The organism is Kosakonia sp. 1610 (assembly GCF_050435845.1).
GTDB lineage: Bacteria > Pseudomonadota > Gammaproteobacteria > Enterobacterales > Enterobacteriaceae > Kosakonia > Kosakonia cowanii.
Genome location: NZ_JBNDKZ010000001.1, coordinates 1268776 through 1326446, shown reverse-complemented (window position 1 = coordinate 1326446; position 57671 = coordinate 1268776). Strand labels below are relative to the sequence as shown.

General features: G+C 58.4%; 46 protein-coding genes and 1 pseudogene (2 of these 47 only partly in view). 26 read left to right on the top strand and 21 right to left on the bottom strand.

Features of this window, described 5'->3' with window-relative positions; translation table 11 throughout:
* Window positions 1–295: the beginning of a PLP-dependent aminotransferase family protein gene (locus tag ABIC80_RS06310; protein ID WP_429176081.1), read on the bottom strand. The gene continues 1127 nt to the left of window position 1, outside the view; the window shows 295 of its 1422 coding nt (coding positions 1–295); its start codon is at window positions 293–295; its stop codon lies beyond the left edge, outside the window.
* A 91-nt stretch (window positions 296–386) separates the two neighbouring features.
* Between ABIC80_RS06310 and ABIC80_RS06305 the strand changes: the two genes are divergently transcribed.
* A complete protein-coding gene (locus ABIC80_RS06305) occupies window positions 387–866 on the top strand; it encodes a carboxymuconolactone decarboxylase family protein (RefSeq protein ID WP_429176080.1) in 480 nt (159 codons plus the stop codon).
* 172 nt (window positions 867–1038) lie between these two features.
* On the opposite strand, the gene ABIC80_RS06300 is transcribed toward ABIC80_RS06305, so the two are convergent.
* The 3 genes from ABIC80_RS06300 to ansP form a co-directional block, all read right to left on the bottom strand.
* Window positions 1039–2604 carry a methyl-accepting chemotaxis protein gene (locus tag ABIC80_RS06300; RefSeq protein WP_429176077.1) on the bottom strand — a complete coding sequence of 522 codons (1566 nt, stop codon included), beginning with the start codon at window positions 2602–2604 and terminating at the stop codon, window positions 1039–1041.
* A gap of 245 nt (window positions 2605–2849) precedes the next feature.
* Window positions 2850–4088, bottom strand: a complete 1239-nt coding sequence (locus ABIC80_RS06295) for an EAL and HDOD domain-containing protein (RefSeq protein ID WP_042715587.1) — start codon at window positions 4086–4088, stop codon at window positions 2850–2852.
* Between the two features lie 314 nt (window positions 4089–4402).
* Window positions 4403–5866 carry an L-asparagine permease gene (gene ansP, locus ABIC80_RS06290; protein WP_263752271.1) on the bottom strand — a complete coding sequence of 488 codons (1464 nt, stop codon included), beginning with the start codon at window positions 5864–5866 and terminating at the stop codon, window positions 4403–4405.
* A gap of 461 nt (window positions 5867–6327) precedes the next feature.
* Between ansP and ABIC80_RS06285 the strand changes: the two genes are divergently transcribed.
* From ABIC80_RS06285 to pptA, 11 genes and pseudogenes are all read left to right on the top strand, one after another.
* A complete protein-coding gene (locus tag ABIC80_RS06285) occupies window positions 6328–7344 on the top strand; it encodes an LLM class flavin-dependent oxidoreductase (protein ID WP_429176076.1) in 1017 nt (338 codons plus the stop codon).
* Window positions 7341–8462 (top strand): M20 peptidase aminoacylase family protein, encoded by a 1122-nt coding sequence (locus ABIC80_RS06280; protein WP_429176075.1) that lies wholly within the window; start codon window positions 7341–7343, stop codon window positions 8460–8462. Before ABIC80_RS06285 ends, ABIC80_RS06280 begins: the two co-directional genes overlap by 4 nt.
* Before the next feature lie 64 nt (window positions 8463–8526).
* Window positions 8527–10790 (top strand): annotated as a pseudogene (locus ABIC80_RS06275) (NtaA/DmoA family FMN-dependent monooxygenase).
* 10 nt (window positions 10791–10800) lie between these two features.
* Complete coding sequence (locus ABIC80_RS06270; protein WP_429176074.1) at window positions 10801–11310, top strand: GNAT family N-acetyltransferase; 510 nt, start codon at window positions 10801–10803, stop codon at window positions 11308–11310.
* A gap of 9 nt (window positions 11311–11319) precedes the next feature.
* Complete coding sequence (locus ABIC80_RS06265; RefSeq protein ID WP_312423844.1) at window positions 11320–12243, top strand: amino acid ABC transporter permease; 924 nt, start codon at window positions 11320–11322, stop codon at window positions 12241–12243.
* Window positions 12227–13000, top strand: a complete 774-nt coding sequence (locus ABIC80_RS06260) for an amino acid ABC transporter ATP-binding protein (protein WP_023478647.1) — start codon at window positions 12227–12229, stop codon at window positions 12998–13000. Before ABIC80_RS06265 ends, ABIC80_RS06260 begins: the two co-directional genes overlap by 17 nt.
* A 9-nt stretch (window positions 13001–13009) precedes the next feature.
* Complete coding sequence (locus ABIC80_RS06255) at window positions 13010–13903, top strand: transporter substrate-binding domain-containing protein (RefSeq protein ID WP_429176073.1); 894 nt, start codon at window positions 13010–13012, stop codon at window positions 13901–13903.
* A 284-nt stretch (window positions 13904–14187) separates the two neighbouring features.
* On the top strand, window positions 14188–15201 hold the full coding sequence (locus tag ABIC80_RS06250; protein WP_429176072.1) for a LacI family DNA-binding transcriptional regulator: 1014 nt from the start codon (window positions 14188–14190) through the stop codon (window positions 15199–15201).
* 4 nt (window positions 15202–15205) lie between these two features.
* Window positions 15206–15733 carry a shikimate kinase gene (locus ABIC80_RS06245; protein WP_094419840.1) on the top strand — a complete coding sequence of 176 codons (528 nt, stop codon included), beginning with the start codon at window positions 15206–15208 and terminating at the stop codon, window positions 15731–15733.
* A 33-nt stretch (window positions 15734–15766) separates the two neighbouring features.
* Window positions 15767–16387 carry a glutathione S-transferase family protein gene (locus tag ABIC80_RS06240; RefSeq protein ID WP_429176069.1) on the top strand — a complete coding sequence of 207 codons (621 nt, stop codon included), beginning with the start codon at window positions 15767–15769 and terminating at the stop codon, window positions 16385–16387.
* 53 nt (window positions 16388–16440) lie between these two features.
* On the top strand, window positions 16441–16671 hold the full coding sequence (pptA, locus tag ABIC80_RS06235; protein ID WP_023478779.1) for a tautomerase PptA: 231 nt from the start codon (window positions 16441–16443) through the stop codon (window positions 16669–16671).
* Window positions 16672–16689: 18 nt separating this feature from the next.
* Here pptA and ABIC80_RS06230 read toward each other — a convergent pair whose 3' ends face one another.
* Window positions 16690–17262 carry a flavin reductase family protein gene (locus tag ABIC80_RS06230; RefSeq protein ID WP_429176066.1) on the bottom strand — a complete coding sequence of 191 codons (573 nt, stop codon included), beginning with the start codon at window positions 17260–17262 and terminating at the stop codon, window positions 16690–16692.
* Window positions 17263–17290: 28 nt separating this feature from the next.
* Window positions 17291–19069, bottom strand: coding sequence for a diguanylate cyclase (locus ABIC80_RS06225; RefSeq protein ID WP_429176063.1), 1779 nt, complete (start codon window positions 19067–19069; stop codon window positions 17291–17293).
* Between the two features lie 231 nt (window positions 19070–19300).
* Between ABIC80_RS06225 and ABIC80_RS06220 the strand changes: the two genes are divergently transcribed.
* The 4 genes from ABIC80_RS06220 to ABIC80_RS06205 all read left to right on the top strand — a co-directional run bounded on the left by ABIC80_RS06220 (window position 19301) and on the right by ABIC80_RS06205 (window position 23582).
* Window positions 19301–20002, top strand: a complete 702-nt coding sequence (locus tag ABIC80_RS06220; RefSeq protein WP_429176061.1) for an ABC transporter ATP-binding protein — start codon at window positions 19301–19303, stop codon at window positions 20000–20002.
* Entirely contained in the window at window positions 19999–20967 is a 969-nt protein-coding gene (locus ABIC80_RS06215; protein ID WP_312605749.1) for an ABC transporter substrate-binding protein, read from the top strand. The genes ABIC80_RS06220 and ABIC80_RS06215 overlap by 4 nt, the downstream gene beginning before the upstream one ends.
* 41 nt (window positions 20968–21008) lie before the next feature.
* Entirely contained in the window at window positions 21009–22664 is a 1656-nt protein-coding gene (locus tag ABIC80_RS06210; RefSeq protein ID WP_429176058.1) for an ABC transporter permease, read from the top strand.
* 75 nt (window positions 22665–22739) lie between these two features.
* Complete coding sequence (locus tag ABIC80_RS06205) at window positions 22740–23582, top strand: arylamine N-acetyltransferase (RefSeq protein ID WP_429176057.1); 843 nt, start codon at window positions 22740–22742, stop codon at window positions 23580–23582.
* On the opposite strand, the gene ABIC80_RS06200 is transcribed toward ABIC80_RS06205, so the two are convergent.
* On the bottom strand, window positions 23579–24154 hold the full coding sequence (locus ABIC80_RS06200; protein WP_054803976.1) for a TetR family transcriptional regulator: 576 nt from the start codon (window positions 24152–24154) through the stop codon (window positions 23579–23581). The genes ABIC80_RS06205 and ABIC80_RS06200 overlap by 4 nt on opposite strands.
* Before the next feature lie 119 nt (window positions 24155–24273).
* On the opposite strand from ABIC80_RS06200, the gene ABIC80_RS06195 reads away from it, so the two are divergent.
* From ABIC80_RS06195 to fdnI, 4 genes are all read left to right on the top strand, one after another.
* Window positions 24274–25761 carry a SmvA family efflux MFS transporter gene (locus ABIC80_RS06195; RefSeq protein WP_094419849.1) on the top strand — a complete coding sequence of 496 codons (1488 nt, stop codon included), beginning with the start codon at window positions 24274–24276 and terminating at the stop codon, window positions 25759–25761.
* A 287-nt stretch (window positions 25762–26048) separates the two neighbouring features.
* Window positions 26049–29096: a formate dehydrogenase-N subunit alpha gene (gene fdnG, locus ABIC80_RS06190; RefSeq protein WP_413310860.1), complete on the top strand. Its 3048-nt coding sequence runs from the start codon at window positions 26049–26051 to the stop codon at window positions 29094–29096.
* Between the two features lie 12 nt (window positions 29097–29108).
* Window positions 29109–29993 (top strand): formate dehydrogenase subunit beta, encoded by an 885-nt coding sequence (gene fdxH / locus ABIC80_RS06185; RefSeq protein WP_312606579.1) that lies wholly within the window; start codon window positions 29109–29111, stop codon window positions 29991–29993.
* Window positions 29986–30642: a formate dehydrogenase-N subunit gamma gene (fdnI, locus tag ABIC80_RS06180; protein ID WP_094419853.1), complete on the top strand. Its 657-nt coding sequence runs from the start codon at window positions 29986–29988 to the stop codon at window positions 30640–30642. Before fdxH ends, fdnI begins: the two co-directional genes overlap by 8 nt.
* Before the next feature lie 365 nt (window positions 30643–31007).
* On the opposite strand, the gene ABIC80_RS06175 is transcribed toward fdnI, so the two are convergent.
* Window positions 31008–32192 carry an MFS transporter gene (locus ABIC80_RS06175; RefSeq protein WP_429176055.1) on the bottom strand — a complete coding sequence of 395 codons (1185 nt, stop codon included), beginning with the start codon at window positions 32190–32192 and terminating at the stop codon, window positions 31008–31010.
* 108 nt (window positions 32193–32300) lie between these two features.
* Here ABIC80_RS06175 and ABIC80_RS06170 point away from each other — a divergent pair, with 108 nt between their 5' ends.
* The gene (locus tag ABIC80_RS06170) at window positions 32301–33212 is read left to right on the top strand and encodes a LysR family transcriptional regulator (protein WP_429176054.1); all 912 of its coding nucleotides are present in this window, start codon (window positions 32301–32303) and stop codon (window positions 33210–33212) included.
* 118 nt (window positions 33213–33330) lie between these two features.
* Complete coding sequence (araJ, locus tag ABIC80_RS06165) at window positions 33331–34500, top strand: MFS transporter AraJ (protein ID WP_429176052.1); 1170 nt, start codon at window positions 33331–33333, stop codon at window positions 34498–34500.
* Window positions 34501–35456: 956 nt separating this feature from the next.
* On the opposite strand, the gene ABIC80_RS06160 is transcribed toward araJ, so the two are convergent.
* The 9 genes from ABIC80_RS06160 to ABIC80_RS06120 form a co-directional block, all read right to left on the bottom strand.
* A complete protein-coding gene (locus ABIC80_RS06160) occupies window positions 35457–36548 on the bottom strand; it encodes an alkylhydroperoxidase domain protein (RefSeq protein ID WP_429176050.1) in 1092 nt (363 codons plus the stop codon).
* Between the two features lie 9 nt (window positions 36549–36557).
* The gene (locus ABIC80_RS06155; RefSeq protein ID WP_429176047.1) at window positions 36558–37547 is read right to left on the bottom strand and encodes a putative FMN-dependent luciferase-like monooxygenase; all 990 of its coding nucleotides are present in this window, start codon (window positions 37545–37547) and stop codon (window positions 36558–36560) included.
* Window positions 37544–39151: a dipeptide ABC transporter ATP-binding protein gene (locus ABIC80_RS06150; protein ID WP_429176046.1), complete on the bottom strand. Its 1608-nt coding sequence runs from the start codon at window positions 39149–39151 to the stop codon at window positions 37544–37546. The genes ABIC80_RS06155 and ABIC80_RS06150 overlap by 4 nt, the downstream gene beginning before the upstream one ends.
* Complete coding sequence (locus ABIC80_RS06145) at window positions 39148–39999, bottom strand: ABC transporter permease (protein ID WP_054803971.1); 852 nt, start codon at window positions 39997–39999, stop codon at window positions 39148–39150. The genes ABIC80_RS06150 and ABIC80_RS06145 overlap by 4 nt, the downstream gene beginning before the upstream one ends.
* Entirely contained in the window at window positions 39996–40940 is a 945-nt protein-coding gene (locus ABIC80_RS06140; protein WP_023478638.1) for an ABC transporter permease, read from the bottom strand. Before ABIC80_RS06140 ends, ABIC80_RS06145 begins: the two co-directional genes overlap by 4 nt.
* Before the next feature lie 10 nt (window positions 40941–40950).
* A complete protein-coding gene (locus ABIC80_RS06135) occupies window positions 40951–42573 on the bottom strand; it encodes a TIGR04028 family ABC transporter substrate-binding protein (protein ID WP_429176044.1) in 1623 nt (540 codons plus the stop codon).
* Window positions 42574–42744: 171 nt separating this feature from the next.
* Window positions 42745–43755, bottom strand: a complete 1011-nt coding sequence (adhP, locus tag ABIC80_RS06130) for an alcohol dehydrogenase AdhP (RefSeq protein WP_429176042.1) — start codon at window positions 43753–43755, stop codon at window positions 42745–42747.
* 267 nt (window positions 43756–44022) lie between these two features.
* Window positions 44023–45732: an ABC-F family ATP-binding cassette domain-containing protein gene (locus ABIC80_RS06125; RefSeq protein ID WP_429176041.1), complete on the bottom strand. Its 1710-nt coding sequence runs from the start codon at window positions 45730–45732 to the stop codon at window positions 44023–44025.
* Window positions 45733–46038: 306 nt separating this feature from the next.
* Entirely contained in the window at window positions 46039–47742 is a 1704-nt protein-coding gene (locus tag ABIC80_RS06120) for an NAD-dependent malic enzyme (RefSeq protein ID WP_042713092.1), read from the bottom strand.
* A gap of 344 nt (window positions 47743–48086) precedes the next feature.
* Here ABIC80_RS06120 and ABIC80_RS06115 point away from each other — a divergent pair, with 344 nt between their 5' ends.
* Window positions 48087–48533 carry a DUF943 family protein gene (locus tag ABIC80_RS06115; RefSeq protein ID WP_429176039.1) on the top strand — a complete coding sequence of 149 codons (447 nt, stop codon included), beginning with the start codon at window positions 48087–48089 and terminating at the stop codon, window positions 48531–48533.
* Between the two features lie 58 nt (window positions 48534–48591).
* Here the strand turns inward: ABIC80_RS06115 and sra are convergent, their stop codons facing one another.
* From sra to ABIC80_RS06100, 3 genes are all read right to left on the bottom strand, one after another.
* Window positions 48592–48729, bottom strand: a complete 138-nt coding sequence (gene sra, locus ABIC80_RS06110) for a stationary-phase-induced ribosome-associated protein (RefSeq protein ID WP_023478646.1) — start codon at window positions 48727–48729, stop codon at window positions 48592–48594.
* Between the two features lie 179 nt (window positions 48730–48908).
* Entirely contained in the window at window positions 48909–49985 is a 1077-nt protein-coding gene (locus ABIC80_RS06105) for a mannuronate-specific alginate lyase (protein WP_429176038.1), read from the bottom strand.
* A gap of 55 nt (window positions 49986–50040) precedes the next feature.
* Window positions 50041–51579 (bottom strand): methyl-accepting chemotaxis protein, encoded by a 1539-nt coding sequence (locus tag ABIC80_RS06100; protein WP_429176493.1) that lies wholly within the window; start codon window positions 51577–51579, stop codon window positions 50041–50043.
* 477 nt (window positions 51580–52056) lie between these two features.
* Between ABIC80_RS06100 and ABIC80_RS06095 the strand changes: the two genes are divergently transcribed.
* From ABIC80_RS06095 to ABIC80_RS06085, 3 genes are all read left to right on the top strand, one after another.
* Window positions 52057–53289, top strand: a complete 1233-nt coding sequence (locus ABIC80_RS06095; protein WP_429176036.1) for a diguanylate phosphodiesterase — start codon at window positions 52057–52059, stop codon at window positions 53287–53289.
* An 85-nt stretch (window positions 53290–53374) separates the two neighbouring features.
* Entirely contained in the window at window positions 53375–54925 is a 1551-nt protein-coding gene (locus ABIC80_RS06090; RefSeq protein WP_042713097.1) for a sensor domain-containing diguanylate cyclase, read from the top strand.
* 167 nt (window positions 54926–55092) lie between these two features.
* Complete coding sequence (locus ABIC80_RS06085) at window positions 55093–56871, top strand: thiamine pyrophosphate-requiring protein (RefSeq protein WP_094419868.1); 1779 nt, start codon at window positions 55093–55095, stop codon at window positions 56869–56871.
* A gap of 470 nt (window positions 56872–57341) precedes the next feature.
* Here the strand turns inward: ABIC80_RS06085 and ABIC80_RS06080 are convergent, their stop codons facing one another.
* On the bottom strand, window positions 57342–57671 hold the 3' portion of the coding sequence (locus ABIC80_RS06080; RefSeq protein ID WP_076769836.1) for an alpha/beta fold hydrolase. Its footprint extends 492 nt past the window's final position; 330 of the gene's 822 nt are visible here — the last part of the coding sequence; its start codon lies beyond the right edge, outside the window — the gene reads right to left on this strand; its stop codon occupies window positions 57342–57344.

The window sequence follows — 57671 nt, the reverse complement described above, 5'->3', positions numbered from 1 at the left end:
GTTTACGTTCGGCGTCGCCAAACGTTGACGCTGGGGTGGAAAGGGGCTTATCGCGAGCTTTACGCTTGACCGGCGACAGTACCAGTTCAGGATTGACGCGTGTGCCGCGCGCGCCATCGCTGACCAGAAACCCTTCACCGATCAGAATCGACCACGCGGTCTCCACCGTTTTTCGCGCCACGCCCAGTTCGCTGGCCAGCACGCGCACTGAAGGGACTTTATCTCCCGGCTTGAGCAAACCTTGCGTGATGCTATCTCGGTACTGTGAATAAATAGCTCTGTATCCCGGCTTCATGTCCTACCTGTTTTTCGCGTTTTTGCATCTTTTTCCTGCGACATTGACGCGTACTATAGCCCCCGTTGAAACAATAAACGAGGCAAATAATATGAGCACCCGCATCAATCTCTTCCAGCGCGTTCCCGATCTGATCAACGCCTTTTCCGCCGCCAGCCAGGCGGCGCACAACAGCGGTCTGGATAACACACTCAAAAATCTGGTTGATATTCGTGCCTCGCAGCTAAACAGCTGCGCTTTCTGTCTGGATATGCATATTAAACAGGCGCGGATTCTGGGTGAGCGGGAGTTACGGTTGCATCATGTCGCCATCTGGCGCGAATCGCCGCTATTCACCGCGAAAGAGAAGGCGGCACTGGCGTTGACCGAAGCCCTGACCCGGCCCGGGGCTGAAGGGGTAAGTGATGCCATTTATGACGCGGCGCGTGAACATTTTGATGAAGTGGCGTTATCAGAGCTGGCGTTTGCTATCTCGATTATCAACACCTGGAACCGTTTGATGATCGTCTCGAAAACCGCGCCGGGCGCGCTCGATAAAGCCTACGGCCTCGATCGCGCGAACCTCGAATAGCCGTGCGGTTTCATCGGCCGGATAAGCGCAGCGCCATCCGGCAACACAATTCGGCACCCATGCAAAATCAGTGCAGTTTCGTAGGCCGGATAAGCGCCAGCGCCATCCGGCAATACAGCCCGGCTCATGGCTGAACCGGGCAGGGACATCGCTTTCCGACGTCAAGAAACCATTAATGCGCCAACTGGAAGAAACGCACCGAGTTGCGCAGCGCCTCGCTCTGCTCCGTCATTGACTGCGCGGCCACCGCGGCCTGTTCCACCAGCGTGGCGTTCTGCTGGGTCACCTGGTCCATTTGATCGATGGCGACGCTGATCTCTTTAATCCCCTGATGCTGCTCGGTTGAAGCGGCGGAAATATCGGCGACAATATCCGTCACCTTATTCACCGACGAGACAATCTCCTCCATCGCACGGCTGGCGGTATCGGCAAAACGCGAACCGTCGGTGATTTTTTCCACCGTCCCCTCAATCAACTGCTTAATCTCTTTTGCCGCATCGGCGCTCTTCTGCGCCAGGTTACGCACTTCGCCTGCGACCACCGCAAACCCTTTACCCTGTTCACCGGCGCGCGCCGCTTCCACGGCGGCGTTGAGCGCCAGAATATTGGTCTGGAACGCGATCCCCTCAATTACCGAAATAATGTCGACAATCTTCTGCGAACTGTCAGAGATCTCATGCATGCGCGTCAGCATATCGTTAACCTCTTTGCCGCCTTTGAGCGCGGTTGCAGAGGTCTGGCGCGCCAGCTCGCTCGCTTTGCGGGCGTTCTCCGCATTACTCTTCACGTTTTCCGTAATCTGTTGCATGTTCGATGACGTCTGCACCAGCGACGCGGCCTGCTCCTCGGTGCGCTGCGACAAGTCATTATTACCCTCGGCAATCTCACCGGCGGCATGGGAGATCGATTCGCTGCCATCAATAATGCCGCGAATAATCTCTGCCAGCTGGCCGTTCATATATTTAATCGTCGCCAGCAGACTATTGCTGTCACCTTCGCGCAAATCGACCGCCGTCTCCAGCTTGCCGGCGGCCACCGCCTGCATAATCGACATCGCATAATCCGGCTCGCCGCCCAGTTGCCGCGCCAGGCTGCGCGAAATAAAGAGGGCGCTCACACCTGTGGCAATCAGCGCCAGTAGCAGTAAGCCGATCAGCACATAGAGCGCGTGGTTGTAATTCGCCTGCGTCGTTTCGCCCATACGATCGCCGATAGCCACTTCCATATCGACCAGCGTCGCCAGGTCTTTCATCAACTGTGTGCGGTACTTCGCCGACACCACACCGCTGATCTTCGCCGCTTCTGCCGCGTCGCCGTGGTTCATCGCCTCAATCACTTTCGCGTTGACGTCGATGAAGTTTTTGAAGTTATCAACCACCGTAACAAACAGCGCGTTCATCTCCGGCGTTGCATCGGCAGAGATTTTTGCGTACTGCCGCTGGGCATTGAGGAAGGTCTCCTGGTTTTGCAGCAGCTCATTACGATGTTGATCGAGGGAAGCGGGAGTTGTCGAAGCGATGTACTGCACCTGCTGTAAGCGCATTTCCGCTAACACACCTCGCATCTCAAGGGTGTAGCGAATGCCGGGCATGCGCTCCTGGCGGAATTTATCAATTTGTTGTTTGCTGCCGTTAAGCTGATAAATAGAGACAATGCCAACAATTAACATCATCACAATAAGAATAGAGAAACCAACGAGCAGTTTCGTTAATACCGTCGCGTGCGCAATTTTTTTCATGATCCTGAAGTTTTAAAAAAGAGTGGTACTAGTAATAACGGCAGCAACCGCAGAAAGATTGAGGTTAAAATTCGATCTGTATCACATATCGCACTGATATTAGGGAAAATATCTTACAGGTGAGGTCAGTTTTAATTAAGGCAAGTGAGGGTGTTAAATAAGATCGGAGAGGTCTGTTAATTAATTGAAATAATATTTCACTTAAAGCGATAAATATATTCGCGCACACAAACGTGCGCGAATAATTAACCTTTAAGACTCAGCGGCAGCTCATCTGCCCACTTTGTGGCTTGCGTCATTAATTCTGATACTGCGGAGTAAGGCAGGCCAATCTTGTTTGCGATCGCGCTGGTCTCATCCCATAAACGCTGTTCATAGACGCGGGCGAGGTGAACATAGGGGTAGAGTTCGCCGCTCTCTTTTTCCAGCGCTGTTGCCACATCCGGCGAGACGGAGATCTGCTCCATCAGCTCCTCAAGCGGCAGGCCGAGGATCACATCCAGCAGGGAGAAGAGCCCCACCAGGAAAGCGTCATTGGCGACATTATTGCTGGAAGTGCGCGCCGCCACCAGTTCGCAAAACTTGGCGCGGATCAGGCTCAGATAGTAGATCTCGGTATTGGTAACATGCTCAAACGAGGTAAGACAGGCCACCAGCACAAAACGGCGCATCTCGTTGATGCCGAGGTAAACCACAATGTCGCGTAAGGACTGGTTACGAAAGCCGCTAATCCCGCGTGTGTTATATAAGATGTTCTGCGCATAGCGCATGATCTTAAACGACAGCGAGACATCACGTTTCAACAGCTCTTCAATGCGGTTTAAGTTCGGCGACTCGACGTTAACTTCCTGCATCAACCGCAGTGCGAAGGCGCGGTTCTGCACCAGCTTGTTGCGCTTAGAGACCACCGGCTTGCTGAAGAAATAGCCCTGGAAGAGGCGAAAGCCCAGTTTTTTATAGGCTTCGAACTCATCATAGGTTTCTACTTTTTCCGCCAGCAGCACCGCGTGGCGCAGCGCATCGCGGTTGGCGTTAACCCAGGCGTCAATCTCTTCCAGTGAGCTTCGTCTGATATCGAACTTAATCACATCGATATAGGGCAGGAAAGCGTCCCACTGGTTGCCGGGTGCGAAATCGTCGAGAGCGACGCGAAAGCCAAGGTTCTGCAGGCGTTTTACCGTCTCCAGTAGTTGCTTGTCCGGCTGCGCATCTTCGAGGACTTCGATCACCACGCGGTTTTTCGGCAGCGTTTCGGCAAGGCCGTCAATCAGTAACTGGTAGGGGAAATTGACATATACCGTCGTCAGATCGTTCTTACGTCCGACAGGCGCACTGAGAAACTGCTCTTCGATCAGTTGAGTCGTGGCTTGCTCGGCAGAGATCTCCGGAAAACGGTTATCCATGCTATTGCGGAACAGCAGTTCGTAACCGACGGTGTTCAGTTGGTTATCAAAGATCGCCTGTCTGGCCACAAAAGAAAACATTCACCACCCCGTACACCGTGTACTTTTGTATAAGTATTACAAATATATAAGCTTATAACACACCCTGAATAGCCGAAGCGTGCGTCTGATACTAAAAAAGTGACCTTTAGCGCTAAAAATATAGGCCAGCAAAGCGGTAAGTGTACAGGTAATGAGGATATTCTTAAGCGTAACCGCTCAAAGTAGCAGCATCACGCTGTAAAAAACGGCAAATATGCAGAAAAGCGTAAGCGAGGCAGGGGATAAAACAGGCGCTGCGCCTGCGTGACAGCCAAAATCGCTGTCCGGCATGGCGCAGCGCCAAAGGCGCGGGATTAAGTACGCGGCGTCTGTTCAGCTGGCGCAGTGGCATGCACTTCGTTCACGCGCTTACGCACGCCAAACCAGCCGGCAACCAGCAGAACGGCGATCAGCGGAATGGAGCCGATAGTGAAGGTACCGTTCGGATAGTCGAACGCCATCAGTACCAATACGCTGAGCAGGAACAGCAGCGTCAGCCAGGAGGTCACCGGCGCACCGGGCATCTTGAAGCTGACATCTTCTGCTTTGCCTTCGCGGATCGCTTTGCGCAGGCGCATCTGGCACACCACGATAAAGCCCCACGAAGCGATAATCCCCAGCGACGCGACGTTAAGCACAATCTCAAACACCTGCGACGGCACCAGGTAGTTCAGGAACACGCCCACAATGTAGACGCAGATTGTCGCCAGAATACCGGCATACGGCACCTGCTGGCGGCTCATCTTCGACATAAACTTCGGTGCGGAACCGCCCATCGACATCGAGCGCAGAATACGCCCGGTGCTGTAGAGGCCGGAGTTGAGGCTGGAGAGCGCGGCGGTCAACACCACGATATTCATCACGTCGCCAATATATGGCACGCCAAGCTTCGAGAAGAAGGTGACGAACGGGCTTTGTCCCGCCTGATAAGCGTTCCACGGCAGCAGCAGCACCAGCAGCACCACCGAGCCAACGTAGAACAGGCCGATACGCCAGATCACGCTGTTGATCGCTTTCGGTACCATGGTCTTCGGCTCTTTACATTCGCCTGCGGCGGTACCGACCAGCTCAATAGAGGCGAAGGCGAATACCACGCCCTGCACCAGCACCAGTGCGGCCATCATGCCGTGGGGGAAGAAACCGCCGTTATCGGTAATCAAATGGAAGCCGGTGCTGTTGCCATCAAGCGGTTTGCCGGTGCCGAGGAAAACCGTCCCGACCACCAGAAACAGCACAATCGCCAGCACTTTCAGCAGCGCAAACCAGAACTCCATCTCGGCGAACCACTTCACGCCGATCATGTTCATGGTGCCGACGATCGCCAGCGCGCCGAGGGCGAAGACCCACTGCGGCACGTCGCCAAAGGCGCCCCAGTAGTGCATATAAAGCGCGACGGCGGTGATATCGACAATGCCGGTCATCGCCCAGTTGATGAAGTACATCCAGCCGGCGACATAGGCGGCTTTTTCACCGAGGAACTCACGGGCGTAAGAGACGAAGCTGCCGCTGGAAGGGCGGTGTAAAACCAGTTCGCCCAGCGCACGCAGAATAAAGAACGAGAAGATACCGCAAACGAGATAGACGATAGCCAGCGATGGCCCGGCCATTTGCAGTCGCGCGCCGGCACCGAGGAAAAGACCGGTACCGATTGCGCCGCCGATGGCGATCATTTGTACATGGCGGTTACCCATCGCCCGGCTGTAGCCCTCTTCATGAGAGTTCAGCCAGCGACGTTTCGCCGCGTGATGCTCCGTGGTGTTGTTGTTCTCTGTTTTCATTGCATTACCCTGTTGACCTGTCTGACCTTGCGGAATGTCTCAAGCCGCAGCACAAAAACCACACGATTTGCACCGTCGGCTACACGTTCTCTCTTTCCATTGTTTCTGTGTATGGATAAGGGAAAACATGGCGCAGCATCGTAACCGCAATCGTTTACTGACGCAAAACATACCCAGCCGTAAACAGCACACTATTAGTCGAAATTGTGAAGTCAACTCCATCAAGCAGAGGAAATGATTCAGGATGGTGAAAAATGCAACAGAAAAAACCACAACCATAAAACGGTGTTTTACCCAGCCAGCACCTGCATTTGTCATCATTCATTTGCAGAACAAATAGGTTGAGCGCCTGGCAACGCTGACTTTGCGAATTTTTTGCTTACCAAATGTAAATTAATTGTTTCACAGCAGATTCCGCGCGCTCCAGTATTGGCTCATCTTCTCTGACACGAGAGCGTGCCATGTCTTACCGACTAAGTTTGCTGGACAAAAGCCCCATCGCGGAGCATGAAACCGCGCAGGACGCGCTCCTGCGCACGCTACAACTGGCGCAGCAGGCGGAAAACTGGGGCTATCACCGCTTCTGGATAGCTGAACACCACAACACTTCACAGCTGGCGAGCCCGTCACCAGAGCTGCTGATCGCCTGGATACTCGGCCAGACGCGGCGCATCCGCGTCGGCTCCGGCGGTGTGATGCTGCAACACTACAGCCCCTACAAAGTGGCGGAGAATTTTAACCTGCTGGCGAACCTTGCGCCGGGGCGTGTCGACCTGGGGGTGGGCAAAGCGCCCGGCGGTTTACCGCTCTCCACCCGCGCGTTGCAGCAGGGGGTGAACCCAGACGAGAAGGGGCGCTTTGCCGATCAGCTGGCGCAGCTGGATAACTGGCTGTCGCTGACCCCGGACGAAAGCGCGGATGAATCCTTACTGGCAACGCCGCTTGCGCCAGTGCAGGCGGAGCGTTTCCTGCTCGGTGCCAGCCTTGAGAGCGCCACGCTTGCGGCATCCCTCGACTGGAACTTTGTCTACGCCGCGCATCTGAATGGCGACAAAACCCTTTTGCGTGACGTTGTCACGAGATGGCAGCAGCTAAGCCGCCGCGACACGCTGGTTGCCGTGCAGGTGATTGTGGCAGAAACCCAGGCGCAGGCTGACACGCTGGCGCAGCAGGTTGAAGTGTGGGGCGTTGAGCTGGCGAACGGGCAAAAAGTGAGCGTGGCGAGTGAAGCGCAGGGGCAGGCCTTTGCCCGCCAGGCTGGCAGCCCGGCAGTGCGTATTGCGCGGCGCGAAAGCGCCATCATTGCCGGCACGCCAGAAAAGGTGCGGGCCGGGCTGGATGCGCTGCATCAGCAGTTTGGCATTGACGAATTTATTATCGACACGCCGGTGGCGGAAGGACGTGCGCGCGTAAACTCGCTCCTGCTGCTGGCGCAGGCGGTCGCGCAGACGCAAACCCTACAGGAGGTGGCGGGATGAGTTTTACCGAACAGTTAATTGCGTGGCGGCGCGAGCTGCATCAGCACCCGGAGCTGTCGCTCCAGGAGTTTGAAACCACGCGGCGCATTCGCCACTGGCTGGAGCATGCCGGGCTGCGCCTGTTGCCGCTCGATCTGCCGACCGGAGTGGTCGCGGAAGTCGGAAGCGGCGAAAAGGTGATCGCGCTGCGCGCCGATATCGACGCGTTACCTATTGAGGAGGCGGTTGAGTTGCCGTTTGCCTCGCGCAACCCCGGCGTGATGCACGCCTGCGGGCACGATATTCATACCAGCGTGATGCTCGGCGCGGCGTTGCTGTTAAAGGCGCGTGAGCAGCACCTGCCGGGCAGGGTGCGCATCCTGTTTCAGCCAGCGGAAGAGAATTTTGGCGGCGCGAAACGGCTGATTAAGGCCGGTGCGCTCGAGAGTGTGAGCGCGATTTTTGGCATGCACAACGAGCCGGGCCTGCCGGTCGGCGCATTTGCCACCCGCGGCGGCGCGTTTTACGCCAATGTCGATCGCTTCAGTCTGAAGGTGAGCGGTAAAGGGGCGCACGCGGCGCGGCCGCATGAGGGCAATGACGCCATACTGCTCGCCAGCCAGCTGGTTGTGGCGCTGCAAAGTATCGCCAGCCGCAACGTCAACACCCTCGAATCGGTGGTGCTAAGCGTAACGCGTATTCAGGGTGGCAATACCTGGAACGTGCTGCCGGAGCATGTCGAGCTGGAGGGAACCCTGCGCACCCACGATGCGGCTATTCGCGCGCAGGTGAAAAAGCGCGTTGAGGCGATCGCCGGCGGGCTGGCGCAGGCCTTCGATGCCGGTATTGCGGTGACCTGGTTCGACGGCCCGGATGCGCTGGTCAATCACCCGCAGTGGGCGGACTTCGCCCGCGAGGTCGCCAACGAGCACGGCTACCGTACCGCAGAGGCGGATCTGCATATGGGCGGGGAGGATTTCGCCGTTTATCTCCAGCAGATACCCGGCGCGTTTGTCAGTATCGGCAGCGACAGCCCGTACGGTCTGCACCACCCCGCGTTCAATCCTGACGAAGGGCTGATTGATGAGGCGGCGCGCTACTTTGCCCGCCTGGCAGAAAAAGCCTTACAGCACCCTTAACAAACCTTTAAATGACCTGGGGCGGTGGCTCCGGGCCACCTGTTGCCTGAATTCCGGAGGGAGTATGTCTACAGCACGACAATTGCGGCTTGGCACCATCTTGCATGGCGCATCGGGAAATATGTCCGCCTGGCGACATCCTGCGGCGGTCGCCGACGCCAGTATTAATTTTGACTTTGTGCAGGAGACGGCGCGTGTCGCTGAGCAGGGGAAACTCGATTTCTTATTTGTCGCTGACGGCTTATATATCAATGAAAAATCGATCCCCCACTTCTTAAATCGCTTTGAACCGCTGACGGTGTTGTCGGCGCTGGCAAGCGTCACCCGGCATCTTGGTCTGGTGGGCACGCTCTCAACCTCCTATAGCGAACCCTTTACCGTGGCGCGGCAGTTCGCCAGCCTCGATCACCTGAGCCATGGCCGGGCAGGCTGGAACGTCGTCACCTCACCGCTGGAAGGTTCGGCGAAAAACTTCTCCCGTGAAAAACACCCGGATCACGCCTTGCGTTACCGCATTGCCGATGAGTATCTCAATGTGGTGAAAGGGTTGTGGGACTCCTGGGAGGAGGATGCATTTATTCGTGATAAAGCCAGCGGGCAATTTTTCGACCCGGCGAAACTGCACACCCTCAACCACCACGGCGACTTTTTCCAGGTCGCAGGCCCGCTGAACATTGGCCGCACGCCGCAGGGCAGGCCGATTATTTTCCAGGCGGGCGCCTCGGAGGATGGCAAAAAACTGGCGGCGCGCCATGCCGATGCCATTTTTACTCACCATGAAACGTTAGCGGAGGCACAGGCCTTCTACCGCGACGTGAAGCAGCAGCTGGAACAGCACGGGCGACATGATGACGAGCTGCACATTTTCCAGGGCGTCAGCGTGATTGTCGGCGACAGCGAAGCGGATGCCGAGCAGCAGTATCAAACCACCGCCGCGCTGGTCTCCATTAATGATGCGCTCAACTACCTCGGGCGCTACTTCGAGCACCACGACTTTAGCCAGTACCCGCTCGACGAACCCTTCCCGGAGATTGGTGACTTAGGGCAGAACAGCTTTCGCAGCACCACCGATGAGATCAAGCGCAACGCCCGCGAACGCCAGCTGACGCTGCGCCAGGTGGCACTGGAGAGCGCCTCGCCGCGTCCGCGTTTTTCCGGTACCGCTGAACAGGTGGCCGACGGCTTGCAGGCGTGGTTTGAGAGCCGCGCCGCCGACGGGTTCATCATCCAGGGCGGTACGCCGGATACCTTCCCGCGCTTCGTCAAAAAAGTGGTGCCGATCCTGCAAGCGCGCGGTCTGTTCCGCACCGACTACCCCGGTACAACTCTGCGCGAAAGTTTAGGCCTGGCGCTGCCCGCACATCCCCGGTCAACACAATAGAAGAAGAGAACGCTATGCAGAGACGCACCCTTTTACTGGCGGCAACGCTTGCATTGACGCCGCTGACGCAGGCCAGCGAGGTGACCATCAATGGCACTGGCGTTAGCCTTGAGGCCAATTCCACGCCGATCCATACGGCGAAAAAACCGCAGGCGATAAACCAGCTGCCGCAAGGGTACCGCTTTGTGCAGCCGGGTAAGTTCACCGTGGCGGTTGCCGCGCTTAACTCGCCGCCGCTAACGGTGTTTGCCGCTGACAACAAAACCCTGCTCGGCAGCGAAGTGGATATTGCCCGGCTGGTGGCCGATAGCCTCGGGCTTGAACTGAATGTGGTGCCGACCTCCTGGGAGGACTGGCCGCTGGGCGTCGCCTCCGGCAAATATGATGCCGCGATCAGCAATATCACCGTCACCCAGGCGCGCAAAGCGAAGTTTGATTTCGCTACCTATCGCAAAGACTCCCTCGGTTTTTATGTCAAAACCGCAAGCCCCATCAAACAGATTCAGCAGGCGGCGGATATCGCCGGGCTGCGCATCATTGTTGGCTCCGGCACCAATCAGGAGGCGATCCTGCTGGCCTGGAACGCGGAAAACCTGAAGAAGGGGCTTAAAGCCTTTACGCCGGTCTACACCAAAGATGACGCCGCGCAGACGCTGGCGCTGCAATCGGGCCGCGCGGATGCCTTCTTTGGCCCCAATGTGATTGGTGCATGGAAAGCGGCGCTGACCGGCAAAACCCGGCTGGTGGGTAGTGTCGACGGCGGCTGGCCAAAAGCGGCGCATATTGCCGTGACGTTGCGTAAAGGCAACGGGCTGGCACCGGCGGTGCAGAGCGCGCTGAATGGTGCGATGGCGAGCGGTGATTACGACAAGGTGCTCAACCGCTGGGGTGAAGGGGTAGAGCGTATCGCGCAATCAGAAATTAACCCGCCAGGCCTTGGCGATTAAGGAGCAGAGGATGAACGAACGTTTCCGTGATGTCTCACCCGACGCCGACGAGCTGCAACCGATCCTCACCGGGCTGTTTGCCGAGTATGCCGCCCGCTACGGCGACTACTTTTCCCGCGACGCCGAAGTGGAGCTGACTGAGTGGTATTTACCGCCGCAGGGGCTGTTTATCGTGCTGGAGCGAGAGGGAAAGATTATCGCCACCGGCGCTTACAAACCTTTTGATCAGCGCACTGCCGAAATCAAACGCATCTGGACCGACGCCTCGCTGCGCCAGCAGGGGCTGGCGGCGCGCGTGGTGCAGGAGCTGGAGCGCCGCGCCGAGCTTGCCGGTTATAGCCAGATCTACCTGACTACCGGCTTTCGCCAGCCGGAAGCGGTACGGCTCTACCTGAGCCAGGGCTACCAGCCGCACTTCGACCTGACGCGCAATACGGAAGAGTACAGCCTGCCGCCGTTTGATGGCCGGCTGCGCTTCAGCAAAGTGCTGTCGTCGGCCCGTCTGAGCAAAACCGCCTGAGGAGCGACCATGAAAAGTACCGAAACAATCAAAGTGGTGCCGGCCCGCTACCCGCTGCGCACCGTGGGGGCCATCGTCGCGCTGTTTGTGCTGGCGGCGGTGATCCAGTCCGTGGCGTTCAACCCGCGCTGGGAGTGGGGCGTCTTTGCCCGCTGGTTTTTCGACCCGGTGATCCTCGAAGGGTTAGGGCAAACGCTGCTGCTGACGCTGGTCGGCACGGTGTTGAGCGTCATTCTCGGCGGGCTGCTGGCGCTGGCGAGGCTCTCCTCGTCGTGGCTGTTGAGCAGCCTTGCCTGGGGCTATATCTGGCTGTTCCGCTCGCTGCCGCTGATTGTGGTGCTGATCATTTTGTATAACTTCTCCTACCTCTATGACTCACTCGCCATCGGCATTCCCTTTACCAGCATTGAGTGGGCGCGCTACGAGACGATTAATGTGCTCGGCCAGTTCGCCACGGCGGTGGTCGGGCTGACGCTGGTGCAGAGCGCCTATACCGCAGAGATCATTCGCGGCGGTTTTCTTGGCGTCGATCACGGGCAGTATGAAGCCGCTGCCGCGCTCGGTCTGCCCGCCTGGCGGCGCACGGTGCGCATTATTTTGCCGCAGGCGCTGCGTACCATTTTGCCCTCGGGGTTCAACGAAATTATCAGCCTCGCCAAAGGCACGGCAATGGTTTACGTGCTGGCGATGCCGGAGCTTTTTTACACCATCCAGATGATCTACAACCGCACCCAGGAGGTGATCCCGCTGCTGATGGTTGGCGCCGCCTGGTATCTGGTGATCACCAGCGTGCTGTCGGCGATCCAGTATCTGGTTGAACGCTGGCTGGCGCGCAGTGAACGCCGCTCGGCTATCAATCCGTCCGTTTACCGCGCAGCGGCGACGACGCACACCACCCACGCCACGGAGCCTGCCCATGCCCATCTCTCCTGAAGGCCATATCTCGATTAGCGGCGTCAGCAAATATTTTGGCCGCCATAAAGCGCTGGATAATGTGTCGCTGGAGATCCCGCCCGGCACGGTAACGGTGATCCTCGGCCCCTCCGGCTCCGGCAAGTCGACGCTGCTGCGCACCATTAATCACCTTGAGCGCGTCGACGAGGGCTTTATCCGTATCGACGGCGAGTACATCGGCTACCGCCAGCAGGGTGACAAACTCTACGAGCTGAAAGAGAAGGAGATCCTGCGCCAGCGCGTCAACGTCGGGTACGTGTTTCAGAACTTCAATCTCTTTCCGCACCTGACGGTGCTGGAGAATTTGATTGAAGCGCCGATTGCCCATAAAAAGCTGAGCCGTAAAGCGGCGGTCGAGCAGGCTTTTGAACTGCTGGATGTGGTCGGGCTGCGTAACAAAGCCGATGCCTGGTCGCGTCATCTCTCCGGCGGCCAGCAGCAGCGTATCGCCATCGCCCGTGCGCTCTCGCTGCGCCCGCGTGTGATGCTGTTTGATGAGCCGACCTCCGCGCTCGATCCGGAACTGGTGGGCGAGGTGCTGGATGTGATCAAAAAGCTGGCGCGGGCCGGATCGACGCTGGTGGTAGTGACCCATGAGATCGGTTTTGCCCGCGAGGTCGCCGACCAGGTGGTGTTTATGGTCGACGGCAAAATTGTGGAGCAGGGGAGTAGTGAGGCGGTGCTGAACCAGCCGCAGCACGCCCGCACACGCCAGTTCCTCTCGAAAGTGCTGTAAGGAGTGCGTATGAAACAGGCATTACTGGCGCTGATAGTGTTCAGCTCAGACCCGGTTGTGGCCGGGCAGATCGATCTGCGCGCCAATGAGCAGCCGATTGTGGCGACGCGGGATGAGGCAGCAATCGCTAAAATTCCGGCGAATTACCGTTTTGTCGAGCCGGGCACGCTGACGGTTGCCATCTCCGCGCTTAACTCGCCGCCGCTGGCTCTGCTGGCGAGCGATAACCGCACGCGCATTGGCAGCGACCCGGATATTGCCAGGCTGCTGGCGAGCAGTCTTGGTCTCAAGCTGAAACTGGTACCGACCGCCTGGGAGGACTGGCCGCTCGGCATCACCTCCGGGCGCTACGATGTGGCGCTGGTCAATATTGCCGTCACCGAGGCACGTAAGCAGAAGTTTGACTTCGCCACCTATCGCGCCGATTCGCTCGCTTTTTCGGTAAAAGCTACCAGCCCGATAAACGCGATTAGCGGCCCAGCCGACCTGGCCGGGCGCAGGGTGATTGTTGGCTCCGGCACCAATCAGGAGCGGATCTTGCTGCGCTGGAGTGAGGAGAACCGCGCCGCCGGGCGCGAGGCGGCAAAACCGATTTACCTGACGGATGACGCCTCCGGCAATTTATATATTCAGTCCGGGCGCGCGGACGTGGTGTTTGGCCCGCAGTCGGTCGCGGCATATAAAGCGGCGCTGAATGGCACAACAAAAGTGGTCGGGCTGGGGCCGAAGAAAACCTGGGTGGCGACCACCAGCAAAAAGGGCAACGGCCTGGTGCTGGCTTTGCAGGCGGCAATCAACGGCGCCATCGCGCGCGGCGAGTATCAACAGGTGCTGGCGCGCTGGGGTGAGCAGGGCGAAGGGGTTGAGACTTCGCAGGTCAATCCGCCGGGCGTGAAGTGGTAAAAAATGATAGCGCTAACATGATTATGGTGGGTTTTTGCAGCTTGTTTAGTGCACCAAACTTGTACAAAAAGTGAAAATGCGATCGGCTGCAAAAATGTCCGTCAGGAGGGTATCAGCTCAGCGGTAGTTGGCGTGCTTATTAATGTTAGCGCTAACATTTTTAAACAAAATGGTGAGGTAATGCACTGATTTAAAAGTGAACAGAGGTATTGATTGGAGTTATAGTTATACTACAAAATATAACGTAGCCAATGCTAACGCCTCTGCGGGCTCTGTGAGTGAAGATGGCAAGACCTTCTCGTGCTGTTATCTCCCGCGCGCCGACGCTGGATGACGTCGCCCGCGCCGCCGGGCTCTCCTCCATGACCGTCAGTCGGGCGCTTAACACGCCGGACCAGGTACGGTCGGAAACCGTGAAAAAGGTGCTCGCCGCCGTCAAAGCGACGGGCTACATTCCCAACGCGTTGGCTGGCGGGCTGGCCTCACGGCGCAGCAAACTGATTGCCGTGCTGGTGCCCCACCTCAACGATCCGCTGTTTGCCGATACGCTTCAGGCAATGGGTGAAACGCTCTCACAGCGCGGTTATCAGATGCTGCTGTGCAGCGCCGGTTACACGCCGCAAACGGAAACCGAGCTGGTGTCGACCCTGATGTCGCGTCGCCCGGACGGCATTGCGCTCACCGGCATCCATCACGCTAATGACCTGAAAAAGATCATCTTCAACGCCAGCGTGCCGGTGGTGGAGACGTGGGATATCACGCCAACGCCCATCGACATGCTGGTCGGCTTCTCCCATGAGAAAGCGGGCCTGGCAACAGCAGAGTATCTGCTCGGCAAAGGCTACCGGCGTCCGGGGCTGGTATGGACGACAGAGAGAACGGCTGCGCAGCGTAAAAACGGGCTGTGCGAAGGGCTGGCGCGTCACGGCATTACCGACGTGCCTTGTGTTGAGTCGCAACTGCCTGCCCGCTTTGCTGATGGCCGCGCCGGGGCGGCGCAACTGCTGGAAACCACAGAGTTAGATGTGATTATCTGCGGCTCCGACACCCTCGCGCAGGGGGCGATTAGCGAGATCCAGGCGCGCGGGCTGCGCGTGCCGCAGGATGTGGCGGTAATGGGCTTTGGCGATCTCGACTTTGCCGCAGCAACTGTGCCCGCCATCACTACGGTTGCTCTTGATCGTTACGCTATCGGCGCGCGGGCGGCGACACTGCTGGCTAATCGCATCGAAGGGCGCAGCGACGGCGAGCAGATTATCGATATTGGCTTTCACCTGACTGAGCGGGAATCGGCGTAAAAAGATGAGAATCAACATTATTGGCACCAGTGGCAGCGGCAAATCGACGCTGGGTAAGCGTCTGGCGCGCCAGCTTAACGTGCCCTATATCGATATGGACACCCTCTACTGGCGGCCCAACTGGCAGGGGACGCCGGACGAAGAGCTCTACGCGAAACTTGAACAGCTCCTGCAACAGCCCGGCTGGGTGCTGGACGGCAACTATAACCGCAGCCGCGACATCAAATGGCGTAACGTCGATCTGATTATCTGGATCGATTACGGCTTCTGGCGCACCCTGCGCCAGGCGGTGCTGCGGGCGATAAAACGCGCGCGGCACAAACAGGAGCTGTGGCCCGGCACCGGCAACTGCGAAAGCTTTCGCCGCTCCTTCCTGAGCCGCGAGTCGATCATTCTCTGGACCATCAAGACCTGGCGCAGCAACCGCGAGCGTTACGCGCGTGATATGGCCGATCCACGCTATCAGCACCTGCGCTTTGTGCGCCTGACCTCGCCACAGAAGGCTGACGAATTTCTCGCCACTCTGACCTAAGCTTAAGCCTCTTGTGACATGCGAGGTAACCCTATGATCACCGTTTATGGCGTACAAGGCTTTGGATCGGCCATCAGCGAAGCGATGCTTACGCTGGCTGATATCCCTTATCAGTTTCACGATGTTAAAGGCTTTGACCAGCCCGGCCCGCAGCAGGAGATGCTGCGCACGCTCAACCCGCTCTGCCAGGTGCCTACGCTGCAACTGGAAGATGGCAGTGTGATGACCGAATCTGCCGCCGTGGCGCTGATGATCCTCGACAGTCATCCTGATTTGGCTCCGCCAGAAGGGACGCCGGCGCGCCAGCAGTTCTGGCGGCTGCTGATATGGCTGGTGGCGAATGTCTACCCGACCTTTACCTATGCCGATTACCCGGAGCGCTGGGTGCCGGACGCGGCGGAGCAGTTGAAAGAGAGCTGCATCGCTTACCGCAAAACCCTCTATCTGTGGCTGGAGAGCCAGTTGCAGGCCGCGCCTTACGCCTTCGGCGAACAGCTTACGCTGCTGGACATCTATCTCTGCGTGATGCGCAGCTGGGGGCCGCGCCAGGCGTGGTTTGCCAGCAACACGCCGAAGATAAATGCTATTGCCGATGCCGTCTGCGCGCTGCCAAAACTCGAGGCGGTGCTGCGGCGTAACGAGATTATCGGCTAGCGCGGGTTGCCCGCTGTGTTATCGTCATTTTTTTATTAAAAAAGGAGCAGACCATGCCGCATATCGATATCAAATGTTTTCCCCGCGATCTGAACGACGAGCAGAAGAGTGCGCTGGCGGCGGATATCACCGAGGTGATTATTCGCCATCTCAACAGCAAAGAGAGCTCCATCAGCGTGGCACTCACCGAGATCGCACCGGAAGAGTGGCAGGTGAACGCCTGGGATAAAGAGATTGCGCCGCAGATGGAGAAGCTGATTAAAAAGCCCGGCTACAGCATGTAACGGCTGACCGGGCAGGCCTTACTGCCCGGCAACCATCCTTTTGCCGCTGGCGACAAAAGTACCGCCGCCGAGATGGTGGATCGTGTTCAGCTGATCATCATCAAACTGCCAGCGCCCCTGCACAAAAGCGCGCTCATCGGCGGCGGCAGAGAGCACTTCGCCAAACAGCGTGTCATATTTCTCCTGCGCGGCGGTCGGCGGCAGCAGGCGACACTCCATCCACGCCAGACACTTCTCTTCCACCACCGGCAGGCCCAGCACCGGCCCGGCAATCGCCGGAATGCCATAACAGTTGAACTTATCCTCATCGCGCCCGGTAATGCTGCCAACGGCGTAGGTCCAGTTGGCGGCGGCGACACAGGGGATGACAATGCCAAACATGCCGCTGCGCTCAATCAGCTCGCGCGACCAGGTGCTTTTATCCACCACGATGGCGATGCGCGGCGGCGAAAACTCGACCGGCATCGACCAGGCGGCGCTCATTACGTTGCGACGGTCGATCTGCTCATCGCGGCTGGTGATCATCACGGTCGGGCCGTGGTTTAACAGGCGGCTGGCGTGCTCTAACGCCACCGGACGAAAATGGCTCATAACCTCTCCTTTAGCAAAATTTCCGCAACTACCCGGCGTGGCGGGCAACCACAATCTGCCCGCGGCCTTGCTCCTTCGCCATATAGAGCGCGAGGTCGGCGGCGCGCACCAGGTTATCAGCCCTGGCGTGGCGTGGCCAGGTGGCGAGACCGATGGAGACCGACACCGGGCCGATATCCTGCGACTCGTAGCGCATCGGGTGTTTAAGTATGGTGTTTAGCAGCCGCTCGGCGATCATTTTCGCTTCCGTTTCGCTCTTACCCGGCAGGATCAGCAAAAACTCCTCGCCGCCGTAGCGGAAGGCGACGCCGCATTCGCCGAGCGTGTCGGTAATAATGCGCGACAGTTCGCGCAACACTTTATCGCCCGCGTCATGCCCGTGCAGATCGTTGAGTTTTTTGAAGTAGTCGACATCCAGCATCAGGCAGCTCAGCAGCGTATTGTCGACCATTGCCTGATCGATCATATTGCGCAGCGTCTCTTCAAGGCTGTGGCGGTTACGCAGGCCGGTCAGGGAGTCATAGTTCGCTTTTTCGGTCAGCGTGTCGCGCAGCATCTGGTTAGCTAGCGCCAGCGCGAGGGTTTCCGCCAGCAGTTCAAGATAGATATAGGGCGGCTCTTTGCCCGGCGTGTAGTTATCAAAGGTCAGCAGGCCGATACTTTTGTTCTGCGCATTCAGCGGCACGCAGATCGCCCGTGCGGCGATCTCGGGCACGATGTGATCGCAGGGCATATCAACGTCACCGTTACCGGGGCTATGCAGCTGGCCGCGCTTCAGCGCCCAGCAGCTGTCCGGCGCGAAAGGGGTATCTTCGCCGGGCGGCAGTGCCCAGCGGGCGACACAATTCATACGATTCGTGTTGTTATCCAGCAGATAGAGCCGCGCGCCCATATCGGGAACGATCTGCGGCGCAAAGCGGCTTACCACCCGCACAATCGCGTGCAATGAATCACACCCCTGCAAACGCTGGGTCATGCGCGCCAGCAGGGTGCGCGTCGCCCATTCGGCATCGCGCTCCAGCTCGAGGCGCTGGCGGGCCAGCCCGTTCTCGCGAAAAATGCGGATTGCCTGCGCCATATCGCCAATCTCATCGACCTGCGCCAGCACCGGCGCTTCGACGTTGTAATCCTGCGTCGCCAGCCGGTTCACCACGTCGCTCAGCGTTACCACCGGGCGCAGGATGCGGTGTTTGATAATAAAACCGAGCACAAACAGAAACAGCAGGGCGGTCAGGCCGACCATGATCTCAGAGAGGGTGCGCAGGCGCAGGGAGAGGTCGGTGGCGTTCGCAATAGCGCTTTGCGTGCGCTGATCGATCAGGCTACGAAAGTGGGAAAAGCGGTATTCGGTTTCCGCGAGGCGATCCTCATAGCTGGCGCTAAAGAGCAGGTTCATCGCCTCATCAATTTTTCCCGTCTCAACGTCGCTGATGGCGATCCGCTGCTCATCTTCCAGCTGATCGAGGGTCGTAAGACCATCACGGAGAATAAGCAACTCCTCATCGGAGGCACCGTTATCGCGCAGCGCGGCGAGATGATTCTCCAGATCGATATCCTGCTCTGCGCGGGTCTTCCAGCTCTGAATGGCTTCAGGCTGCTTTTTTATCACCGCTTCGCGCGCCAGCTCGCTTAACGCCCACGCCTCTTTTTCCAGCGCATCGGTGAGGGTGTCGAAAAGACGGCTTTGCGTCACCGCCTCGCGCTCATTACGTTCCGCGCTGGAAGCCAGAAATAGCGCGACGCCGGAGCTGAGCGTTAACACCACCGTGGCGATATAGGCAAAATTGGTTATCGTGGCGATCCGCACGGGCATCCCTTTTTGGTTAAGAACAGCGTTCTTTTCAGTGTAGACATTGCTTAAAAATCAAGGTGCCATATCCGTGTCATTTCAGCGTCACACTCCCTGCCTATAGTCAGCCGCAATCAAATCCCAAAGAGGATAACAAGATGTTTGCTCCCCTGACTTCTGCTCAGGTGGATGCGCCCTGCGGATGCAGACCGCGGGTTTCGCACGGCTTCCTGAAACAGGAGGGCGTCGATGAGCGCATTCACTGACATCCGGCTGCAAGGCGTTTCCTACGCTTTCGGCGCGCACACCGTTCTCAATCGCATCGACTTAGCCATCCCCGCGGGCACCATCGTCGCGCTGCTCGGCCCCTCCGGCTGCGGCAAAAGCACGCTGCTGCGCCTGCTGGCGGGGCTGGCGCAGCCGGCCGCTGGCGACATCTGGTTTGGCGATCGCTGCGTGGCAAAAGCGGGCTGGTCTTTACCGCCCGAAACGCGCGACATTGGCATGGTGTTCCAGGATTACGCGCTGTGGCCGCACATGAGCGTGGCACAAAACGTCGCCTTTCCGCTGAAGATGCGCGCTGTGCCGCGCGGCGAGCGTGATGCACGCGTGGTGCAGGCGCTGACGCGCGTCGGGCTGGCGGATTTCGCCGATCGCAAACCCTCCGGGCTCTCTGGCGGCCAGCAGCAGCGCGTCGCACTGGCGCGGGCGATTGTCGCCGAGCCGGGCGTGCTGCTGTTTGATGAGCCGCTCTCCAATCTCGATACCGCGCTGCGCGAAGCGTTGTGCCATGAGATGGCGCGCCTGTTGCGCCAGCTTGGCACCACCGCCGTCTATGTCACCCACGATCGCCGTGAAGCAGAGCTGCTCGCCGACCGCATTGTTCATCTCGCCTCCGGCGAGGTGGAGTCTGTTCGCACCGTTACGTCAACCTCAGGGGAATCTGCATGAAAGGCTTACTGTCCGTGAAAAAAGGAGTCGCCCTCGCTATGGCGCTGTCATCGATGATCATCTCCAGCGCGCATGCGCTGACGGTTTACACCGCCGGGCCGGGATCGCTGGCGAAAAACCTCGCCAGTGGCTTCGAGCAGCAGAGCGGGGTAAAAGTGAATATCTTCCAGGCCACCACTGGCAAAGTGATGGCGCGTCTGGAGGCGGAGCAGGCCAACCCGCAGGCGGATATTTTGATCTCCGCCTCGTGGGAGACGGCAGAAGATCTGCATAAACGCGGCTGGCTGCTGCCGTTTACCAGCGCTAATGCCGAAAAAGTGCCGCAGACGCTGAAAAGTGCGGACTATGTGGCGCAGGGCATTTCGGCGCTCGGCATTGTCTGGAACAGCAAAAGCGGCACCCCGGAGCCGAAAGAGTGGCGCGATCTGACCGCGCCTGCGTTTAAAGATAAGGTCACAACACCAGACCCGGCGCTCTCCGGCGCATCACTCGATTTGCTGATCGGGCTGCAAAATGGCATGGGCGATAACGCCTGGCAGCTTTTTGACGATCTGAAAAAGAACGGCATGGTGGTGAGCGGCCCGAACGCGCAGGCGGTGACGCCGGTGATGCAGGGGGCGAAAGCGGCAGTCTTCGGCGCGGTCGATTACGTCACTTATGGCAATATCGCGCAGGGCGAATCGCTGAAGGTCATTTTCCCGGCCAGCGGCACGGTGATTGCGCCGCGCCCGATGATGATCCTCAAATCGACCCAGCATGAGCAGGAGGCGAAAGCCTTTATCGACTATGTGCTGTCGCCGGAAGGGCAGAAAATGGTCGCCGACGCCTGGCTGATGCCTGCCCGTACCGATGTTGCCGCCAAACGTCCACTGTTAAGCGAGCTGAAACTGCTGCCGACCCAGAGCGACACCGGCAGCGAGCGCGGCGAGATCCTCAAGCGCTTCAACACGCTGTTTGCCCAGTAAAACCCACTGCGGGGGCACCCCCGCTTTCAGGATCCCTTGCCGTGAATCAGACCGTTATCGCCCGGATAACCACGGCGCTGCTGGTGATACTGGTGGCGCTGCCGTTACTCTTTATTGTGTTACAGGCACTCTTTCCCCACTTCAGCGCAGGCTCGCTGAGCGACCCCTTTTCGGCGATCCCGCACCTGCTCGCCGAGCCGCAGCTGCCGGCAATGTTCAGCGGCACGCTGCAAATCGCCCTTGGTGTGGCGCTGCTCAGCGCGGTGATTGGCCTGCCGCTCGGCGTCGCGCGCGGGCTGTTCGATCTGCCGTGCCCGAAGCTGTGGGATCTGCTGTTTCTGATCCCGTTTCTGACGCCGCCTTACATTGCCGCGCTCTCGTGGATGCTGGTGCTGCAAACCCAGGGCTACCTGATGCAGCTCACCGGGCTGGATCTCAATAATCTGCTGTTCAGCAAAAGCGGCATTGTGCTGGTGATGACGCTCAATATCTTCCCGGTGGTCTATTTTGCCGTCTCGCGCAGCCTGCTTGCCAGCGGGCAGCGGCTGGCGCTGGTAGCGCGGGTACATGGCGCAACGCCGTGGCGGGCGTTTTACCACATCACTTTGCCGCTGCTGTCACCCGCCCTGGCGGCGGGGATGCTGCTGGCCTTCACGCTGGCGATTGAGGAGTATGGCGTGCCGGCGGCGCTGGGCACCCGCTCCGGGGTAGTGATGCTGACGGTCGGTATTGAGGAGAAGCTCGCCGACTGGCCGATCGATCTGCCCGGCGCTTCGCTGCTGTCGCTGGTGCTGATTGCGGTTGCGCTCGGCGGCTGGGCGCTGCAACGCAAACTGACCGGCGGCACCGATGTCACCAGCGTCTCCGGCAAACCCGCCGCGCATGTTGGCGCAAAACTGGGACTGTTTACCGCACCAGTGGTGGCGGTGATGGCGATGATCGGTTTTATCGCGGTGGTGCTGCCGGGGCTGTCGATGGCGGTGACCGGCTTTAGCGCGACGCTCTCTGGCGGGCTGGCGTGGAACAATCTCACCGGCGCTCACTTTGCGGCACTCTTTGCCCAGCGCGGTGATGCACTGCCTGCGCTCGGCACCAGTGTTTCCCTCGCGTTTGCGGCGGCGCTGGTGACCGGCCTGCTCGGGTTATGCGCCGCCTGGCTGGTGGTAATGCAGAAGATAAAAGGGCGTGCGCTTATCGATGCGCTATCGCTTATGCCCGCTGCGCTGCCGGGCGTGGTGGTCGGGGTCGGGTTGATCCTGCTGTGGAACCGCGCGTTCTGGCCGGTTTCGCCCTATAACACGTGGGCGATTTTGCTGCTCTCTTACTGTTGTCTGTTGCTTCCGTGGCCGGTGCGCTACATCGGCAGCGCCATGCGCCAGCTCGGCGGCAATCTTGAACCGGCGGCGCGGGTGCATGGTGCCAGCGCGTTTCAGGCGCTGCGCTTTATTGTGCTGCCGCTGATTTCCCCGGCAATGCTCGCATCGATGTTGATGGTCTTCGCCATTGCTTCGCGCGAACTGGTTACCTCGCTGCTGCTGTCGCCTGCGGGCACGCAAACCGTGGCGGTCTTTATCTGGCGGCAGTTTGAGCAGGGCTCGGTGGGTCAGGGGATGGCGATGGCGACGCTGACGCTGATTACCGGGCTGGGCTTGATGCTGACGGCGCTGGCCATCATGCAGCGCAGCACAAAGGGATAACGTGAAGGCACGAAAACGCCAGTGGCGGGGCAAATATGGGTTATAACCAAAGGACATCACACGCAAGGAGCCTGTATGACCCCGTTTTTAAGCGCTTATCTGGATCGCATCGACTGGCATCACACGCTGGATGCCACCCTTGAAACCTTACGCGCCGTGCATCTGCACCATAACGCCGCGATCCCGTTCGAAAACATCGACGTGGTGTTGCCGCGTGAAATCGATCTCAGCGATGAGGCGATTTTCGCCAAGCTGGTCGTGGGCCGGCGCGGCGGCTACTGTTTTGAGCAGAACGGCCTTTTTGAGCGCGCGCTGCGCGAGATGGGGTTTGAGGTGCGCAGCCTGCTGGGGCGCGTGCTGCTCGCTAACCCGGATCAGATGCCGCCGCGCACCCATCGCCTGCTGCTGGTGCAGCTCAACGGGGAGCCGTGGATCGCCGATGTCGGCTTCGGTGGTCAGAGCCTGACGGCGCCAATCCGCCTGCAGGAGGAGATTGAGCAGGCGACGCCGCACGGTCTCTATCGCTTGTTGCGCGCGGGTGAAAACTGGCAGCTACAGTTCCGCCATCATGAGCACTGGCAGACGATGTATCAGTTTGAGATGGAGGAGCAGTACCAGGCGGATTACGTGCTCGGCAACTTCCACTCCGCGCACTGGCCGACCTCCCATTTTCGCCACCATCTGTTGATGTGCCGCCATCTGCCGGACGGCGGCAAAATGACCCTCACCAACTTCCACTTCACCCACTGGCAGCAGGGCAAAGTGGTGGAGGAGACGCATCTGCCCGACGTTGCCGCGCTGTATGAGACGCTACAGCAGCGCTTCGGGCTGGGGGTGAGCGATGCGCAGTCGGGCTTTACTCTGCAACAGCTGCAAACCGTGATGGACGGCTTTGATCTGCACAGCGGCAAGCGCTAGCAGAGCTCTTTCTCAATCATCCGTGCCAGATGGCGTTTGAAGGCTGATTCATCGACATCTGGCATGCCGAGGATGCAAATCCCGTCCATGCCGCAGACCATCGCAATCAGCCGCCAGGCGATATCCGCCGCCGGATCATGCAGGGTAAATTCGCCCGCCGCCACACCCTGTTCGATAAGCCTGACAACTTTGACGTGCCACATCTCCATCGTCAGCAGATAAGCGCCTTTGATTTCCGGATCTTTACTCGCCAGCAGCAGCGCTTCGCGCCACAGATGAATATAGGGCTCCAGACCGCCTTCATCGCTGCCGAGCATGGCAAACAGCTGCTCGCGCCACGGTGCGGTTTCCGGAACCAGCTCAACCTCCAGCAGTTCATCGATCAGCCGAATAAAGGCCTGCGATTTGAGTTCGTTCGACGAGATGAAATGGTGGTGTACCTGGCCCGTTGCCACCCCGGCTTCGCTGGCGATGCGGCGAACCGTCATGGCGGAAAAGCCCTCCGCCAGCGCGACACGCATGGCGGCCTGCAGAATCACTTCCCGGCGATCGTCCCGATTTAAATAGCTCATGAAATATTTTCCCCTTAAAACGTGCCGCGGAGTGTAACAAAAAGCTGGACATGTGTTCAACAATCCGTAGGATCGCATTTCTGGACGGGCGTCCAGAACGGATAAAAGAGGAAGAAGTTATGTTTCGTCAGTGGTTAACGTTGGTCATCATTGTGCTGGTTTATATTCCGGTGGCGATTGATGCGACGGTGCTGCATGTTGCCGCGCCGACGCTCAGCACCGCGCTGGATGCCAGCGGGAATGAACTGCTCTGGATCATCGATATCTATTCGCTGGTGATGGCAGGGATGGTGCTGCCGATGGGCGCATTGGGCGACAAAATCGGCTTTAAGCGCCTGCTGCTGATCGGCAGCGGTTTGTTCGGCGGCGCGTCGCTGCTGGCGGCATTTGCCCCTACCGCAGGCTGGCTGATTGCCACCCGTGCGCTGCTCGCTGTCGGCGCGGCGATGATTGTGCCCGCGACGCTTGCCGGGATCCGCACCACCTTTTCTCAGGCGCACCATCGCAACACCGCGCTCGGCGTCTGGGCGGCGATTGGCTCCGGCGGCGCGGCATTTGGCCCGTTGATTGGCGGTATGCTGCTTGAGCACTTTTACTGGGGCTCGGTATTTCTCATCAACGTGCCGATTGTGCTGGTGGTGATGGCGCTTACCGCCCGGTATGTCCCGCGCCAGCAGGGGCGTGCCGATCAGCCGCTGCATCTTAACCAGGCGCTGGCGCTGATTGCCGCCATCCTGTTGCTGGTGTGGAGTGCGAAAACCGCCATGAAGGGCACGCTGCCGCTGTGGCTGGTAACCAGCACGCTGCTGATTGGTGGCCTGTTACTGACCGGTTTTGTGCGCATCCAGCTGGCGGCGAGCCGGCCGATGATCGACATGCGGCTCTTTACGCACCGCGTGATCCTCAGCGGCGCGCTGATGGCAATTATGGCCATGGTGACGCTGGTGGGCTTCGAACTGCTGATGGCGCAGGAACTGCAATTTGTGCATGGCTTTACGCCTTTCGCCGCCGGGGTCTTTATGCTGCCGGTGATGATTGCCAGCGGTTTTAGTGGCCCGATTGCCGGGGTGCTGGTCTCAAAACTGGGGCTGCGTTACGTGGCGGCAGGCGGGATGGCGCTCAGCGCAATCAGCTTCTTTGGGCTGTCGCTGACCAACTTCTCGACCCAGCCAGTGCAGGCAGCAGTGCTGATGGCGCTGCTCGGCTTTAGCGCCGCCAGCGCGCTGCTCGCCTCGACGGCGGCCATTATGGCCGCTGCGCCGAAGGAGAAAGCGGCGGCGGCAGGGGCGATTGAAACCATGTCCTATGAGCTGGGCGCGGGTCTGGGGATTGCGGTCTTCGGCCTGATTTTAAGCCGCACATTCTCCGCAACCATCAACCTGCCACAGCAGCTGAGTGCCGAGGCGGCGGCACAGGCGTCATCATCCATCGGTGAAGCGTTCCGGCTGGCGCGGGAGTCCGATCCGGCGCTGGCTGAGGGGATTATTGCCGCCGCGAAGACGGCCTTTACCCACTCACACAGCGTTGCGCTCAGCACCGCCAGCATGCTGTTAGTGGTACTGGCAATAGGGATGTGGTTTAGCCTCGCACGCGTTGAGAAAAGCTGATCCCATCATCGCAACAGGGCGTTCTGCCAGCCGTAAAAGCGCGGGGCGCCCATCCCCCTTGTTCCCAATAGATTCACCTTTCTGTAACTGACACCTGACGCAGATTGCGAAACCGCTGCCGTCTTCAGAACGACCGCATCTCCCCTACCTCTTAGGAGGCACTAAAACGCAACGGCAGCGACTATTAGGTGTCACGCGCCAGGCGTTATTGATTTACCGCAATTAATTCATCTCGTGAAATGTTTAGTTTCCCCGCCGCAAGCGAAGATTGATTATTGAGGAAAGCAATGAACGTCAACCGCAGACAGTTTTTCCGTATCTGCGCGGGCGGGATGGCAGGAACCACGGTCGCTGCTTTAGGGTTCGCCCCGAAGATGGCGCTGGCTCAGACGCGAAATTATAAATTACTGCGCGCAAAAGAGACTCGAAACTCCTGTACGTACTGTTCCGTGGGTTGCGGGCTATTAATGTATAGCCTCGGCGATGGCGCAAAGAACGCCAGAGAAGCGATTTACCATATCGAAGGGGACCCGGATCATCCGGTCAGCCGGGGCGCGCTCTGCCCGAAAGGCGCGGGGCTGCTCGATTATGTCCACAGTGAAAACCGCCTGCGTTACCCCGAATACCGTGCGCCGGGCTCGGATAAATGGCAGCGCATCAGCTGGGATGAAGCGTTTAACCGTATCGCCCGCCTGATGAAAGCAGATCGCGATGCGCACTTTGTCGAAACCAACGACGCCGGGGTGAAGGTTAACCGCTGGCTCTCCACCGGTATGCTGTGCGCCTCGGCGGCAAGCAATGAAACGGGCATGCTGACGCAAAAATTTGTGCGCTCTCTCGGCATGCTGGCGGTAGATAACCAGGCGCGCGTCTGACACGGACCAACGGTAGCAAGTCTTGCTCCAACATTTGGTCGCGGTGCGATGACCAACCACTGGGTTGATATCAAAAACGCCAACGTGGTGATGGTAATGGGCGGCAACGCCGCTGAAGCCCACCCGGTCGGTTTCCGCTGGGCGATGGAAGCCAAAAACAACAATGACGCGACGCTTATCGTTGTCGACCCGCGCTTTACGCGCACGGCGTCGGTGGCGGATATCTATGCGCCGATCCGCTCCGGGACGGATATCACCTTCCTCTCCGGCGTGCTGCGCTATCTGATCGAAAACAACAAGATCAATGCGGAATACGTCAGGCATTACACCAACGCCAGCCTGCTGGTGCGGGATGACTTTGCCTTCGAAGAGGGCTTGTTCAGTGGCTACGATGCTGAAAAACGGCAGTACGACAAAACGACGTGGAACTATCAGTTTGATGACAGCGGCTATGCGAAACGCGATGAGACGCTGACCCATCCGCGCTGTGTCTGGAACCTGCTCAAACAGCATGTCGATCGCTACACCCCGGAAACGGTGGAGAATATCTGCGGTACGCCAAAAGCGGACTTCCTGAAAGTGTGCGAGGTGCTCGCCTCGACCAGCGCCGTAGACAGAACCACGACGTTCCTCTACGCGCTGGGCTGGACGCAACATACTGTCGGTGCGCAGAACATCCGCACCATGGCGATGATCCAGCTGCTGCTCGGCAATATGGGCATGGCCGGCGGCGGGGTTAACGCCCTGCGCGGTCACTCCAATATTCAGGGGCTGACGGATCTGGGGCTGCTTTCGACCAGCCTGCCGGGTTACCTGACGCTGCCGTCGGAAAAACAGACCGATCTGCAACAGTACCTGGCGGCGAACACGCCGAAAGCGATGTTGCCCGATCAGGTGAACTACTGGAGCAACTATCCGAAGTTCTTCGTTAGCCTGATGAAATCGTTCTATGGCGATGCGGCGCAAAAAGAGAACGACTGGGGCTTCGACTGGCTGCCGAAGTGGGATCAATCCTACGACGTCATCAAATATTTCAACATGATGGCGAAGGGTGAAGTGACCGGCTACATCTGCCAGGGCTTTAACCCGGTAGCCTCGTTCCCGGATAAGAATAAGGTGGTCAGCACCCTCAGCAAGCTGAAGTACATGGTGGTGATCGATCCGCTGGTCACCGAGACCTCCAGCTTCTGGCAGAACCACGGCGAGATGAACGACGTTGACCCGTCGGCCATTGCGACGGAAGTGTTCCGTCTGCCCTCCACCTGTTTTGCCGAGGAGGATGGTTCGATTGCCAACTCCGGGCGCTGGCTGCAGTGGCACTGGAAAGGGCAGGATGCACCGGGCGAAGCGCTCAACGATGGCGAGATCCTGGCGGGCATTTACCACCGGATGCGCGAAATGTACCGCAAGGAAGGCGGTAAAGGCGCGGAGCCGCTGCTGAATATGTCCTGGCACTACAGCCAGCCGCATAACCCGCACTCCGAAGAGGTGGCAAAAGAGAACAACGGCTACGCGCTGGAAGATCTCTATGACCCCAACGGTCAACTTCTGGCGAAGAGAGGCCAGTTGCTGAACAGCTTTGCGCTGCTGCGTGATGATGGCTCCACCGCCTCCTCGTGCTGGATCTATGCGGGCAGCTGGACTGAGCAGGGCAACCAGATGGCAAACCGGGACAACGCCGATCCATCGGGGCTGGGCAATACGCTCGGCTGGGCCTGGGCGTGGCCGATGAACCGCCGGGTGCTCTACAACCGCGCGTCGGCAGATTTTATGGGCAAACCCTGGGATGCGAAACGGATGCTGATCCAGTGGAACGGTGCGAAGTGGGTCGGGAATGACATTCCGGACTACAACACCGCGCCGCCGGGAAGCAATACCGGGCCGTTTATCATGCAGCAAGAAGGGATGGGGCGTCTGTTTGCGCTCAATAAACTTGCCGAAGGGCCGTTCCCGGAGCACTACGAACCGGTGGAGACGCCGCTCGGCACCAACCCGCTGCACCCGAACGTGATCTCCAGCCCGGTGGTGCGTATTTACGCAGAGGATGTGAAGCGTATGGGGAAAAAAGAGCACTTCCCTTATGTTGGCACTACCTATCGTCTGACGGAGCACTTCCACACCTGGACCAAGCACGCGCGGCTTAACGCCATTGCCCAGCCGGAGCAGTTTGTTGAAATCAGCGAAACGCTGGCCGCAGCAAAAGGCATCCGCAATGGCGATCGCGTTAAGGTCAGCAGCCAGCGCGGTTTCATTCGCGCGGTGGCGGTGGTAACGCGACGTCTGCAAACCCTGCAGGTGCATGGTCAGCAGGTTGAAACCGTGGGCATTCCGCTGCACTGGGGCTTTGAAGGCGTAGCGCAGAAGGGGTATATCGCCAACACCCTGACGCCTAACGTCGGCGATGCGAACTCGCAAACGCCGGAATATAAAGCGTTTTTGGTCAATATCGAGAAGGCGTAAGGGCGCGACATTATGGCTATGGAAACTCAGGACATTATTAAACGCTCTGCGACCAACCCCGTCACGCCGCCGCCAAAGGCGCGTGACTATAAAGCGGAGGTTGCCAAACTCATTGATGTCTCCACCTGTGTGGGCTGCAAAGCCTGCCAGGTGGCCTGCTCGGAGTGGAACGATATTCGCGACGAGGTAGGGCACTGCGTCGGGGTCTATGACAACCCCGCCGATCTCAGCGCCAAATCCTGGACGGTGATGCGCTTTAGCGAAACCGAGCAGAACGGCAAGCTGGAGTGGCTGATCCGCAAAGATGGCTGCATGCACTGCGCGGAGCCGGGCTGCCTGAAGGCGTGCCCCTCTGCTGGCGCAATCATTCAGTACGCGAACGGTATCGTCGACTTCCAGCAGGAGAACTGCATCGGCTGCGGCTACTGCATCGCCGGGTGTCCATTTAATGTCCCGCGCCTCAGTAAAGAGGATAACCGGGTCTATAAATGTACGCTCTGCATCGATCGCGTCAGCGTCGGCCAGGAGCCCGCCTGCGTGAAGACCTGCCCGACTGGCGCTATTCATTTCGGCACCAAAAGGGAGATGCTGGAGCTTGGCGAGCAGCGCATTGAGAAGCTGAAAGCGCGCGGTTACAGCAATGCGGGTATCTACAATCCGCAGGGCGTAGGCGGCACCCATGTGATGTATGTGCTGCATCATGCCGATAAGCCAGCGCTCTATCACGAGCTGCCCAACGATCCGCATATCGACACGGCGGTTGGGCTGTGGAAAGGGGTATTGAAACCGCTGTCGGCGGCCGGCTTCCTTGCCACGTTCGCCGGGCTGATTTACCACTACATTGGCATCGGCCCCAATAAAGAGGTGGATGACGAAGAGGACGATCATCATGAGTAAGTCGAAAATGATTGTGCGGACGAAATTTATCGACCGCGCCTGCCACTGGACGGTGGTGATCTGCTTCTTCTTGGTGGCGCTCTCCGGCATCTCCTTCTTCTTTCCGACGCTGCAGTGGCTGACGGAGACCTTCGGCACACCACAGATGGGGCGCATTTTGCATCCTTTCTTCGGTGTGGTGATCTTCCTGGCGCTGATGTTTATGTTCGTGCGCTTCGTGCATCACAACATCCCGGACAAGAAGGACTGGCCGTGGGTGAAAAATATCGTTGAGGTACTGAAAGGCAACGAGCACAAAGTGGCGAAGGTCGGCAAGTATAATGCCGGGCAGAAGATGATGTTCTGGACCATTATGAGCATGATGACCGTGCTGCTGGTGACCGGGGTGGTGATCTGGCGCCCGTACTTTGCCCACTACTTTCCGATTCAGGTCATTCGTTACAGTCTGCTGCTGCATGCGACCTCGGCGATTATTTTGATCCACGCCATCCTGATCCATATGTATATGGCTTTCTGGGTCAAAGGTTCGATCAAGGGCATGATCGAGGGCAAAGTGAGCCGCCGCTGGGCGATGAAGCACCATCCGCGCTGGTATCGCGACGTCGAACGTCTCGAAGCGAAAAAAGAGAGTACGGAAGGCATTAAGTAATTCGCTAACCGCTCCGGCATCCCGTCCGGAGCGGTTTTTTAGCTGTACCTGATTACGCTGTATTCCGTCGTTGCCGCGTGTCTCAACGCAACGTAATCTTCGCTTTTCCCCATCCATTTCCATCATCTCCTCCCTGGTTCTGTGCAGCGAAAATTAGCAATCCGCCATCATGCAAACAACGTCCTTTCATCAGGCTTATGCAGAAATTGCGAGGTTGCTTCCTGCATAAAGCAACGCCATGCAAACGGTGAAAATCTTTGCGAGGCATCTTCCAGGATCCTGCATTTCCTTTGGTTCTCCTGGTGACGGCGCGCGGCGTTATGACGATGATGGCGCCCGGCGAAGAGCGTGCCGGGCGCTTTTTGTTATGGGTTTGACGCTGCGCTGCGCAAGGCCAGTTTCCTCTGCAATAGCGGCACCAGCAGAGGAAAGAGAAGGGCGCTGAGAGCGCAAATTATCAGTAATGGTTTAAGGGCGTCGAGGGTCAGCGCCCTGGCGGAGAGCAGCCACGAAGAGAGTGAAAATGCGGCGGTGGTGGCGAGGTGCATCAGCGCCGTTTGCAAAGAGCCAAATCCCGCGCGTTGCGCATTATCCGGGAACTGCAGGGTGAGCACCGATGAGGAGACCAGGCGGCTATAGGACCCTGAGAGAAACAGCAGCATAAAAAGCCAGGCATTAGAGCAGTGCAGCGCGGGGATCAGCAGGCTGGCAACGAACAGGGCGCTGGAGGTCAGCGCCAGCGCCTGGGCGGTATAGCGTTGCGTCAGCAGGCCGGTAAACCGGGTCGCGAGATACCCGGCGATGCCACCGGCAAAAAAGAGCCAGGCAAGCTCCGTGACCGTTGCGCCAAGCAGCTGCAACAGCGGCACCAGTACAGGAATGAGCAGCATTGGGCTGAACTGTACCAGCGCATTGCCGGAGGCGAAGAGCAGCGTCTGCGCATCAAGGGTGATCTTCTGCCGTGGGCCTGATCTGCCCTGCTGGGCGGGAATGACGCACACAATCAGCACCAGCGCCACAAGGCAGCAGGCGCTGATTGAGAGCAGTGAGGTTTTCCACCCCCAGCGGGAGCAGATAAACAGCACCGCTGGCATGCCGACAATGCTGATCATGGAAAACGCGGCGATCACCGTCGACACCATCTTGCCGCGTAGCTGCGCTGGTGCGGCGTTGATCAGCAGGCTGGTCGCCACCCCCATGGTCGTGCCGCCGACCAGCCCGGCAAAAAAGCGCAGCGCCAGCAGCACGCCAAAGTGGGTGGTGAGTGTCGTCAGAAGAGTCAATATGCACAGCAGCGCCATATTGCCGATTAAAAAGCGCTGCTGATTGATTGCGCCGATGAAGTAGAACGCGATCGCTCCGGAGAACATCGCGGCGAACGTGTAGGCAGCAGAGACATAGCCGGAGAAGGCGAGCGGCACTGCAAAGGACGGGGCCATAAAGGCGAATATTGGATTGAAGGCCATATATTCCAGCGCGTTAGCGAACTGGATAAAGGAGACAACGATGGCCATGCTGGTAAGCGTCCGGGAGGCGTTTTGTTGTGACATAAGCAACGAGTAAACCTGTAAAAAAGAGGAACAGGTACTCTAATACCTGGCAGTTTTGAGAATAAGACGGTAAAAGTGACCGTCATTGTTATCAAAAATGGGATAAACATGCGGACAGGGCTGGATTTTACCGCGTTGAAGATCTTCTGTGCGGTGGTGGATAAAGGAAGTTTTGTGGCGGCGGCGAAGGCGCTGACCATGCCGACATCGAACGTCAGCCGCACGGTTGCCCGGCTTGAAGAGATGCTCAACGTGCAGCTTATTGAGCGCACAACCCGTCACCGGAAACTGACGCCGTCCGGGCAGCTTCTCTATACGCGCTCAAAGCCGCTGCTTGAGTCGCTGGAGCAGACGGAGGCGGAGTTGATGTCGCGGCAGGTGCAGCTAAAAGGGCCGCTACGCATTTGCATTCCGAGCGAGATGGGGCCGGCGCTGCTCGGCGATCTGCTGGCGGATTTCGCCTGCCGTTACCCGGAACTGGAGATCAGTTGCATAACCAATCTGTCCGGCTTCGAATCCCTGCGCGAAGAGGTGGATCTCGCCGTTATCGTTACCCGTGGCGATCTGGATGACAGCGATTACATCGCCCGTCCCCTGGCGACCTTTCCCTGCACCATTGTGGCTGCGCCTGCGTTAATTGAACGCTACGGCCTGCCGGTTTCTATCCGCCAGTTTGAGGCTTTACCTTGTATTACCACCGTCAGCGCGCTGAACGGCGCGGCCTGGCAATTTGTCGATGCCGCGGGTAAGCATGAGGTGGTCAACGTGAAAGGGCATTACCGCGTCAACAGCGGTGAGATGGCTTTCAAAGCTGCGCTGGCGGGCGTGGGGTTTGCCATCCTGTCAAAACAGGCCTGCCAGCAGCCGATTAATGAGGGGCGTCTGGTAGAGATCGTCTTCCCGCAGGCGGCAGCGCCGCTGCGTCTGGTTGCCATCTACTCCAGCCGCCGCTATCTGCCGGTGAAAACGCGGGCGTTGATTGATTTTTTGCAGCAGGGGCTGCAAAGCCCCGCAGATTAAGCAGGGGCAGAAAAACTGTATTCATGGATTAAAACGTCAGCGGACGGGTTTCAACTGGTCTGCCTTACGCGAATGGTCAATAATGCCCGTCGCAAACTTTTAACAAGTGGTTAGTGGTATGAAAAAAACGGTTTTTTCGTTGGCACTTGCGACCTTTGGTCTTGGGATGGCTGAGTTCGGTATCATGGGCGTGTTGACCGAGCTTGCGAATAACGTCGGGATCTCGATTCCGTCGGCGGGGCATATGATCTCCGCCTATGCGGCGGGTGTGGTGATTGGCGCGCCGATCATGGCGATGTTCTCCAACCGCTTCTCGCTGAAAAATGTGCTGCTCTTTCTGGTGGCGCTCTGCTTTGTCGGCAATACGATTTTCACCTTCTCCAGCGCATATCCGATGCTGGTGATTGGTCGGCTGATCTCTGGCTTTCCACACGGCGCTATCTTTGGCGTCGGTGCCATTATCCTCTCGAAAATCGCGCCGCCGGGCAAAGTGACGATGGCGGTGGCCGGGATGATCGCCGGGATGACCGTCGCTAACCTGATCGGTATTCCACTCGGTACGTGGATCGGCCATCTCTTTAGCTGGCGCTACACCTTTGTGCTGATCTCGCTCTTCTTTGTACTGGTGATGGTGTCGGTCATTTTCTGGGTGCCGAGCCTGTATGACACTGCGCCGACCCGCCTGAGCGAGCAGTTTCACTTTCTGAAGAAACCGGAGCCGTGGCTGATCTTCGCCGCCACCATGTTCGGCAATGCCGGGGTGTTTGCCTGGTTCAGTTACGTGAAACCCTTTATGGTGAGCGTCTCCGGCTTTTCACAAAATGCCATGACGCTGATTATGATGCTGATGGGGCTGGGAATGGTGCTGGGGAACATGTTCAGCGGCAGAGTGTCGGCGCGATTCAGTCCGATACGCATTGCGGCAGCGACCGAACTGGTGATCATGCTGGCGATGGTAGCGCTATTTTTCCTCGGCGAAAGCAAAGCAGGCGCGCTCTCATTGGGCTTCATCTGCTGTGCCGGGCTGTTTGCGCTCTCTGCGCCGCTGCAAATCATGCTGCTGCAAAATGCGAAGGGTGGCGAAATGCTGGGTGCCGCAGGTGGGCAGATGGCGTTTAATTTCGGTAACGCGGTAGGGGCATGGTTTGGCGGGCTGATTATTGCTTTTGGCTTTAGCTATAACTATCTGGCGCTGCCAGCGGCGGTGCTGACCTTCGCCGCGCTTACCTCGCTGCTGATTTATAACCGTCGCATCACCAGACACCAGGCAGAAGTGGTGACAGTGTAACGCAACGCCGGATGGCGGCTTCGCCTTATCCGGCCTGCGGGTGCTGGTTTGAATGGGTGAGGCTCGGTGATGAAATGCCGGATGGCGGCTTTGCCTTATCCGGCCTGCGGGTGCCGGTTTGGGTGGACGAGGCGCGGTGATGAAACGCCGGATGGCGGCTTTGTCTTTTCCGGCCTACGGGCGCCGGTTTGGGTGGACGAGGCTCGGTGATGAAATGCCGGATGGCGGCTCCGCCTTATCCGGCCTACGGGTGCTGGTTTGAATGGGTGAGGCTCGGTGATAAAACGCCGGATGGCGGCTTTCCCTTATCCGGCCTACGGGTTCTGGTTTGGGTGGACGAGGCTCGGTGATGAAATGCCGGATGGCGGCTTTGCCTTTTCCGGCCTGCGGGTGCCGGTTTGGGTGGACGGGGCTCGGTGATGAAATGCCGGATGGCGGCTTTGCCTTTTCCGGCCTACGGGTGCCGGTTTGGGTGGACGGGGCTCGGTGATGAAATGCCGGATGGCGGCTTCGCCTTATCCGGCCTACGGGTGCCGGTTTGACTGGACGAGGCTCGGTGATGAAATGCCGGATGGCGGCTTCGCCTTATCCGGCCTACGGGTGCCGGTTTGACTGGACGAGGCTCGGTGATGAAATGCCGGATGGCGGCTTCGCCTTATCCGGCCTGCGGGTGCCGGTTTGACTGGGCGAGGCGCGGTGATGAAACGCCGGATGGCGGCTTTGTCTTTTCCGGCCTACGGGTGCTGGTTTGGGTGGACGAGGCGCGGTGATGAAATACCGGATGACGGCTTTGTCTTTTCCGGCCTGCGGGTGCTGGTTTGACTGGGCGAGGCTCGGTGATGAAATGCCGGATATCGGCTTCGCCTTATCCGGCCTACGGGAGATAAAAGGTTGCGGGGTTTCGTAGGTCGGATAAGCGCAGCGCCATCCGACACGAGGCTACGTCAGGAACGGTTCTACGGCAGGAACGGTTCGCCCAGGGTTAACATCAGCCGGTTGGCCCAGGCAAAAAAGGCGGCGGACTGAATAAGATCCAGCTGCTCAAGCGTATCCAGCCCCTCGCTTTCAAGGCGCGATATATGGTCTATGGTCAGCGCTGGCGGGGACACGGAGAGTGCGGCGGCGGCGTCAATTTCCGCCTGCCAGCGTGCTGATTGCCCCTCATGCAACGCGCCGCCTGGCGCCACCGCCAGCAACGTCTCTACGGCGTTATCCGCCTTTGATAACTGGCTGGTTTTGCGTGCGTGTACCGAGGCGCAGTAGATACAGCCATTCACCTTACTTGCGACCGTCGCGGCCAGTTCGCGCTCGGCACGCGGTAGCCCACCGGGCGTATAAAAGATCCCTTTATCCGTCAGCGTGCGCTGCTCAAGCACCGGCAGGTTGCGTCCCAGCAGACGAAAATAGTCAGAATTGCTGTGGCCAAACCTGGCGAGAACGGCCTGCTCATCCACACTGAACTCTTCCAGCGGTTTTGCGGCGATCCACGGCTCCCAGCCCAACTCCTGCTGCGTGAAACGCACCGGCGCTGCTTTGCCGCTTCGCGTTTGCGCGGTTGTATGCCAACTGCCTGCGACAACAGGGGCGTCATGATGCAATACCGGCTTGCCATTCAGGAGACGCAGCCCGGCAAGCAGGCGGCTCTGAAAACTGACAAAGGCGATTAGCTGCGCCAGCGTAACAATATTTTCCGCGCTCCAGCCCGCGGCCTGCAGGCTGTTTAGCGTCTCCGGCGTCGCTTTAACCGGCGAGAAGGTTAGCAGGCGCGCAAACTCAATCGCGGGTGCCAGCTGTGCTGACGTCGGATCGGTCAGACCCTGGCCCGCATAGTGCGCGGCAAGATCGTCCGCGTTATGCCATTTCGCCACCTTGGCCGCCACGCTAAAGCGCGCCTCGGCAGAGAAGGTTTCATCATGGGTAGTAAAAAGTGCGTCGTAGCTGCCTTGCGCATGTCGCGTTGCTGCCTCGCGGGTCTGGCGAGCGGCGGCGAGGGCAGATGACGGGGCGATCCCGGCAAGATCGGCGAGAATGTCGTGACGTAAGCTCATGGTGACTCCTTATAAAATATGCGGCGCAATATGCCCGGCAATCAGTTCAATAGAACGCAGCGTGTCCGGATGGGAAGGCTCCACCGAGTGCACCTGGAAAGAGATATCCGTGGCACGAAGCAGCACGGAATCCTGCCGGAGCGAGGCGAGAACGGTCTGCGGATTGCCAATATGCGCGTCGAACTGCTGGATATAATCGGTGACGTTGTCACCGATAAGGGCATGACCTGCGGCGCGATGCTGCTCTGCCTGGCGGGTCAAACCCGGCGTGGCGACCTGAAGCGCATACGCGGTGGTATCAGCGACAAACGCGGTGCGGGAGGCGAGAATGCGCGGCGCAACGCCAGTTGGCAGGGCATCGAGATAGGCATCGACTATCGGATTCTGGATCTCATCCAGCCTTAAGCCGGGTTTATCAGCAGGGCGCGGCTGGGTGCGCGAGAGCATCAAACCGTGCCCGGCCCGTGCGGCACGCACCGCGCCCTCAATGGAAAAGGTCGCGATCCAGACCCGCTCCGTCAGCTGCGGTGCTGGCGGGTAAAGATGATTATCCGGATGGGCGAGCGAATCGCCGCGCCAGGCGCTCTGAATCAGATGCAGTGACTCCTCAAATACCGCGGCACGTTGATCAATCGTCAGGCCAAATGGCAGAAACGATGTCGGCGTGCCGCCGGAACCAAAGCCGACTTCCAGCCGCCCGTCCGCCAGCAAGTCCAGTACCGCCGCGTCCTCCGCCACGCGCAGCGGATTTTCCAGCGGCAGGGTGATGATCGCCGTACCGAGGCGAATGGTCTGCGTATGCGCCGCCGCATGGGCGAGGAAAAGCAGCGGCGAGGGTAATCCACCCTCATGCTCATGAAAGTGGTGCTGGGCGATCCACGCACTGTCAAAGCCGTGACGCTCAGCGTGGCGGATCTGCTCTGTCGCCAGGCGATAGCGTTCTTTGGGCGGCGCGTTATCCAGTAGACGGGTGAAAAAGCCCAGGCGTTTTCGCGTCATGCGAACTCCTCCGTAGCGGGTTGAAAATGGGGAATAGCGTCAATAAGCTCGCGGGTGTAAGCATCCTGCGGCGCGGCGAACAGCGCCTCGACGCTGCCGTGCTCAACCACCCGGCCGTTGCGCAGTACCGTGACGCTGTGCCCGATACGCCGTACCGTCGCCAGGTCATGGGTGATAAACAGATAGGTCAGCCCCAGTTGCTGCTGGAGTTGCTGAAGCAGGGCGAGGATCTGCGCCTGCACCGTCACATCCAGCGCGGAGGTGGCTTCATCCAGCACCAGAATGGAGGGCTCCAGAATCAAGGCGCGTGCAATCGCCACACGCTGGCGCTGCCCGCCAGAGAGTTCACGGGCGCGGCGGCTCAGAAGTTCAACGGGTAAGGCAACCCGACCGGCGACCGCCTCGACCCGCGTTCTGCGCGTCGCTTTATCCACTGGCGTGAAATTTTTCAGCGGCTCTTCGATGATTTCAAACAGCGTCTGGCGTGGATCGAGCGAGGCGAAGGGGTTCTGATAAACGAACTGGATCTCGCGTCGCAGCTGGCGTCGCGCCTCGCGGTTCAGGTGCGTCACGTCACTGCCGTTAATTACCACCGTTCCGCTGTCCGCCTGCTCGAAACCAAGCAGAATACGCGCCAGGGTGGTTTTACCGGAGCCAGATTCGCCCACCAGCGCGTGGGTGCTGCCGCGGCGCACCTCAAAACTTACCGCCTCCAGCGCCTGCAAAGTATGGCCTTTGCCCAGCGAAAACTGTTTTTCGATCCCCTGCAGGCGAATCGCCGGGGGGGCGAGAGGGTCGCCGGACACCGGGGCGATGGTCAGCGCCTCGCCGCGTACATCGCTGAGCAACTGTCGCGTATAAGGGTGGCGCGGTGCGCGAAGGATAACGCTGGTATCCCCGTGCTCCTGGATCTCACCATTGCGAAACACCAGCAGCCGGTCGGCGCGTTCGGCGGCCAGTGCCAGGTCATGGGTGACAAACAGCACCGCAGTGCCCGATTCGCGCCGCAGCGTGTCCAGCAGATCGAGGATCCGTTTTTGTACCGTGACGTCGAGGGCGCTGGTCGGCTCATCGGCAATAATCACTTCCGGTTGCAGCGCAATGGCGATGGCAATCAATACGCGCTGCTTCATACCGCCGGAGAGCTGATGCGGATATTGCGCCATGCGCTGCTCCGGGTGACTCAACCCCACTTTTTGCAACAGCGAGAGCACCTGCGCGTTGCGTTCGGCAGCGCTCAGTTGGCGGTGCAGGCGCAGCACTTCGCTGACCTGCTCGCCAATGGTTTTTACCGGATTGAGGGCGTTACCCGGATCCTGCGGCACCAGGCTTATGCGCGCGCCGCGCAGGCTGTCGAGACGCTTCGCCGACCAGTGACTGATGGTTTCGCCATTGAGCACGATCTCGCCCCGATCGCGGCGAGCATTCTCCGCCAGCAGGCCAATGATCGCCTGCGCGGTGGTGGTTTTCCCCGAGCCGGATTCACCGACAAATGCCAGCATCTCGCCGCGCTTCAGGCTGAAGCTGACGTTATGTACCACTTCGCGCCACGCCTGCCCGGTGCGGTAACTGAGGGTCAGATTTTCTACGGACAGAAGTGTCATGCGTGGCCTCCACTGAGTTGACGACTGATGCGGTTGACGGCCAGCACCACCATAATCACCACCAGCCCCGGGAAGGTCGTCAGCCACCAGGCGGTAGATAAGTAGTTGCGCCCTTCGGCGATAAGCAATCCCCACTCCGGTACCGGCGGCGGGGTACCGTAACCCAGAAAGCTGAGGGTCGAGAGCGCCAGGATGGCCTGACCAAACTGCAGGGTGGCAAAGGCCACCACGGCGGTAAGCGAATTGGGCAAAATATGCCGCCACACCACTGTCCAGAAGGTGCCACCGCTGCCCCAGGCCGCTTCGACATAATCGGTGTGGCGAACGCGCACCACTTCGCCGCGTGCGAGCCGTGCGAAGCTGGCAACAGAGGCGACGCCGACGGCGATGGCCGCATTCACCGTCCCGAAGCCCAGCAAAATGATCACCGTCAGGGATAAGAGCAGGGACGGGATGGCGAGCAGCACATCCACCAGACGCATCAGGATCGACTCCACCCGACCGGCAAACGCGCCGGCCAGCACACCGATCAGCGTGCCCACTACCAGCCCCATGGTGACGGCGGCCAGCGCGGCGGAGAGCGAATGCCTGGCACCATAAACAATCCGGGCGTAGAGATCGCGGCCCAGCTGATCGGTGCCGAGCCAGTGCCCGGCCTGCGGCGCAAGCCGCTGCGCACCGGCGACGCCTTCTTCCGGGTTCCAGCCGGTGAACAGCGCAGGGAAAAAGGCGGCCAGCAGCGCCGCAATGAGAACCAGCCACGCGAGCCATAAGCCCGGTTGCCAGCGCAACGGGCTGCGTAGCGGTGTGCGTTTTTGGGCCGCCGCCGCATAATCAACCAGACTCATGACGCGCCTCCGGTGACCGTTTGCAACCGCGGGTCAAACCACGGCATCAGTAAATCCACCAACAGATTGATCAGCACAAAGCCGAGTGCGGAGATCATCACTACCGCCTGTAGCACCGCAATATCCTGATTATTGACCGCCTGCTGCGTAAGCTGGCCCAGCCCGGCACGACCAAACACGGTTTCGGTGATCAACGCGCCAGCAATCAGTTCGCCGAGCAGCAAACCGGCGATATTGAGCACCGGCAGCAGGGCGTTGCCCAGCACATGCCGCCATAACACGCCGGTTTCGCTCATCCCTTTTGCCCGCGCCACGCCGACAAAGGGCTGAACCGACACCTGATCGATGCTGCGCATCAGGATTTGCGCCAGCGGGGCGGAGATCGGGATCGCCACGGTGATAATTGGCAAGATCAGCCCCTGCAAAGGCGACGGGTTAATCACCGGAATCAGCCGCAGCTGGAAGGAGAAGAGCTGAATAAGTGCGATGCCGAGCCAGAACGTTGGCAGCGAGATAAAGAGCACCGGCAGGGACTGGAACACGTTGCTCAGCCAGCGCAGCGCCGGTAAGCGCGAGGCGACCGCCAGCGTAAAAGCCAGCACCGCCGCCAGTAAGAAGGCGGGCAGCGCCAGCGTCAGGGTGTCGGGCAGGTTACTGGCGATCAGTTCGCTCACCGGCACCCCGGCCTGTACGGAGTAACCAACATCGCCGCGCAGCATGGCAAACAGCGTGTGGAAATATTGCTGCCACAGCGGGCTATCCGCGCCGTAAGCAACCCGCATCTCCTCGATTTGCGCCGGGCTGAGGCCCAGATCCGGGTTCTGAAATTTAATCAGTACCGCATCGCCGGGCAGCACCTGGAGCAGAAAAAAGGAGAGGGTAAAGGCGGCCCATAACACCAGCAGTCCTTGCCCGACGCGTCGCAGCAGATAGTGGCTCATCGCGATCCCCTTACTCTTTCTCGATCCAGGCGCCATAGAATGAGGGGCGTCCAACGGCTTCAAAGGCAACGCCTTTCACCGATGGCGCACCGGCAAACACCTGCGGCTCTTCAAAGATAGGGATCACATAGGCGTTATCGAGCAGGTAGCGCTGCGCATCGCCGGTGAGTTGCAGCCGTTTTTGCGGGTCAACTTCGGCTGAAATCGCCGTCAGCTTGTCATTAAGCTGGTCGTCGCGGAAACGCTTCACTTTGTCGCTGGAGCCGCCTTTTTGCAGCAGCGCATCGCGGTTGGCCGGGAAGAACATACTTTTCACCACGTCCGGATCGGCGCGGCCCACTTCAGAAACGGTTAAGGGCGTTTTCAGCGGGTCGAGGTTATCCAGCGTGCGGCTGCCGGCATCGCCTGCTTTTACGCTCAGGGCCACGCCGACCTGTTTCCACTGTTGCGCCACCAGTTGCAGCACCTCTTTGTTTTGCGGCTGTGGCAGCGACTCATACACCGTCAGTGCCAGCCGCTGGCCCTCTTTTGCACGCACGCCGTCCGCGCCAGTTTTCCAGCCCGCTTCATCAAGCAGCTGGTTAGCCTTTGCCGGGTCAAACGCCAGTTTGTCGCTGAGATTGACATACCCGGCGGCGGAGGCCGCGATCACCGAGGTGGCCTGCGGATAGTTGCGGGAGAAGAGGGTTTCAACCACCTGCTTCGCATTGGTGGCATGCAGCAGCGCCTGACGTACGCGCAGGTCGGCGACCAGCGGGTTGTCCGGGCGGAAACTGAGGCTGTCATTAACGCCGCGCGTCGGCGCCGCATAGATGGTAAAGCCCTGGTCGGTGGCCTGCTTCTCGTCGTAGGCCTGAACCTGGCGGATAAACCCGGCCTGGCCTGCCAGCAGCGCGCCAATGCGCACGCTATCTTCCGGCGTGACAATGATTTTTATGCCGTCGAGATTGGCAGGGCCTTGCTGAGGGATATTTTTCGGCCCCCAGCGGTAATCTTTACGTGCCGTGAGGGTCACTTCACGGCCGAGTTTCTCATCGCTGACCACAAACGGCCCGGAGCCAATAATATGCCGGGCGTCGCCCAGCGAATCGAAGCTGCGTTGCAGCGTGCTAAGGGAGACCAGGCCGGATCCGATGGTCGCCGTTCCCTGCAGGAACCCCGGCGAGGGCTTTTTAAAGTAGAACTTCACGGTGTGCGCATCGATCACTTCACTGTGGTCGTAGTTGTTGATCACCTCTGAGACCGGCAGGCGCTGCGCTTTATTCCCCAGCCCGTAGGTATCAAAGTTTTTCGCCACCGCTGCCGCATCCAGCGGCGTGCCATCGGAGAAGGTCACGCCGGGACGAATTTTGAAGGTGTACTCCGTTTTGTCGGCGTTGCTGCTCCAGCTTTCGGCGATCCACGGCTCCACCTCCAGTGTTTTGGGGTTCTGCCAGGTGAGTTTGTCGGTAATTTGATTGAGGATGCCGCCATTCGGGTAGAAACCGCCCGCCGGGGGGTAGAGGTTGGTGTGTGCCTGCTGCTCAAGATAGATCAGCGTGCCGCCTTTAACCGGCGTTTGCGCTGCCTGGCTCAGCAACGGAGCAGCCGTGATCAACGCCGCTAACAGCGGTCTACGAAAAGGGAAGCGCATGGTGAATTCCTTTGTTATCTCTTGTTTTAACGTCGCCTTCATCATCCGGGGAGCGTCAGAACAAGGGAACAAAGGAAATGAGATAAGCTTTTCAGAAAAGCGCAAAACAGCGGGGATGGGGAGGCAAGCGTAAGCGCGGTGCAGGGCGCGAACACCCTGCACCGTGCGCGATCAATGACGTAAATCGATCACCATACGGCCACGGATCTGGCCCTGCTCCATCTCTTTAAAGATGGCGTTGATATCTTCCAGCGGGCGCAGCGCCACTTTCGGCACCACTTTCCCTTCGGCGGCGAACTGGAAGGCTTCGGTAAGATCCTGACGGGTACCGACCAGCGAACCCACCACCTGGATGCCGTCCAGCACCAGACGCGGAATATCGAGGCTCATCGCTTCCGGCGGCAGACCAACGGCGACCACGCGTCCACCGGCGCGCACGGCGTCGACCGCCGAGTTAAAGGCCGCTTTCGCCACGGCGGTCACCACGGCCGCATGCGCGCCGCCGGTTTTCTCCTGCACCACTTTCGCCGCATCTTCGCTGCGCGAGTTGATGGTCAGATCGGCGCCCATGCTGGCGGCAAGCTTAAGCTGCTCGTCATTCACGTCAATGGCGATCACTTTGGCATTAAAGACATTTTTCGCGTACTGCAATGCCAGGTTGCCGAGGCCGCCCAGACCATAAATTGCGATCCACTGGCCCGGGTTAATCTGCGACACTTTCACCGCTTTATAGGTGGTGACACCCGCACAGGTGATGCTGCTGGCTTCCGCGGAGCCGAGGCCGTCCGGCACTTTTACCGCGTAATCCGCTACCACAATGCACTCCTGCGCCATGCCGCCATCGGCGGTGTAACCGGCGTTGACCACTTCGCGGCACAGGGTTTCATTGCCGCTGTTGCAATATTCACAGTGGCCGCAGCCCTGGAAGAACCACGCAACAGAGGCGCGATCGCCTGGTTTCAGCGAGGTGACGCCTTCGGCAATCTCCGTGACGATGCCAATCCCTTCATGACCGAGGATCACCCCGGTCTTGTCGCCAAAATCACCGTTTTTAACATGCAGATCGGTGTGGCATACGCCGCAACACTCCATTTTCAGCAGCGCTTCGCCATGTTTCAGCGGGCGCAGCGTCTTCTCTGCAATAGCAACCTGGTGATCCTGAGTAACAACGGCAGCTTTCATCTTTAATCTCCTTGCTGGCAAAAGAACGGTGAAGCGCTATCGCCTCATCCCTCAATACCCCTTAAGAGTTAATGGTTTAGGAAAGGGATTCAATAGCCTGGCAACAGAATGACATACTTTGCCGCCATTACCCTTATATCAGGTAGGGTAAATGGTGAGTAATCAAACAGTTAATGTGGTTACAAAACGTGCTGCACAGATGTCATGAATATGTGGGAAATATGAAAAAAGGCACCTTGCGGTGCCTTTGAAGCAGAGATAAAACGGCTACAACAGCAAGCGAAGACGGGCGATCTCGTCGCGCCACTGCGCCTGCAACTGGGGTTTTTGATGCTTCTCTTTGCGCGCCAGATCTTCCTCCAGCCGCATTTCCAGATCGATTAGCCGCTCCAGCAGAGCGTCATCATCGTCCGGTGCCGCAGCGGTGCAGGATTGCGTGTTAACCGCCGCAACCGGCGAGCCAGCGCGTTCGCGCAAACGGGCAAACACCGTGTCGGCATCATGCCACTCGCTCAGCTCGCCATCTTCCACCAGCCAGAAACGGTTACAGCTCTGGCTTATCAACTGCCGGTCGTGGCTCACCAGCAGCACGCCGCCGCTGAACTGCGTTAACGCCTGCGCCAGCTCCTCTTTGCCCGCCATATCAAGGTGGTTGGTCGGCTCATCGAGCATCAGCAGGTTAAAGCGCGCCAGCGACAGCCCGACAAAGAGCAGCCGCGAGCGCTCGCCGCCGCTGAGTGTTGCCACACGCTGGCTGTGACGAGAAAAGGCAAAACCGGCGCTGATCAAGGCCATTTTCCTGTCACCGGGCGCCGGGGCGAAAGGCTCCAGCGCGTCGAACAGGGTCGACTCGTCCGGCAACTGGTGCAGGCTCTGATCGTAATACCCGGCATGCAGCCGCGGATGCAGGCGCAGGGCGTCATGCTCCGGCTGGTGGTAAACCTGCCAGATAAGCCTTAGCAGAGAGGATTTCCCGCAGCCGTTGCGCCCGAGCACCGCCACCCGATCGCCGCTTTTCAGGCGGGCAAGCGGGATGCGGAACAGCGCAGGCAACCCCGACGCGGGGGAGACCGCCAGGTTATCCATCTCCAGTAAGCGGTCAGCCGCTAAGGGTTCGCCATGCAGCGCCAGCCGCCACTGGCTGCCGTCGGTCAGTTCCGTCTGGCTCGCTTTCAGGCGATCCACCTGGCGTGCCATCTGTTTTGCTTTACGCGCCAGATCTTCGTTGTCGTAGACGCGACCCCATGTCGCCAGCCGTTTGGCGCTGGCGGTCACACGGTCAATCTCCTTCTGCTCCGCTTTGTGGCGCAGGGCATCGCTCTCATCCCGCTCCCCAAGCGCTTTGCGCGCCAGAGTGCAGGGTAAGGCGAAACCGTGCAACGTATGGTCGCGCAGGATCCAGGTGCCGTTGGTGACGGCATCCAGCAGTGCGGCGTCGTGGGAGACCATCACAAAGCTGCCGGACCAGCTTTGCAGAAACTGCTCCAGCCACAGCAGAGTGGGCAGATCGAGGTGGTTGCCTGGCTCATCCAGTAACAGCAGGTCGGGTTCGCGGATCAGCGCCCGCGCCAGCAGCAGGCGGGTGTGTTGCCCGCCGCTCAGCGTCGCCGCCGTTAAGGCAATCTCCTGCTCGTTCAACCCCATCGTGGCGAGCAGCGATTCTGCGCGCCAGCGCTGGGTTTCCCGTTCAGCCGAAGGGAGTTGCGCCAGCACCGCATCAAGCAGCGTCATTGACAACAGTTCATCGGGGAGGTGTTGCTCCACGCGCGCCAGCAGGCAGTGATGCGCCTGTGTCACCATACCGGAAAGCGGGGAGATCGTGCCATCAAGCACCTTCAGCAGGGTACTTTTGCCGCAGCCATTGTCGCCAATAAGCCCAAGGCGATCGCCCTTTTTCAGGGTAAAGGAGAGGTCAGAAAACAGCGGACCGAAGGCGGTCTCAACACGGATTGATTGTGCAGATAGTAGTGTGCTCATTGCTTACTCAAGAGTTACAGGCGTGAAAACGCCTCGTCAAACATCGCTGACGACAACCCGGTAAGCCCGAGGGAAGGGAGAGTTATGCTTCGCTCAAGCAGAGGTTATCGCAGCACGATACCGGTAACGCTTGAGCTGGCGCGATCGCCAAATGCATGTGAATAGTCAAACAATTCACAATACAGCATAGGTAGCCTCCTTTTTTATATTCAGTAAGTTGATGGGTGAAAAGGAGTTTAGCGAGGAAGTGAATGATTTACCAGCAACAAAAAACCCGGAGCAGCGTGCTCCGGGTTGCGGGGAGAGTTAAATCGAGGTACGGCGATAGTTGCGGTACTGCGGCTCCCAGAAGTTGTCATCAATGGCCTGCTTCAGCGCTTCCGGGGAGGTTTTCACCGCCACGCCTTGCTGCTGCGCCATTTTGCCGACGGCAAAGGCGATTGCGCGCGACACTATCTGAATATCCTTCAGTTCCGGCAGCACCAGCCCTTCGCCATTCAGCAGCAGCGGCGAGTACTCAGCCAGCGTTTCACTCGCCGCCATCAGCATATCGTCAGTGATACGCGACGCGCCGGAGGAGATCACACCAAGGCCAATGCCCGGGAAGATATAGGCGTTGTTGCACTGGGCAATCGGGAAGACTTTATCCTGAAACTGCACCGGGGCAAACGGGCTGCCGGTGGCAACCAGCGCCATGCCGTTGGTCCAGCTGATGATGTCCTGCGGCGTTGCTTCCACCCGCGAAGTCGGGTTGGAGAGCGGCATCACGATCGGGCGCGGGCAGTGTTTGTGCATCTCACGGATAATCTCCTCCGTGAACAGCCCGGTCTGGCCGGAGACGCCAATCAGGATATCCGGCTTCACGTTGCGCACCACATCAAGCAGGGAGATCGCTTCGTTCTGGACGTTAATATCCCAGTTTTGCAGATTTTCGCGCTTCTGCACCAGCCCGGTCTGGAACGGCAGCAGGTTTGGCATGCCGTCGGTCAGCAGGCCGAAACGGTCAACCATAAAGACTTTCTGGCGCGCGGCTTCTTCGCTAAGGCCTTCACGCTGGGTCTGGGCGATGATCTGCTCGGCGATACCGCAGCCAGCGGAACCGGCCCCGAGGAAGACAATTTTCTGATCGCTGAGCTGGCTGCCCGCCGCGCGGCTGGCGGCAATCAGTGTCCCGACGGTGACGGCGGCCGTGCCCTGAATGTCATCGTTAAAGGAGCAGATCTCATCCCGGTAGCGGTTCAGCAGCGGCATGGCGTTTTTCTGGGCAAAATCTTCGAACTGCAACAGCACGTCCGGCCAGCGCTGTTTCACCGCCTGGATGAACTCATCCACAAAGGCGTAGTACTCATCGCCGGTAATGCGCGGATGGCGCGAGCCCATATAGAGCGGATCGTTGAGCAGTTGCTGGTTGTTGGTGCCGACATCCAGCACCACCGGCAGGGTGTAAGCCGGGCTGATGCCGCCGCAGGAGGTGTAGAGCGACAGCTTACCGATAGGAATGCCCATCCCGCCAATGCCCTGGTCGCCAAGGCCGAGGATGCGCTCGCCGTCGGTGACCACAATCACTTTGATATTGTGGTTCGGCACGTTTTGCAGGATGTCATCCATGCTGCCGCGATTTTGCCAGGAGATGAACACACCGCGCGCGCGGCGGTAGATATCTGAGAAGCGTTCGCACGCCCAGCCGACCGTCGGGGTGTAGATCACCGGCATCATCTCTTCAAGATGATTTTCGACGAGACGGTAGAAGAGGGTTTCGTTGGTGTCCTGAATGTTACGCAGGTAAATGTGTTTATCGATATCGGTCTTGAAGCCCTGATACTGCAACCAGGCGCGCTCGGCTTGCTCTTCAATGGTTTCCACCACTTCCGGCAGCAGGCCCAGCAGGTTGAAACTGCTGCGCTCTTCAACGCTGAAGGCGCTACCTTTGTTCAGCAGGGGAAACTCGAGCAACACGGGTCCTGCGTAGGGGATATACAGTGACCGATTCTTATTATGTTTGGCATTCATCTAACAGCTCCTTGAGAAACGAACGCGCGCACGGGGGGTGAGGTCGCACGCGGGTACAGCGGCGGGCGCAATTATAAAGCATTGAATGAGCAAATACTTCCCGATTGACCTATTCGTTGATTGAATTTTTATCAACTTTCCTGGTAAGCGGCATGTGGGGAGCTGAAATGTGATGCTGGCGGCATAAACAAAAAACTCCAGTATCCCTGCTACATGAATGGTCTTTGTCGTTATATGTTTGAAAAAATCGATAGCAAGGAACATTACGTTAAGGAGTAACGCTTATGGCTGCACATTTCCCTCAAAATAATGAAAGCCATTGTTGATATTGAAGGCGGTACACAATGAAAAAAGGATTTGGCCTGGCGGTGGCCTTTGTTGCGGCAGGTATTGCTACTTATTTTTATCTTAACAATCGCCCAACGCACATTATTGCCGTACATCAGAATGAATTCGTCGCCTCGGTATTGGTTGATCGCTTGCCGCTGTCTGATAGCAAGCGGATTGCCTGGTGGTTAATTAACAAAGAGACCATCAGTACGCAATACCACATTACCTCTATCCATGAACGGGGTGCGAAAAGTGTTTATATCTATGCCTTTGGTGAGGGTTATCTTCCCGAAGAGGATAAAGACCGGCTCTGCTTTGAGGATATGCCGGGGCCGAAAAACTGTATCGATAAAAATATCCTGATGATGGTGCTGCGCACGCGCGATGGCGCACAAAAATTCATTTTTGATGATGCGGTTTACGTTAAGGGACGGGAAGCTGGTGGAAAAAGCACAGAGTGAGTAACGCGGAGTAAAGCCCGGATAAACACCACCCCGCAGGGTGGTGTGGGAGTGGGTCTTAACCCGCGCGGCGATGACGGCCGGAGCGGTGGGAGACAACGGTCTCCTCGTTGTTGTCTTTGGTGACAACCTTACGGGTGTTCGACACTTTGTAATCCAGTCCCATAAGATGACGTGCCTGACGGTTCGATTTCATGCTTACTCCTTAATCCAGTTGCGTGTTTCAAGGACAAGCCCGGTAAATGGCCGGGCGAAATACAATCACATCATTGCAAGGTATGTTTCCATACCGAAAGATTATCCTCGGCTATCGCTGCGCAAATCTCAACCCTGATGGGCACTTTTAAGAACAGTCTCGCTGACCTGTGCGCCACATCACTCTTTTGGCCCGACTAGCAGCGTCAGCGGCCCACCGAGGCGCCTGTTTTGCAGCGGTCGCAGGCTGGCGAGCCGCGCGCGCAGATCGTTATCGCAGGTTGAGAGCTGGCACCAGGCCTCCAGCCAGGCAAGATTTGTCGGCTGCTGCAAAAAGGCCATATCCTGCTGAGCGCCGCTTCTGTCGGTGAAGGGCTGCGGGTTATCCAGCCCGGCAATCACCTGCGTGGCAAGCCGCTGTAACGCAGCCCTATTCTCCTGAGGCATATCGACGCCGTTGGCACGGGCGAAAAGGGCGATCATCACCAGCGGTTGCAGGGCGTAATTGTGATAAGCCAGCGCCCGCTGGCGGCGACGCAGCTCATTAGGCAGAAAGCCGTCGGCATCAATCTGGTTCATAGCGGTGCGGTAGATCGCCAGGGACTGGTCAAAGAGATCCTGCCGCCCGGTTGCTACTGAGGTTGCCATTAACGCCCAGGCTGCCCAGTAGCTGTGATTATTGACCTTTCTTTGCGGCAAATCCCGCCATTCGCTGGCGGTTAAATCCCCCATCTTGCCGAGCCAGCGGGTGATGTTTTGCGTCTGCTCAGGCCAGGCGTTCAGCGGATGGCTCGCTGAAAATTTCAGCTGAAGCCAGCCTGATGAGAAGGTAGCCAGCGCCCATTTGCGCATCGATTTACCGGTGTGGTTTCGCGCCTCGCCGAGTAGCGCCCCGGCCGTGGCCCAGCGATTGAGCGCGGTGACAACACAGGAAACATCGCGGGCATCGCCGCTGCGGTGCCAGGCGGTGATTTGCGCGCTGACGAATTTCTCCATATCGGCGATGGCGCGAGTTTGCTGGTGGAAAGCCGCTTCCGCCTGCGGATTGAGCGTGGCGCGGGCGCTGTCTGAACCTTCATATTTACTGCGAAAATCGAGTGTGCCGGTAAAGGGCGGTGGTGCGTCGGGGCAGGAGAGGTTTTTAGCCAGCGTATGTGTTGCCGGGGGCTGGCTAAAGCCTGCGGGGGGAATAAGGTGGGCGGCGTGGGTTGCCGCTGTAAAGAGGATAAAGATCAGCCCTGCGCGCAGAAACACCATGCTACGTTCTCCTTCCGCTACTGGAAGGGGGGACTATAGCATGGCCGTTTGTTTTTCAGCTGCCGCCAAAAACGTGCACCGCACGATGCAGGCGCGCGGCGCGTGCAGAGAGGTTTTCCGCCGCCTGGGTGACATGGTCAACCATGCCGCTATTGTTTTGCGTCATGCCGCCCACGCGGGAGACCGAATCGTTAATCAGCGCCAGCGCCTGCGTCTGTTCATGGGTGGCGGTACCGATCTCTTTAATCATTGTCGACATGGTGACCACATTCTCGATCATCGCCGTCAGGTGGCTCTCCGTGCTGGCAACCATACCGACGCCGCTTTTCACATTTGCCACGTTGTGTTCAATCAGCGTCTGGATCTGCCGCGCCGCCGAGGCGGAGTGCTGAGCCAGATTACGCACCTCGGCGGCCACCACGGCAAACCCGCGGCCCGCCTCACCGGCGCGCGCGGCTTCCACCGCAGCGTTGAGGGCGAGGATATTGGTCTGGAAGGCGATGCTGTCGATAACGCCGATAATATCGACGATCTTGCTGTTATCTGCCGAGACTGCCTGCATCATCGCGATGGCCTGTTTCATCGCTTCTCCGCTTTTCACCGCAACGACGCTGGTTTCGTCTGCCCGGCTCATGGCCTCTGCCGCCGTTTCCGCTGTCTGTTTCACCGCGCTGGCAATCTCCTCAACCGCTGCCGCCGTCTGGTGCAGGTCGGCGGAGGTTTCTGCCGTGCGGCTGTGCAATGCGTCGCCTTCGCGGGCGATCTGCTCGCTTACCCCACGGATCCCGGCAATTTGCGCTGAGACATCGCCGACCAGCGAATTGAGGTTGAGCCCGGACTGATTGACCAGGCGCATCAGAAGCCCAATCTCATCGACGCGATTAAAGTGCTGGTAATCAGCTTTGCGCCCGGAAACGACGCGCTGCATTTGCGCGAGCACAATTTTCAGTGGGCGGGAAAATTGCTGCTGCAAAAAGAGCGTGAGCAGGGCAAGAATAATTAACACCGCTGCGGATTTTTCTACGGCATTAAAATAGAAGAATTGCAATACCACTAACAGAGCAGCAGAGGGGATGATGCCGAAATAAATGCGTCCGGCCGCACTGATACGTTGAAATAAAGATAAAAATGAAAGTAAACCGCGACGAACCAGTAATCCTTTATAAAACTTATAACCTTTAATTTTATTTTCATTAACACGCTGATAAAGCGACGCGCTGGCGTCAATCTCTTCGCGTGCCGGAATATTACGCACTGAGATATAGCCGGTTAATTTTCCTTGCTGGTAGACCGGCGTGACGTTGGCGCGCACCCAGTAGTGATCGCCATTTTGACGGCGGTTCTTGACGATCCCGGTCCAGCTGTCGCCTTGCTGGAGGGTAAACCACATATCGCCGAAGGCGGCGGGCGGCATGTCCGGGTGGCGAATAATATTGTGTGGCTGACCTTTCAGCTGCTCTTCCGTAAAACCGCTGGCCTCAATAAATGCTGTGTTGGCATAAGTGATATGGCTTTGCGTGTCGGTTGTCGATAATAATGTCGAGTCTTCGTTAAGTAAATATTCGTTTTGTGTAACGGGTGTGTTGCGTTTCATAATAACCCCACGGTGGATCGCGCCATCTATTGCCGCAGGCGCAAAGAGCATAGTCATTTTCTTCATGAAATGTCGTTATTGTTATTGCCCGGGCATTTTCCATTAACTCAGGCGACACGAAAAGCGGTTGGGTTAATTATTTTTTAAGTGGCACTTAAAGAGTGAAGCGCATAATTGTTATTATTATGAAAAATTAAAATGGGCTGCGAAATATCAGCTAGCATTAAGTAAATCCTTAAGCCAAATTGATGGCGGGCGATGTGGAAAGGGGACAAAAAAGCGCAGCGGGGAAAAGAGGTTTTAACATCGGGCTGCGAAGGTTGCGTGAAGGAATGTGTACCATAAAGTCACTTTAATCTGCGATCACGCTAACAGATTGGCCTCTGTTCAGCCAACGGGATGGGCAGGATATTGCTAGACTCCCGCGATGGCATCATCCATTCGGGTTCTTTGTGGGCATTTTGAGGGTAGCATCGCGTGTTAGCGACTTTGATATACCGTAGCCGACTGAATCGGGCATTAATTCCCTCTCAACTGACTACTATCGTCGAGCGAGCAAACCACAGCAACGCAAAGTTGCAGGTGACGGGTATCTTATTGTTCGACGGCGAGTATTTTTTGCAGGTTCTTGAAGGACCGCTGGAGTCAGTTAACAGCGTTTTTGAACGCATCAACAACGATATTCGCCACGGTAATATCGTCGAACTGCTGCGGGACTTTGCGCCGCGCCGCCGTTTTATCGATCGCGGCATGGTGCTGTTTGATCTGCGCACGGTGCAACCTGCGGTGGTGCTACGCGCTGTATTGCGCTTTGGCATGGTGCGCTACAACCAGGCGAGCAGCGATCGGGCCTACAAATTTATCCGCAATTTTATCTCCTCGGCCAATAACAACGGCGGCGTACGCAATACCTCGCCTGACGAGTGGCGCTTTACCCGCAAAGCGTCGCCGTTTAGCCAGGAGACGCTGCCCATGCTCGAGGGGCAGCCCTGTCAGTTCGCCTTCCAGCCGATTATCGAACCGCTGCGCGGCAAAATCTCTTCACTGGAAGCGCTGATCCGCGGGCCAGACGGCGGCAGCCCGCAGGACTATTTCGCGACCATTGCACCGGAGAAACTGCACGAAGCGGATCTCGCCTCCAAAGCGTGGGCGCTGGCGATGGCACGTCGTATTGGCATCGGCAACCACAAAATTGCGCTTAACCTGCTGCCGATGTCGCTGGTCAAGATCCCGGGGGCGGTGGATATGCTCCTTGGGCACATTGCGCGCAATAAGCTCAGCCCCGGGCAGATTATTGTCGAAGTGACGGAAGATGAGGTGATCTCCAGCTATGACGAGTTCACCTGGGCGATCCGCCAGCTGCGCGCGGCGGGGATTGGCCTGGCGATTGATGACTTTGGTTCAGGGTTTGCCGGGCTGTCGCTGCTGGCGAAGTTTCAACCCGATAAGCTGAAAATCGATCGCACTATCGTTACCGATATTCATCTTCATGGTCCGAAACAGGCGATTGTTAAAGCCATTCTCGAGTGCTGTGCCGAGCTGCAAATTAGCGTGGTCGCGGAAGGGGTGGAGAAGGTGGAAGAGTGGTGCTGGCTTGAAGCCGTTGGCGTCGAGCGTTTTCAGGGCTTTCTCTTCGCCCGCCCGCTGCTGAATGGTGTGCCGGCGATTAACTGGCCTGAGCGTATTCCTCTCAATAAAAAACCCTCATAGCACGAAACGCTTAACCGGTTTGGCTTATAGATCATCGTACTTCTATGCTTAACGTATCGACAGTGGATGTGACAAAGGAGCGTGGATGAAAATTAAAAAGCAGCTCGCACGGAAACTGGCACTCGAATCTTCTCTGGGGCGCAGTATTACCTTTTTTATCGTGGCGCTGCTGCTGGCAGGAATGGCAACTACCACCTGGACGCTGACCCGCTCCTGGGAGCGTGCGGTCGAGGATATTGAGCGCGATGCGGTTAACCTGTCGATCTCGCAGGCGCGTCAAGCGGAAGATACTTTTCTCCAGGCGGAGCTGGTGCTGCGCGACATTCGCCGTAATCTGCCGGTAGAGAACGTTGACCAGATCAACGCACCACAGTTTGATATCTATCTCGCCGATCTGAAATCCCGCCTGCCGCAGCTGCATGGCCTGATGGTCTATGACGCTCAGGGCAATATGAAGTCAACGTCGTTTGGCAAAATCCCGGTGATGTCAAACAACAGCGACCGCGAATATTTTGTTTATCACCGCCGTAATGGTCACGGTAGCGTGCACATTGGTCATGTGATCCGTAGCCGCACGACCGGCGATTTAGTGATCCCGGTGTCGTTACGCATCAGCGATAAAGCGGGCGGTTTTGAAGGCATCCTGCTGGCGACGGTGCGGATCGACTATTTCCGCCATTTTTATGCTTACTTTGAGCTTGGTCAGCGCGACATGCTGGCGCTGCTGAATATTGACGGCACCGCGCTCTATGTGCGCCCGTATGGTGACGAGATCATCAACCGCAATCTCTCTGCCAGCCCGCTCTTTACACGGGAGCTGGCGCGAAAAGATCGCGGTAACGGTACCTGGATCTCCGCGCTCGATCACGTTGAACGCACTTATGGCTTTGCCCGCCTTGAGCGCTATCCGCTGGTGGTCGCTGCCGGTTACGACAGACCGGCGCTGTGGAACAGGTGGTTGCAGGAGAGCCTGCCGGATTTGGTGCTTAACGGTATGCTGCTGCTCGGCACCCTGTTGATGGGGTCGATTATCTTTCGCCAGGTGCGGCTCAATGTACGTAATCAGACCGAGCTTGCGGTGCTGCGTGATGAGCTGACCAGTATCAACCATACGCTGCAATTAATGGCGCTGGCCGATGGGCTGACAGGGCTTGCGAACCGTCGCCAGTTCGATCTCTTTTTAAATAAAAGCCTGAAGGCCTCGGCACTGACGCAAAAACCGGTGGCATTGATCATGATCGATATCGACTACTTCAAGCGCTATAACGATTTTTACGGCCATGTTGCCGGGGATAACTGTCTGCGGATGGTGGGTGAGATCCTACAAAAGCTGAAACTGAGACCGAATGATTTGATTGCTCGCTACGGCGGGGAGGAGTTCGCGATTGTTCTGCCGGATACTGGCCCTGAAGCGGCGCTGTTTGTTGCCCGTCAGGCGGTGACCGCGGTGCGCAATGCGCAGATCCCGCACGTGAAGACCAGCGCGCAGCAGAGCATTGTGACCATCAGCGCCGGGTGTTATAGCCTGGTTGCCGATCAAAATTATGATGACGCCATTCGCCTGAAAGAGGGGGCGGATAAGGCGCTCTACCAGGCGAAAATCGATGGGCGCGACCGGGCGCTCTCCGCCTCCTGATATGAGCCCTTGCCGGGTAGCGCTGCGCTTACCCGGCTTACAACTGCAATTCCCCCTAGGCCTGATAAGACGGAGTCGCCATCAGGCGATCTGCATGCTTACCCAACCTGCAAATTCATCATCGACTACCCTTAATGTTTCTAATGAAGCTGCAAGGAGAGAGCACGATGAGCATGAAGACCAGCGATTTCTTCGTCCAGCGCCTGAAAGAGTGGGGCGTGACACGTATTTATGGTTACCCCGGAGATGGCATCAACGGCGTGCTCGGGGCAATTCAGCGCGCGAATAAATCCGGCGACGGCATTGAGTTTATCCAGGTTCGCCATGAAGAGATGGCGGCGTTTATGGCGGTTGGACATGCCAAATTTACCGGCGAGCTGGGCGTCTGTCTCTCGACCGGTGGCCCGGGGGCAACCCATATGCTGACCGGCCTCTACGACGCCAAAATGGATCACGCCCCGGTGCTGGCGATTGCCGGCCAGGCAGAGACTACCGCGCGCGGAGCGAGCTATCAGCAGGAGATGAATCTCGATCGCGTCTTCTCCGACGTCGCCAACTTTGTCCAGGAAGCCGCGACTCCTGCGCAGGTGCGTCATCTGGTGGATCGCGGTGTGCGCGTGGCAATGGCGCAGAATGGCGTCGGGGTGGTTATTATCCCGAAAGATGTGCAGGACGAACCCTGGCAGGCTCCGCAACATGCCCACGGCTTTACCCACTCCGGCTCGGGCTATCAGCGCCCGCGCGTTATTCCTCATCAGGTTGATTTGCAACGCGCCGCTGAAGTGCTGAATGCCGGTAAAAAAGTGGCCATCCTGATTGGTGCTGGCGCACGCAATGCAGCGGTGGAAGTGGTGCAGGCGGCGAATGTGCTGGGTGCTGGCGTGGCGAAAGCGCTGCTCGGTAAAGATGTCCTTCCCGACGATGCGCCGTTTGTTACCGGCTCGATTGGTCTGCTTGGCACCGAACCCTCGTGGAAACTGATGCAGGAGTGCGACACGCTGCTGATGATTGGCAGCGGTTTCCCGTGGACCGAATTTTTGCCGGCAGAAGGCAGCGCCCGCGCCGTGCAGATTGATATCGACCCGGCAATGCTGGGGCTGCGCTATCCCTGCGAAGTCAATCTCCACGGCGACTCAGCAGAGACGTTACGCGCCTTGCTGCCGCTGCTGGAGCAGAAAACAGACCGTAGCTGGCAGGAGTCGATTGCGAAAAATGTGCAGAGCTGGTGGGAACTGATGGAGCAGCGCGCGATGGCACCGGCGAACCCGGTTAACCCGCAGCGCGTGGTGTGGGAGATGTCTCCGCTGCTGCCGGATGACGCGATTGTCACTTCCGATTCAGGTTCCTGCGCCAACTGGTTTGCCCGCGATTACCGCGTTAAGCAGGGGCAGCGCGCGTCGCTCTCCGGCGGGCTGGCCTGCATGGGCGCGGCGGTGCCATATGCGATTGCAGCGAAATTTGCCGCACCGGAGAAGGTGGTTGTCGCGCTGGTGGGCGATGGGGCAATGCAGATGAACAATATGGCAGAGCTGATCACTATTCAGAAGTACTGGCAGCAGTGGGCGAATCCGCGGCTGGTGATTTGCGTTTTCAATAACCAGGATCTTAACCAGGTAACCTGGGAGCAGCGGGTGATGGAGGGCAATCCGCGCTTTGAAGCGACCCAGCAGCTGCCGGATGTGCGTTATGCCGAGTTTGCGCAATCGCTGGGGCTGGGCGGGATTTTTGTTGATAACCCGGACGCGCTCTCAACCGCCTGGCAGCAGGCGTTGCAGTCCGACCGCCCGGTGGTGCTGGAGGTGAAGACGGATCCGGAAGTGGCGCCGTTGCCGCCGCATATTACCTTTAAGCAGGCGAAAGCCTTTATGGCCTCAATGGCGAAGGGAGATCGTGGTGCCGTGCAGGTGATTAGCGATACCGCCAGCCAGTTGTTCCATAAGAAGTGATGAAAAAGCCCGGTGAAAATGAACTCACCGGGCTTTTGCCAGACTCTGATGGCGGCTCCGCCTTATCAGGCCTACGTGGTGTTGTAGGCCGGGTAAGCGCAGCGCTATCCGGCAAGCAATGTCTGGGCGACTCCGCTTTATCAGGCCCACGTGGTGTTGTAGGCCGGGTAAGCGTAGCGCCACCCGGCAAACAGTGCCTGATGGCGGCTTCGCCTTATCAGGCCCACATGGTGTTGTAGGCCGGGTAAGCGCAGCGCCACCCGGCAAGCAGTGCCTGATGGCGGCTTCGCCTTATCAGGCCTACGCGGTGTTGTAGGCCCGCTAAGCGCAGTGCCACCCGGCAAGCAATGCCTGATGGCGGCTTCGCCTTATCAGGCCTACGCGGTGTTGTAGGCCGGGTAAGCGTAGCGCCACCCGGCAAACAATGCCTGATGATGGCTTTGCCTTATCAGGCCTGGAGAGTGTGTAACTCAAATCTTCTGCAAGAACGCCAGCAGATCGTTGTTAAGCTGATCCTGATGGGTAACGGCAAAGCCGTGCGGGCCATTGTCATAAACCTTCAATTCGGCACCGGGGATCATCTCGGCTGAAAGCTTACCGGTCGCTTCGAACGGTACCACCTGGTCATTGCTGCCATGAATCACAAGCGTCGGCACATCCACTTTTTTAATGTCTTCGCGGAAGTCGGTTTCTGAGAACGCGGTGACGCAATCAATCGTCCCTTTCAGCGACGCCAGCAGGGCGATATTCAGGGTCTGCGTCAGTACGCCGTCAGACACTTTCTGCCCGGCATTAAGCCC

Coding starts and splice junctions, on each gene's coding strand:
- sra (WP_023478646.1), bottom strand. CDS start 48,729: ATGAAATCGAACCGTCAGGCACGTCATCTTATGGGACTGGATTACAAA.
- ABIC80_RS06115 (WP_429176039.1), top strand. CDS start 48,087: ATGAAAAAAGGATTTGGCCTGGCGGTGGCCTTTGTTGCGGCAGGTATT.
- ABIC80_RS06195 (WP_094419849.1), top strand. CDS start 24,274: ATGTTTCGTCAGTGGTTAACGTTGGTCATCATTGTGCTGGTTTATATT.
- ABIC80_RS06155 (WP_429176047.1), bottom strand. CDS start 37,547: ATGACGCGAAAACGCCTGGGCTTTTTCACCCGTCTACTGGATAACGCG.
- adhP (WP_429176042.1), bottom strand. CDS start 43,755: ATGAAAGCTGCCGTTGTTACTCAGGATCACCAGGTTGCTATTGCAGAG.
- ABIC80_RS06100 (WP_429176493.1), bottom strand. CDS start 51,579: ATGAAACGCAACACACCCGTTACACAAAACGAATATTTACTTAACGAA.
- ansP (WP_263752271.1), bottom strand. CDS start 5,866: ATGAAAACAGAGAACAACAACACCACGGAGCATCACGCGGCGAAACGT.
- ABIC80_RS06305 (WP_429176080.1), top strand. CDS start 387: ATGAGCACCCGCATCAATCTCTTCCAGCGCGTTCCCGATCTGATCAAC.
- ABIC80_RS06085 (WP_094419868.1), top strand. CDS start 55,093: ATGAGCATGAAGACCAGCGATTTCTTCGTCCAGCGCCTGAAAGAGTGG.
- ABIC80_RS06285 (WP_429176076.1), top strand. CDS start 6,328: ATGTCTTACCGACTAAGTTTGCTGGACAAAAGCCCCATCGCGGAGCAT.
- ABIC80_RS06265 (WP_312423844.1), top strand. CDS start 11,320: ATGAAAAGTACCGAAACAATCAAAGTGGTGCCGGCCCGCTACCCGCTG.
- ABIC80_RS06140 (WP_023478638.1), bottom strand. CDS start 40,940: ATGAGCCACTATCTGCTGCGACGCGTCGGGCAAGGACTGCTGGTGTTA.
- ABIC80_RS06125 (WP_429176041.1), bottom strand. CDS start 45,732: ATGAGCACACTACTATCTGCACAATCAATCCGTGTTGAGACCGCCTTC.
- ABIC80_RS06230 (WP_429176066.1), bottom strand. CDS start 17,262: ATGAGCCATTTTCGTCCGGTGGCGTTAGAGCACGCCAGCCGCCTGTTA.
- ABIC80_RS06205 (WP_429176057.1), top strand. CDS start 22,740: ATGACCCCGTTTTTAAGCGCTTATCTGGATCGCATCGACTGGCATCAC.
- pptA (WP_023478779.1), top strand. CDS start 16,441: ATGCCGCATATCGATATCAAATGTTTTCCCCGCGATCTGAACGACGAG.
- fdnI (WP_094419853.1), top strand. CDS start 29,986: ATGAGTAAGTCGAAAATGATTGTGCGGACGAAATTTATCGACCGCGCC.
- ABIC80_RS06090 (WP_042713097.1), top strand. CDS start 53,375: ATGAAAATTAAAAAGCAGCTCGCACGGAAACTGGCACTCGAATCTTCT.
- ABIC80_RS06295 (WP_042715587.1), bottom strand. CDS start 4,088: ATGTTTTCTTTTGTGGCCAGACAGGCGATCTTTGATAACCAACTGAAC.
- ABIC80_RS06270 (WP_429176074.1), top strand. CDS start 10,801: ATGAACGAACGTTTCCGTGATGTCTCACCCGACGCCGACGAGCTGCAA.
- ABIC80_RS06220 (WP_429176061.1), top strand. CDS start 19,301: ATGAGCGCATTCACTGACATCCGGCTGCAAGGCGTTTCCTACGCTTTC.
- ABIC80_RS06245 (WP_094419840.1), top strand. CDS start 15,206: ATGAGAATCAACATTATTGGCACCAGTGGCAGCGGCAAATCGACGCTG.
- fdxH (WP_312606579.1), top strand. CDS start 29,109: ATGGCTATGGAAACTCAGGACATTATTAAACGCTCTGCGACCAACCCC.
- ABIC80_RS06105 (WP_429176038.1), bottom strand. CDS start 49,985: ATGGTGTTTCTGCGCGCAGGGCTGATCTTTATCCTCTTTACAGCGGCA.
- ABIC80_RS06200 (WP_054803976.1), bottom strand. CDS start 24,154: ATGAGCTATTTAAATCGGGACGATCGCCGGGAAGTGATTCTGCAGGCC.
- ABIC80_RS06215 (WP_312605749.1), top strand. CDS start 19,999: ATGAAAGGCTTACTGTCCGTGAAAAAAGGAGTCGCCCTCGCTATGGCG.
- ABIC80_RS06145 (WP_054803971.1), bottom strand. CDS start 39,999: ATGAGTCTGGTTGATTATGCGGCGGCGGCCCAAAAACGCACACCGCTA.
- ABIC80_RS06120 (WP_042713092.1), bottom strand. CDS start 47,742: ATGAATGCCAAACATAATAAGAATCGGTCACTGTATATCCCCTACGCA.
- ABIC80_RS06300 (WP_429176077.1), bottom strand. CDS start 2,604: ATGAAAAAAATTGCGCACGCGACGGTATTAACGAAACTGCTCGTTGGT.
- ABIC80_RS06255 (WP_429176073.1), top strand. CDS start 13,010: ATGAAACAGGCATTACTGGCGCTGATAGTGTTCAGCTCAGACCCGGTT.
- ABIC80_RS06260 (WP_023478647.1), top strand. CDS start 12,227: ATGCCCATCTCTCCTGAAGGCCATATCTCGATTAGCGGCGTCAGCAAA.
- ABIC80_RS06240 (WP_429176069.1), top strand. CDS start 15,767: ATGATCACCGTTTATGGCGTACAAGGCTTTGGATCGGCCATCAGCGAA.
- ABIC80_RS06280 (WP_429176075.1), top strand. CDS start 7,341: ATGAGTTTTACCGAACAGTTAATTGCGTGGCGGCGCGAGCTGCATCAG.
- ABIC80_RS06150 (WP_429176046.1), bottom strand. CDS start 39,151: ATGACACTTCTGTCCGTAGAAAATCTGACCCTCAGTTACCGCACCGGG.
- ABIC80_RS06170 (WP_429176054.1), top strand. CDS start 32,301: ATGCGGACAGGGCTGGATTTTACCGCGTTGAAGATCTTCTGTGCGGTG.
- ABIC80_RS06175 (WP_429176055.1), bottom strand. CDS start 32,192: ATGTCACAACAAAACGCCTCCCGGACGCTTACCAGCATGGCCATCGTT.
- araJ (WP_429176052.1), top strand. CDS start 33,331: ATGAAAAAAACGGTTTTTTCGTTGGCACTTGCGACCTTTGGTCTTGGG.
- ABIC80_RS06250 (WP_429176072.1), top strand. CDS start 14,188: ATGGCAAGACCTTCTCGTGCTGTTATCTCCCGCGCGCCGACGCTGGAT.
- ABIC80_RS06135 (WP_429176044.1), bottom strand. CDS start 42,573: ATGCGCTTCCCTTTTCGTAGACCGCTGTTAGCGGCGTTGATCACGGCT.
- ABIC80_RS06160 (WP_429176050.1), bottom strand. CDS start 36,548: ATGAGCTTACGTCACGACATTCTCGCCGATCTTGCCGGGATCGCCCCG.